We start from the raw sequence: 51059 nt of genomic DNA, 5'->3' as shown, positions 1-51059 counted from the left end.
GAGCTCTGGCTCTTGGGCACCTCAGCCCAAGGGCCAGAGCTTTTTTGCGTTGAGGTAGGGTCAGGGGGCATCGTAGGTACGTTTCCCACAGGAGGCCCCCGGGTGGAGGTCCAGGAGACCCGTGTCCAGACGGACCGGGTCCTCACCATCCCCAACATCCTCAGCATGGCGCGGCTGCTTGGCGTGCCGCTGTTCCTGTGGCTGATTCTGAGGCCTGAGTTCGGCGGGCCGAAGAGTGATGGCTGGGCCCTTCTGGTGTTGGCTCTGAGCGGCGTCAGCGACTACCTGGACGGCAAGCTCGCGCGGCGCTGGAACCAGATCAGCAGCCTCGGCCGGCTTCTCGACCCGGCGGCCGACCGGCTCTACATTCTCTCGACTTTGGTCGGTCTCACCTGGCGCGAGATTCTGCCCATCTGGTTGACCGCTGCACTTCTGGCGCGTGAGCTGGTTCTGCTGGTGATGGTGGGCATCCTCAGGCGTCACGGCTATCCGCCGCCGCAGGTGAACTTCCTTGGGAAGGCAGCTACGTTCAACCTGATGTACGCCTTCCCGTTGCTGCTGCTCAGTGACGGAAGTGGATGGATCCCGTCACTCGCTGCTATTTTCGGATGGGCGTTCGCCGGATGGGGTACAACGCTGTACTGGTGGGCAGGAGTTCTCTACGTGGTTCAGGTCCGCCGCCTGGTCCGAGCGGACGCCATGGCCGAGTGAACTCGCGGATTGAAGCGGGCGTAGTGGCCCGATGGCCCGCGGTGGAAAAGTGCGGGACAATCTTGGCGGGTGAAGTCGGCTAGACCGTCGTCTCTTCGAGGAGGACGCTTCCGACATGAAGGCCGTCGTGATGGCCGGAGGCGAAGGCACGCGCCTTCGCCCCATGACCTCAAGCATGCCCAAGCCGCTCCTGCCGGTGGCCAACCGGCCGATCATGGAGCACGTTCTGAGGCTGCTCAAAAGGCATGGGCTGAATGAGACCGTCGTGACAGTTCAGTTCCTGGCTTCGCTGGTCAAGAACTATTTCGGTGACGGCGAAGAGCTCGGAATGGAGCTCACCTATGCCAACGAGGAGAAGCCGCTCGGTACTGCCGGAAGCGTCAAGAACGCCGAGGAGGCGTTGAAGGACGACGCCTTCCTGGTCATTTCCGGCGATGCCCTGACGGACTTCGACCTCACCGAGCTGATCAACTTCCACAAGGAAAAGGGTGCGCTCGTCACAGTCTGTCTGACCCGGGTGCCCAATCCACTGGAATTCGGTATCACGATCGTCGACGAGGAGGGCAAGGTCGAGCGCTTCCTCGAGAAGCCGACCTGGGGCCAGGTCTTCTCGGACACCGTGAACACCGGTATCTACGTGATGGAGCCCGAGGTATTCGACTACGTCGAGGCCGACGTTCCCGTGGACTGGTCCGGTGATGTCTTCCCGCAGCTGATGAAGGAAGGCAAGCCGATCTATGGCTATATCGCGGAGGGCTACTGGGAGGACGTCGGCACTCACGAGAGCTATGTGAAGGCGCAGGCGGACGTCCTGGAGGGCAAGGTCGACGTCGAACTGGACGGCTTCGAGATCTCCCCGGGCGTGTGGGTGGCGGAAGGTGCCGAGGTGCATCCCGACGCGGTGCTCCGCGGACCGCTCTACATCGGCGACTACGCCAAGGTCGAAGCCGGTGTCGAAATCCGGGAGCACACCGTCGTCGGCTCGAACGTGGTCGTGAAGAGCGGAGCCTTTCTGCACAAGGCCGTCGTCCACGACAACGTGTACGTCGGGCAGCACAGCAATCTGCGCGGGTGCGTCGTCGGAAAGAACACCGACATCATGCGCGCCGCCCGGATCGAGGACGGCGCGGTCATCGGTGACGAGTGCCTGATCGGTGAGGAATCGATCGTTCAGGGCAACGTGCGGGTCTATCCGTTCAAGACCATCGAGGCCGGTGCCTTCGTCAACACCTCGGTGATCTGGGAGTCGAGAGGCCAGGCGCATCTCTTCGGTGCCCGTGGCGTCTCCGGAATCCTGAACGTGGAGATCACGCCGGAACTCGCCGTGCGCCTCGCCGGCGCCTATGCGACGACCCTGAAGAAGGGCTCCACCGTCACCACGGCCCGCGACCACTCCCGTGGTGCCCGGGCGCTCAAGCGGGCGGTGATCTCCGCGCTTCAGGCCAGCGCCATCGACGTACGCGACCTGGAGAACGTACCGCTGCCGGTGGCGCGGCAGCAGACCGCGCGGGGCAGTGCCGGCGGGATCATGATCCGGACGACACCCGGTGTGCCGGACTCCGTGGACATCATGTTCTTCGACGGGCAGGGGGCGGACCTGTCGCAGGCCAGTCAGCGGAAGCTGGACCGGGTCTTCGCCAGGCAGGAGTACCGGCGTGCGTTCCCCGGCGAGATCGGGGACCTGCACTTCCCGGCCAGTGTGTTCGACTCGTACACCGGGTCGCTGCTGCGGAACGTCGACACGACGGGGATCGCGGATTCGGGGCTCAAGGTCGTCGTCGACGCGTCGAACGGCAGCGCCGGGCTCGTGCTGCCCAGCCTGCTGGGCAAGCTCGGTGTGGACTCGCTGACCATCAACCCCGGTCTCGACGAGTCCCGGCCCACGGAGTCGGCGGACACGCGGCGGTCGGGGCTGGTGCGGCTGGGCGAGATCGTGGCATCGGCGCGGGCCGCGTTCGGCGTGCGGTTCGACCCGGTCGGCGAGCGGCTTTCGCTGGTCGACGAGAAGGGGCGGATCGTCGAGGACGACCGTGCCCTGCTGGTCATGCTCGACCTGGTGGCCGCCGAGCGCCGTAGTGGTCGTGTGGCGTTGCCGGTGACCACGACGCGGATCGCCGAGCAGGTGGCGGCGTATCACGGCACTCAGGTGGAGTGGACGACCACCTCGCCCGATGACCTGACCAGGGTCGGCCGTGACGAGACGACGATTTTCGGCGGCGACGGCAGGGGCGGGTTCATCGTCCCGGAGTTCAGCAGCGTCTTCGACGGCACGGCGGCCTTCGTACGGCTGATCGGGCTCGTGGCGCGGACGCAGCTCACGCTGAGCCAGATCGACGCGCGGATCCCACGGGCGCATGTCATCAAGCGCGATCTTGCGACCCCCTGGGCCGTCAAGGGGCTCGTCATGCGGCGGGTCGTCGAGGAAGCCGGAGATCGCTTTGTCGACACGACCGACGGAGTGCGGGTCGTGGAGACCGACGGGCGGTGGGTGATGGTGCTGCCGGACCCGGCGGAGGCGGTCACCCATCTGTGGGCCGAAGGGCCGGACGACGCGTCCGCCCAGGAACTGCTCGACGAGTGGTCCGCGGTCGTGGACAGCGCCGGGCGGTAAAGCAACACGCACACGCGCGTGCCGGACAGGTGTCCCCGAAAGGGGGCCTGTCCGGCATGCCGGTGGGGCCATTCGGAGGTAGCGGCCGCGACGTGCGACGATGTGCGGCATGCCGCAGCCGCCCCCCGTTCGGAGCACATTCACGCCCCCTGCGCGCCCGGACGCGTCCATGTCGCTGCTCAACAACGTCATGGATCACAGCCTCGACGACGGGTACGCCGAGGCCGCCGCCCGCAAGAAGGCCGCGGGTGACGGGGGACTGCCCAAGACACTGCGGGCGAAGCTGGGACTCGCCGCCGGGCTGGTGCTCGCGGCGCTCGTGGTGACGGTGGGAGCGGCGCAGGCGCGTGTGGCGGCTCCTGTGGTGGCCAAGGAGCGCGAGGAGCTGATCGACCGCATCGACCGGGAGACGGCGACGGCGGACAAGCTGGAGGAGACCATCGACGACCTGCGCGCCGACGTGAGCGCGCGGCAGCGCGAGGCCCTGAAGACGGCCGGCGGCGACCAGACGGAGCTCGTGGGCATCCTCGCGGGCGCGGTCGAGGTGCACGGCCCTGGCGTGAAGCTGGTCGTGAACGATGCCAAGGCAGCGGGCACGGACGGCGACGGCGACCCGCGAGGGTCGTCCGGGTTCTCCGACACCGGGCGGGTACGCGACCGCGACATGCAGCGTGTGGTCAACGGACTGTGGGAGTCGGGCGCGGAAGCCGTCTCGATCAACGGACAGCGGCTGACCGCCCTGTCGGCGATCAGGGCTGCGGGTGACGCAATACTGGTCGACAACAAGCCACTGGTGCCGCCGTACACGGTGCTGGCGGTGGGGGACGGGGAGCGGCTGAGCACCAGGTTCCAGGACAGTGCCGACGGGCTGTACCTGCACGCCTTGCAGGAGAACTTCGGCATCCGGACCAACATTTCCGTGCAGGAAGATCTGCGGCTGCCAGCCGCCCCGAGCGTGATCGTACGTACAGCACAGCCGAACACCGAGAAAACCGAGAAGGGCACATCTTGATCGCCGTACTGGGCCTCGTCGTCGGAGTCGTGGCCGGACTGTTGGTCCGGCCGGAGGTTCCGGCGGTCGTCGAGCCTTATCTGCCGATCGCCGTCGTGGCGGCGCTGGACGCCGTCTTCGGGGGGCTGCGGGCCATGCTCGACGGCATCTTCGACGACAAGGTCTTCGTCGTGTCGTTCCTGTCCAACGTGGTCGTGGCCGCGCTGATCGTGTTCCTGGGCGACAAGTTGGGCGTCGGCGCCCAGCTGTCCACGGGTGTCGTCGTGGTGCTCGGCATCCGGATCTTCTCCAACGCCGCGGCGATTCGCCGGCACGTGTTCCGGGCGTGAGGCCGATGAGCAACCAGGAACAGACCCCGGACAACAGGCTGCGCAAGGAGCTGCCCGAAGAGGTGGCGGCTGGTGCGGGTGAGGCTTCGGTGGCCCCTGAGGGCGCGGAGACGCCCGAGGAGCAGCGGAACCGGCAGGCCGGGCTGACCGGTCGGCAGCGGCTCGCGCAGGGCCTGTGGCCGCCCCGTGTGACCCGTGCCCAACTCATCGTCGCCCTGCTGCTGTTCGGCCTCGGGTTCGGTCTGGCCGTCCAGGTGGCGTCGAACAGCGACAGCGACAGTGCCCTGCGCGGCGCACGGCAGGAAGATCTTGTTCGCATTCTCGATGAACTGGACGACCGTACTCAGCGTCTAGAGGACGAGAAGCAAGGTCTCGAGGAGCAGCGTGGCGAACTGGAGAACAGTTCGAACCAGGCCGAGGAGGCTCGCCGGCAGACGGTCGAGAAGGAGAGGCAACTCGGCATTCTGGCGGGCACGGTGGCCGCTCAGGGACCTGGCATCACGATGACCATCGACGACACGAAGGGGACGGTCGAGGCGGACATGCTGCTCGACGCGATCCAGGAGCTGCGCGCGGCCGGCGCGGAGGCGATCCAGGTGAACGGCGTCCGCGTCGTCGCCGGGACCTACCTGACCGATGCCGGAAACAGCGTGAGCGTCGACGGGAACAAGATCAACGCGCCCTATCGTTTCAAGGTCATCGGCAAGCCGCAGGACCTCGAACCAGCGCTCAACATCCCTGGAGGCGTGGTGCAGACCCTGGAGAAGGAGCAGGCCACCGTGACGATCGAGCGGTCGGACAAGATCGTTGTGGACGCCTTGCGAGCGGCGAAGCGGCCTGACTACGCTCGGTCGTCCTCCCAGTGAACCGGGGGTGCATGGGGGACGTCGGGGGAGGGCATGAGGTTGCGGGGGGTCGGCGCACCGATTGGGTGGTGCGTGGTGGAAACTGTCTGGCGGAGACGGACGTTGTGAGGATGTCTGAGTCGGCCAGAGAGAGCAGTCAGGGTTCGTCCTGCCCCACGGGCGGGTCTGTTTCGGTCAAGGGGAATCGCCCGTGAAGTTGTTTGCGAAGTTGTTCGGCAAGAGCGCGCGAGAGGGCAGCGACAACGCGACCGCTCGTCACCGCGCACAGGGGGACGACGAGGGCCAGCGCCCGCTGTTCAGGGATCAGGTGCCTGGGCCGGGCGGTGACATTTCCGGAGGTCAGGGCGCGCCGTCGGTTGACCCTGGCCAGTCCGGCGGCATAGGTTTCGGGCAACCGTCAACCTCAAGTACGGGTGGAGGGTTTTCCCCGATGTCGGCCCTGGTGTGTACGAGGTGCGGTAACCGCAACGCGGAGAACAGCCGCTTCTGTTCCAACTGTGGTGCTCCGCTGCGAAGCGGCGCTACGCCCGAGCGACCGTCCGAGACGACCTCCACGATCTCCATCTCCGGTATCGAGGCCTACGACGCCGAGACCACCGGTCAGACGCAGATCCCGGCGCTGTCGCCCGAGGCGCAGGCCGCTGTCGACGCGCTGCCGCTGGGCTCCGCGCTCCTGGTGGTGCGCCGCGGACCGAACTCCGGCAGCCGGTTCCTCCTGGACGGCGATCTGACCACAGCCGGTCGTCACCCGCAGAGCGACATCTTCCTGGACGACGTGACGGTCTCGCGTCGGCACGTGGAGTTCCGTCGCGCCCAGGACGGCTCGTTCACGGTGGCCGACGTCGGCAGCCTGAACGGCACGTACGTCAACCGCGAGCGGATCGACCAGGTCCCGCTGAACAACGGCGACGAGGTGCAGATCGGCAAGTACCGGCTGGTCTTCTACGCGAGCCAGCGGGGCTACTGACCCTCCCCCGGAGACCGTCCGGGGAGACCCAGGGAAGGTCCATGCTGAAAACACCGAGCGGCGGTGCCGGCCACGGCATCGCCGCCACGGACGGTCGGCTGATGAGCATCGGCACGGTGCTGAACGTGCTGCGCGACGAGTTCCCTGACATCACCATCTCCAAGATCCGCTTCCTGGAGTCGGAAGGGCTGGTCGAGCCGCAGCGGACCCCCTCGGGGTATCGCAAGTTCAGCGCGCAGGACGTCGAGCGGCTCGGTCACGTCCTGCGGATGCAGCGGGACCACTATCTGCCCCTCAAGGTGATCCGGGAGCACCTGGACGCCATGGAGCGCGGTGAGGCGGCACCGCTGCCGACCGTGTGCCGTCAGCGGGACGGCGAAACGGTCCTGGAGCCCGTGGAGGGGCCCGCGGCGGCCCGGATCGGGCGGGCCGAGCTGCTGGCCGCCGCCGAGATCGACGAGCGCGAGCTCGCGGAGTGGGAGTCGTACGGCCTGATCGCTCCGCTGCCGGACGGGGTGTACGACGCGGAGGCGGTCACCGTGGCCGCGCTCGTGGCCGAGCTGGGGCGGTTCGGTATCGAGCCCCGGCATCTTCGGGTGATGAAGGCCGCCGCCGATCGTGAGGCCGGGCTCGTGGACCAGGTCGTGGCGCCGTTGAAGCGGCACCGCAACCCCCAGACCAGGGCTCACGCCGAGGCGCGCGCGAAGGAACTGGCCGGTCTCACGGTCAAGCTGCACTCCGCGCTGGTGCAGACGGCTCTCGGGGTGCGGCTGCCCTGAGCGGGGCAAGCACAGGAAGGCCGGATCGGCCACCCGTTCCCTGCCCGACTACCCAAACGTCCCGAGCACGGCCTAGGGTTGCTGTGTGAACGAGCTCGATGTCGTAGGTGTCCGGGTCGAAATGCCCTCCAACCAACCGATCGTGCTCCTGCGCGAAGTGGGAGGCGACCGCTACCTCCCCATCTGGATCGGGCCGGGGGAGGCGACGGCCATCGCCTTCGCCCAGCAGGGCATGGCCCCCGCGCGACCGCTGACCCACGACCTGTTCAAGGACGTGCTGGAGGCCGTCGGCCAGGAGCTCACCGAAGTACGCATCACGGACCTGCGTGAGGGCGTCTTCTACGCCGAGCTGGTCTTCGCCAGCGGCGTCGAGGTGAGCGCCCGTCCGTCCGATGCCATAGCGCTCGCCCTGCGCACCGGGACGCCGATCTACGGCAGCGACGGGGTGCTCGACGACGCCGGCATCGCGATCCCGGACGAGCAGGAGGACGAGGTGGAGAAGTTCCGCGAGTTCCTCGACCAGATCTCGCCCGAGGACTTCGGCACCAGCAGCCAGTGAGACGGTGTGGGCGGGGCCGGGCGGACTTGCGGTCCGTGTCGGTTCGGCCCACAGTCGGTTACAGCTCAAATGCCGGCATTTGCCAGTGGCGAGCGAGAGCGTCCCGAGGCCCGCTCGGAAGGCATTCGGCTAGCCTTTCCCCGCGGTGGGGTACGGGAAACCACTCCTAGGGTGATTATCACTCGGCGTGCCGAGTGTGGCGATCGTTGACGCACCCTTGGTGACTGCCTACCGTCGTGAAGGCAGGTCAAGGACGGAGGTCGGCGTGAGAAGCAGCGGCGACGGTACGGCTGGGGGTGCCCCCGGGCGCAGTCTCGGGGCGAGCGGTCCGTACCCGCTTCACAGCAGCGCTGTTCAGGGCGGTGCTGCCGATCACGCTTCGCATCGGCCGACGGCCGTGCCGAGCACCGGCGGAGGGGCGGCGTCCATGGAGTCGGAAGAGATCGGCTACCGCGGTCCGACGGCATGTGCGGCCGCCGGCATCACATACCGCCAACTGGACTACTGGGCGCGCACCGGGCTCGTCGAGCCGAGCGTGCGGCCCGCGTACGGGTCCGGGACGCAGCGGTTGTACAGCTTCCGGGACGTCGTCGTCCTGAAGATCGTCAAGCGCTTCCTCGACACCGGTGTCTCGCTTCAGAACATCCGCACCGCCGTCCAGCACCTGCGGGAGCAGGGCTTCCGCGACCTGGAGCGCATGACGCTGATGAGCGACGGCGCGACCGTGTACGAGTGCAGCTCGCCGGACGAGGTGCACGCGCTGCTCCAGGGCGGGCAGGGGATCTTCGGGATCGCCGTGGGTGTGGTGTGGCGGGACGTCGAGAACGCTCTGTCGCAGTTGCACGGGGAGCGGATCGACACCGGGGAGACCCTCATCGGGCACAACCCGGCGGACGAGTTGGCCCGGCGGCGCAACCGGGCGGTCTGAGCGGGCTTCGGTCCCGCCTCGCCGGGCACCTCGTAGTGGTCGGGCCGGTGCCGCCGGTGAACCGTCGGTTCATGCCGGTGGGCTCTCGGCCGGTATCGGTGGCCGCAAGCGTGCGGTTGCAGCAGGGCATTGATGCTCCTATTGCTGGTCAAGCGGTTTGGAGCCAGTTGCGGTAGGCGTGGGCGAGGTCGTCGAGTCGGCGGGTTCCGCGTTCGACGTCGGAGATTCTGGTGGGCCAGACCCCGAGGTGTCGTGCGGCGGCGGTGAGGGTGATGTTCTTGGACAGCCGCAGAGGGCGCAGGTCGGCGATGTCGGGAACGTTGACCGTGGTGGTCAGGCAGCGGAAGACCTCGCGGGCGATGGCTCGTTTCAGCAGCCGGATGATCTCCTTCTTCGTCCGTCCGGCGGCCAGCTGGCGTGCGGCGTATTCGCGGGTTCGGGCGTCGCTGCCCATGCGGACCAGGGCGATGCGGTAGAGGGCGGCATTGGCGGCCCGGTCGCCGCCCCGGGAGAGGCGGTGGCGGTTGGTTCTGCCGCTGGAAGCCGGCACCGGGGCGGCTCCGCACAGAGCGGCGAAGGAAGCCTCGGTCCGCATGCGTTCAAGGTTGCCGCCTGCCGTGATCAGGAGCTGTGCGGCGGTGTCGGGGCCGACTCCGTGAGCGGCTCGCAGGCCGGGGTTGGCGGCGGTGACCGCACTGTCCAGGGCCTTGGTGAGGGCTTCGTGCTCGGCCGTCAGCTCCTTGACGCGTCGGGCAAGGGTTCTCAACGCGGTCAGGACCGCGGTGTGCAGGGCGTCTCCGGCCGGCCGCAGCCGGGCCAGGGCATCGGCCCGGTCCATTGATCTCAGCGGACCGTACCTGGCGCGGATGGCCTCGGGGGCCCAGACGAGGATGCTGCCGATCTGGTTGAGCGCGGCGGTGCGGGCCTTGACCGCGGAGCGGGCGGCGTTGTGCAGGGCGCGTATGCCGGTGACGGTGTCGTCCTTCGGCGCGCTGGAGGCCCGTGCGGACAGGGCGGCGCGGGCTGCGGCGTAGGCGTCGATGGGGTCGGACTTGCCGATCCGGCGGCGTTCGGCCCGGTCCGGCCGGTTGACCTCGATGACCCGGTGCCCGCGTGCGCGGGCGGCTCGGGTGAAGCCGGCCCCGTAGCAGGACGTGCCCTCCACACCGATCGCCCGCACCTGCCCGTGGGCGTCGACGAAGGCCAGCGCGGCAGCGTATCCGGCAGGGGTGGTGCTGAACTCGGCGTCGGCGAGGTGACCGCCGTTGTCGCTGATGACTGCGACATGGAGGGTGTCGGTGTGGGAGTCGACGCCTGCGAGGACGTTCTGGTCGGTGCCCGTGATGTCTTTGAGGGCCTGTGCTGCCATCCTGGTGAACGCCTTCCTGGTTGGAGGCGGCGCCGGCCGGGTGGCTCAGACAGGACATTGAAGGGGCTTCTGACCAAGCTCCTATCAGGTCATGGTCCGCCCGGCCGGAGCCATGAGAACCAGCTCCAGCGGTCGGACAGAACAACGCGAAGACAGCCCAGCAGGGCGTCAGTCAGTGGCAGAGCCACGACCACCGGAAGCCGCTACGAGTATCAATGTCAGTGGCGTGAGGCAGCATCGGAGATGTGAGAAACGCGCCCACGATCCTGCATCTCGACATGGATGCCTTCTACGCCTCGGTGGAGCAGGCATCCAAGCCGAGCCTGCGTGGGAAAGCCGTGATCGTGGGCGGGCTCGGGCCGCGTGGAGTCGTCGCCACCGCTTCCTATGAGGCCCGGGTGTTCGGGGTGCACTCGGCGATGCCGATGGCGCAGGCGCGGCGGCTGGCGCCGAACGCCGCGTATCTCGTGCCGCGGTTCGGGATCTACCGCGACATCAGCGAGCAGGTGATGGGGCTGCTGCGGGAGCTGTCGCCGCTGGTGGAGCCGCTGAGCCTGGACGAGGCGTTCGTGGATCTGGAGGCCGGGGGAGCGGCCTGGGACGACTCGTCGGCGCGGCTGGTGGGGGCGAAGCTGCGCGGCGACATACGGGCCGCCACGGGGCTTGCGGGATCGGTGGGGCTGGCCGCGTCCAAGATGCTCGCGAAGATCGCCTCCGAGCAGGCCAAGCCGGATGGGCTGGTGCTGATCGAGCCGGGGACCGAGCGGGCGATGCTGGGGCCGATGTCGGTGCGCACGCTGCCGGGTGTGGGGCCGGCGACGGGGGACCATCTGCGGCGGGCCGGTATCCATACGGTCGAGGAGATCGCCGAGGCCGGTGAGGACGAGCTGGTCCGGCTGCTGGGCAAGGCCCATGGGCATGCGCTGTACGCGATGGCGCTGGCGCACGACGAGCGGCCCGTGGTGGCCGAGCGGGAGACCAAGTCCGTGTCGGTCGAGGACACGTACGACGTGGACATCCACGACCGGGTGCGGGTCGGGCTGGAGGTGCAGCGGCTGGCCGATCGCTGTGTGCGGCGGTTGCGGGGCGCCGGGCTGTCGGGGCGGACCATCGTGCTGAAGGTGCGGCGGTACGACTTCTCGACCCTGACGCGGTCCGAGACGTTGCGGGGGCCGACGGATGATCCGGCGGTGGTGCGGGAGGCCGCCGCTCGGCTGCTGGAGTCCGTGGACACGACGGGTGGGGTGCGGCTGCTGGGGGTCGGGGTCAGCGGCCTTGCCGACTACACGCAGGAGGATCTGTTCGCTCAGGCCGCGGGGGAGCTGGGGGAGCAGCAGCCGGTGGAGGGCGGGGAGGACGGCGCGGAGGCGGTGGCCGTGGCGCGGGGGGAGGAAGGGCCGGGCGAGCGGAGGTGGCTGGCCGGGCACGATGTGCGGCATGCCGAGTACGGGCACGGGTGGGTGCAGGGGAGTGGGCTCGGGCGGGTGACCGTGCGGTTCGAGACGCCTGGCTCGGCGCCGGGGCGGGTGCGGACGTTTCGGGTGGAGGATCCGGGCCTGGCGGCGGTGGAGCCGTTGCCCCTGGTGGAGGAGCGGCCCGGAGGGAGTGGGGGAAGCCGGGGTGTTGCGGGAAGTGGGGGATCTGGCACGGCGGGGGCATCTGAGGGGGCTGTGGCCGGTGGGGTCTGAGCTGGTCAGGGGTGGGGGGTCGTGGGGTCGTTGTCGTTGGGGGGTTCCGTGGGGGCCAGGTTGCCGAAGTCCCGGTCGGGGGGAGGTGGCGGGGACGCCACGTCGAGGCCGTAGTGGTGGTAGAGCTGGAGTTCCTGTTCGGGGGACAGATGGCGGCCCACTCCGAAATCGGGTGCGTCCTTGATCAGGGCGCGGTCGAAGGGGATGCGGAGGGTGCCCTCCACCAGCTCGCTGGGCTCCAGGGGGACGAAGGCGTCGCGGGAGAACAGGCCGGTGCGTATCGCCGCCCATTCCGGCACTCCGGTCGCGTCGTCGAGATAGACCTCGTCGATGGTGCCGATCTTGGTGCCGTTGCGGTCGAAGGCCTTGCGGCCGATCAGATTGCGCGGATCGATGTCGGTCTGCACGGGCCCTCCACTTGGTCGCAACTCATCCGTAAGCACTACGAAAAGGCAGAATGGTGAGAGCGGCCACTCGAAGGTCCGTGCGGCGACCTCGCTGGTAGGCTTTCTAGCGGCTGCTGACCCCGTGCGGGAGAGTCCTCCGGAGAACACCGGAGGCGCCGAAGGAGCAAATCCTCCCCGGAATCTCTCAGGCTCACGTACCGCACGGACGAGGTCACTCTGGAAAGCAGAGCGGGTGTCGACGGCTTCCGCTCTCACCGACGGTGAAAGCCGACGGCCTTCGGGCGGTCCGGTGAAGCTCTCAGGTTGAGATGACAGAGGGGGAGGCCGTCCGGGTACCCGCGCCGTGGTGCCCCTCGAAGGTCGTCAGACCAGGAGGCCTCCGCAATGACCGCCCACCGCATTCCGCTCTCCGAGCTCGAGCAGGGAATCCCCTTCGAGCAGCGTCATATCGGTCCCGATCATGAGGCCCGGGCCAAGATGCTCGCCCAGGTCGGGTACGGCTCCCTCGACGAGCTCACCGCCGCCGCGGTGCCGGACGTGATCAAGAACGCCGACTCGCTGGACCTGCCGGGAGCCCGCACCGAGGCGGAGGTGCTGGCCGAGCTGCGGTCGCTGGCCGACCGCAACCAGGTGCTGGACTCGATGATCGGGCTCGGGTACTACGGGACCTTCACCCCGCCGGTCATCCTGCGGAACGTCATGGAGAACCCCGCCTGGTACACGGCCTACACGCCGTACCAGCCCGAGATCTCCCAGGGCCGTCTCGAGGCCCTGCTGAACTTCCAGACGGTGGTCGCCGAGCTGACCGGGCTGCCGACCTCCGGTGCTTCCCTGCTCGACGAGGGGACGGCCGCCGCCGAGGCCATGGCGCTGTCCCGGCGCATGGGCAAGAACAAGAAGGGCCTGTTCCTGGTCGATGCGGACGTGCTTCCGCAGACCATCGCCGTGATCGAGACCCGCGCCGAGCCGACCGGCGTGGAGATCGTCGTCGCCGACCTCAGCGAGGGCATTCCGGCCGAGGTCGCCTCGCGTGAGATCACCGGCGTGCTCCTGCAGTACCCCGGCGCCTCCGGTGTCGTACGGGACATCAAGCCGGTCATCGACCAGGCGCACGAGCTCGGTGCCCTCGTCACCGTCGCCGCCGACCTGCTCGCGCTGACGCTGCTCAAGTCGCCGGGTGAGCTCGGGGCGGACATCGCGATCGGTACGACGCAGCGCTTCGGCGTGCCGATGGGCTTCGGCGGCCCGCACGCCGGCTACATGGCCGTCCACGAGAAGTTCGCGCGCAGCCTGCCGGGGCGGCTCGTGGGCGTGTCCGTGGACGCCGACGGCAACAAGGCCTACCGGCTGGCGCTCCAGACCCGTGAGCAGCACATCCGCCGGGAGAAGGCCACCAGCAACATCTGTACGGCCCAGGTGCTGCTCGCCGTGATGGCCGGTATGTACGCCGTGTACCACGGGCCCGACGGGCTGCGGAGCATCGCGCGGCGGACCCACCGGTACGCCTCGATCCTCGCCGCGGGCCTCGCGGCCGGCGGAGTCGAGGTCGTGCACGGCTCCTACTTCGACACGCTGACCGTGCGGGTGCCCGGAAAGGCCGCCGAGGTCGTCGCCGCCGCCCGGGAGAACGGCGTCAACCTGCGCCTCGTCGACGCCGACCACGTCTCCGTCGCCTGCGACGAGACCACGCTGCGGGCCCAGCTGGGCGCCGTATGGACGGCGTTCGGGGTCGAGGGCGACATCGAGGCGCTGGACGCCGGCACCGAGGACGCGCTCACGGACGGGCTGCTGCGCACCGACGACTACCTCGCGCACCCCGTCTTCCACCAGTACCGCTCCGAGACGGCGATGCTGCGCTACCTGCGCCGGCTGGCCGACCGGGACTACGCGCTCGACCGCGGCATGATCCCGTTGGGCTCCTGCACGATGAAGCTCAACGCGACCACCGAGATGGAGCCGGTCACCTGGCCGGAGTTCGGGCAGCTGCACCCCTTCGCACCCGCCGAGCAGGCGCAGGGCTATCTGACGCTCATCCGCGAGCTGGAGGAACGTCTCGCCGAGGTCACCGGCTACGACAAGGTGTCCCTCCAGCCGAACGCCGGCTCGCAGGGTGAGCTGGCCGGTCTGCTCGCCGTGCGCGGATACCACCGGGCCAACGGAGACGAGCAGCGGACCATCTGCCTCATCCCGTCCTCCGCGCACGGCACGAACGCCGCCAGCGCCGTGATGGCCGGCATGAAGGTCGTCGTCGTGAAGACCGCCGACGACGGCGAGATCGACGTCGAGGACCTGCGCGCCAAGATCGAGAAGCACCGGGACGAGCTGTCCGTGCTGATGATCACGTACCCGTCGACGCACGGTGTGTTCGAGGAGCACGTCGCCGACATCTGCGCGCAGGTGCACGAGGCCGGCGGGCAGGTGTACGTCGACGGCGCGAACCTCAACGCGCTCGTGGGACTGGCCAAGCCGGGCCACTTCGGCGGCGACGTCTCGCACCTGAACCTGCACAAGACCTTCTGCATCCCGCACGGCGGCGGCGGTCCGGGCGTCGGCCCGGTCGGCGTGCGCTCGCACCTGGCGCCGTACCTGCCCAACCACCCGCTCCAGCCGGCCGCCGGTCCGGAGACGGGCGTCGGCCCGATCTCGGCGGCGCCGTGGGGTTCCGCGGGGATCCTGCCCATCTCCTGGGCGTACGTCCGCCTCATGGGCGGCGAGGGGCTGAAGCGGGCCACGCAGGTGGCCGTGCTGTCCGCGAACTACGTCGCCAAGCGGCTGGAGCCGCACTACCCGGTGCTCTACACCGGGCCCGGCGGGCTCGTCGCGCACGAGTGCATCATCGATCTGCGCCCGCTGACCAAGGCGACCGGCGTGAGCGTCGACGATGTGGCCAAGCGGCTCATCGACTACGGCTTCCACGCGCCGACGATGTCCTTCCCGGTGGCCGGGACGCTGATGATCGAGCCGACCGAGTCCGAGGACCTGGCCGAGCTCGACCGGTTCTGCGAGGCGATGATCGCCATCCGCGCGGAGATCGAGAAGGTCGGGTCGCAGCAGTGGCCCGCCGAGGACAACCCGCTGCGCAACGCCCCGCACACCGCCGGTGCGCTGGGCGGCACATGGGAGCACGCGTACAGCCGTGAGGAGGCCGTGTTCCCGGCCGGGATGTCGGCCGCCGACAAGTACTGGCCGCCGGTGCGCCGCATCGACCAGGCCTTCGGCGACCGTAACCTCGTCTGCTCCTGCCCGCCGCTGGACGCCTACGACGACTGAGCCGCACCGGGCTGACGCCCACGCGGGCGACGCACCCGAGCAGGAAGGGCTCCCCTCCGGCCACGCACAGCCGGAGGGGAGCCCTTCCGTGTGTCATGCGGTCGTCAGAGCGACCTCCGTGGCCTCCACCAGCGCGACGACGGGGACGCCGGGGGACAGGTCGAGGTCGGTCGTGGCGTCCCGGGTCACGGCGGCGGTCACCGCGCCGCCGTCGACCGCGATCTTCACCGACGCCATCGCGCCGCCCGTGGCGATGCCGGTGATCGTGCCGGGGAGCCGGTTGCGCAGGGGCCGGGGGTCCTCGACCGGGGAGGTGGCCAGGCAGATGTGCGTCGCCGTCACGAGGGCGTTCACGGTGGTGCCCTCGGTCAGGCCGAGTTCCTCGACGGCCGACGGGACGATCGCCGCTGTGAGGTCCTGGCCGCCGGTGAGATGGACGTCGACCATGGCCATGGTCTCGCCCGGACTGATGGACGTGATCGTGCCGGGGAGCTGGTTGCGGATGCTCGGGCTCATGGGAGACGCCTCGCGCGGGCTCTTTGATGTGTTTATACGGCTTTTGTGTCCACCCTAGCCGCCGCGCCCCGTCCTCAGGTGATCCCGGACGCCCTGAGCACCGCACGCGCCTCGGCGTCGTCGATCTGGTGGCGCAGCCGTTCCAGGACGTCGATGCCCTCCAGCAGGGTTCCGCTCGCGCGTGAGCGGCGTACCCCGGTGTCCAGCTCGTGCCACAGCAGCGGGTTGGCGAGGAGGACGCGTGGGTCCAGTTCGAGGCGGCGGCCGTCCGCGTCGCGCAGGGTGAGATGTGTGGAGACGCCGCCGTGCTGCCGTACGGTCACCAGCTTGTCCGTGCGCACCGCCTGACGCCGTACGAGACCGCGCACCGCGAGCCAGCCCGGGCCGGCGGTCACGCGCTCGGGGAGCAGGATCGTGAACAGCAGGGAGGTCATGACCAGCCACAGCAGGGTCCGTGCCGGCGTCAGGGTGTGGCCGTCCCAGTCCACCAGGAGGGTCATCCCGAAGAAGGTCACCGCGCAGCCTGTGGCGAACCGGGCACTGTTCTGCCAGTGACGGTCACCGGTCGGGGCCGGGCGCGGTCTGCTTCCGTCCACAGTGCTGACGGTAGGGGCCGCCGGCGCGGCTGCGAACAGCGCTGACAGCGCTCTGTCGTCTTACGGCTCATCGTTGACGCGATCCTGATGTGGCCGCGCCCGGTTCGGTCCGGTGCGTGCGTCAGCCGGTGTGGACGCGCGGCCGGCGGTCGCGGTCCGGCTCCGCCTCGCGAGGACCTCCCGGGTGACCGGGGCGACCTCGCCCTGGCCGAAGAGGAAGAGGCGCGGGAAGTCGGCGTAGGGCGTGCCCTCCGTCCGCTCGAAGGAGATGTGCGGGATGCAGCCGGTCGTGTCACGGACGTACGGCAGCAGGGCGGCCAGGGCGTTGGGGGTGAAGGACGACTCCAGGGTGAGGACGCGGTAGCGGTGGTGCATGACCTGGCCGCGTACGGCCAGGCCCGCCTCGAATTCGGAACACGTCCTTCGGCGGCCTCCCGGTGCTGCTGAAGCTGCTCGCCCGTGACAACGACCTGCCGCACGTGTTCGCGCTGAAGGCCGACCGGCAGGCGCACCGGCACGGGGTCCTGGCTCCGGGGCGTTCGAAGCCGTCCGCCGCGGCTACGTGCGGATCGGGCAGCGGCTCGGCCTCGGCCGCATCCCGGAGCATCCGCACCGCGGCCGCTCGGTGGTGATCGTGCCGGTCTCCTCGCTGTCCCGGCTCACCTCGGAAGCCCTCACCGCGGCCGCCTCGCTCGGCGACGAGGTCCGCGCGGTCACCGTCTGCCACCCCACCCCGAGGACCGGGCCGCGCTGCACGCCCTGGAGCGCTCCGGGGCCGAGTGGGACCCCGGCGTGCCCCTGGTCCGGCTCAGCAGCGAGCGGCGCTCCCCGGGCCGCCCCGTCGCCGCCTACGTCCGTGACGTCATGGCCTCCGAGCCGGTCACCCGGGTGACCGTGCTGACCCCGGAGACCGGGCCGGAACGGCTGCGGCGACGGCGGCTCCAGAACCGGCGGGGCGCTGTCGTCGCGCACGCCGTGCGCAAGGCGACGGGCGCGGTGACCTGCCGGTTGACCTCCGCTCGTCCTGGCCCCGGTGCGCCTGCGACCTGCGGTGATCGTGTCGCCGTAAGAGAACCGTCAAAGGCGCGCAACGGGCCGTATGGGAGCCGTCAACAGCGCTCGAATCCGGCCACGAAGGCGGTTTCCTCGGATCGTCCCTGTCCGACCGAACCTCATCCAGGAGTGCACGGTGGCCGATCTGGCCTTCGTCGCCATCACGATCGCGTGCTTCGCGCTGGTGGCTCTCGTCGCCAAGGGGGTGACGAAGCTGTGACCGCCGAGAACATCGTCGGCCTCGTCGTGGCCGTCGCCCTGCTGGGCTATCTCGTCCTCGCCCTGATCTTCCCGGAGAGGTTCTGAGACAAGGCATGGGTCCCGTACTTGCCGGCGTGCTCCAGCTGCTCGCCCTGATCGCAGCTCTGGCGCTCGCCTACATTCCGCTCGGCAACTACATGGCCAAGGTCTACTCCTCCGACAAGCACTGGCGTGCCGAGAAGTGGATCTACAAGGCCATCGGCGCCAACCCCGACACCGAGATGCGCTGGACCGCGTACCTGCGCGGCGTCCTTGCCTTCTCCGTCGTCGGCATCCTGTTCCTGTACCTGCTCCAGCGGATCCAGGGCGTGCTGCCCGGCTCGCTGGGTTTCTCCTCGATCGACCCGGACCAGGCGTTCAACACCGCCGTGTCGTTCGTGACCAACACCAACTGGCAGTCGTACTACGGCGAGCAGGCCATGGGCCACGTCGTGCAGACCGCCGGTCTGGCCGTGCAGAACTTCGTCTCCTCGGCCGTCGGCATCGCCGTCGCCGTGGCACTGGTGCGCGGGTTCGCCCGCTCCCGCACCGGTGAGCTGGGCAACTTCTGGTCCGACCTGGTGCGCGGCACCCTCCGCGTCCTGGTGCCGATCGCCGCCGTCGCCGCGGTCGTCCTCGTCGCCTGCGGCGCCATCCAGAACTTCTCCGGCATCCACGAGGTCGGCCAGTTCACGGGCGGTCAGCAGCAGTGGAACGGCGGCGCGGTCGCCTCCCAGGAAGCCATCAAGGAGCTCGGCACCAACGGCGGCGGCTACTTCAACGCCAACAGCTCCCACCCCTTCGAGAACCCCACCCCGTTCTCCAACCTCTTCGAGATCTTCCTGATCCTCGTCATCCCCTTCGCGCTGACGCGCACCTTCGGCCTCATGGTCGGTTCGGTCAAGCAGGGTTACGCGATCCTCGCGACCATGGCGACCATCTGGGTCGGCTGCGTGGCGCTGATGATGTGGACCGAGTTCGCCCACCACGGCCCGGCGTTCGACATCGCCGGTGGCGCGTACGAGGGCAAGGAGGTCCGGTTCGGCGTCGGCGCCTCGTCGATCTTCGCGACGTCGACCACACTCACCTCGACCGGTGCGGTGGACTCCTTCCACTCCTCGTTCACCGGCCTCGGCGGGGGTCTCACCATGCTCGGCATGATGCTGGGCGAGATCGCGCCCGGTGGCGTGGGCTCCGGCCTCTACGGGATGCTGATCATGGCGATCATCGCGGTGTTCATCGCCGGTCTGATGGTCGGCCGCACCCCCGAGTACCTGGGCAAGAAGATCGGCGCCCGCGAGATCAAGCCGGCGGCCTGCTACATCCTGGTCACCCCGGCGCTGGTGCTCGTCTTCACCGCCTTCGCGATGGCGCTGCCGACCCCGGCCCACTCCATGACCAACAGCGGGGCGCACGGATTCTCCGAGATCCTGTACGCCTACACGTCCGCGTCCAACAACAACGGCTCGGCGTTCGCCGGTCTGAACGTGGACACGCGGTGGTTCAACAGCACGCTGGGCCTGTGCATGCTCTTCGGCCGGTTCATGCCGATGATCTTCGTGCTGGCCCTGGCCGGCTCGCTCGCCGAGCAGAAGCCGGTTCCCGCGACCGCGGGCACCCTGCGCACCGACAAGCCCCTGTACACGGGTCTGCTCGTCGGCACGATCCTCGTCATCACCGGTCTGACGTACTTCCCGGCCCTGGCGCTCGGGCCGCTGGCCGAGGGGCTGGCGTGATGACCACCCGCACACAGAAGCAAGAGGACTCGATGTCCACAGCCGCCCCGACCCGGGCGCCGCACAGCGACCTGCCCACCGGGCACAAGTCCCCCGAGGGCCGTGTGGGCGCGGGCCTCTTCGACCCGAAGCAACTGCTCGAGTCGCTGCCCGACGCCCTTCGCAAGCTCGGCCCACGGGTGATGGTCAGGTCTCCCGTGATGTTCGTGGTCCTCGTCGGCTCCGTGCTGACGACGGCCTTCTCCTTCAAGGACCCGGGCGACTGGTTCGGCTGGACCATCAGCGCCTGGCTGTGGCTGACGGTGATCTTCGCCAACCTGGCGGAGGCCGTCGCCGAGGGCCGCGGCAAGGCGCAGGCCGACACGCTGCGCAGGGCCAGGACCGACACGGTCGCCCGCCGGCTCGACGGTTCCGTCGAAGAGCGGGTGCCGGGAACCGAGTTGCGGATCGGTGACCTCGTCGTCTGCGAGGCCGGCGACATCATCCCCGGTGACGGCGACGTCATCGAGGGCGTGGCCTGCGTCGACGAGTCGGCGATCACCGGCGAGTCGGCCCCGGTCATCCGTGAGTCCGGCGGCGACCGTTCGGCCGTCACCGGTGGCACGAAAGTCCTCTCCGACCGCATCGTCATCAAGATCACGACGAAGCCCGGCGAGACCTTCATCGACCGGATGATCAACCTCGTCGAGGGCGCGGCCCGGCAGAAGACGCCGAACGAGATCGCGCTGAACATCCTGCTCGCGTCGCTGACGATCGTCTTCCTGCTGGCCTGCGCCACGCTGCCGCCGCTGGCGGACTACGCGGGCACGCATCTGACGATGGTCGTGCTGGTCGCCCTCCTCGTCTGTCTGATCCCGACGACCATCGGCGCCCTGCTCTCCGCGATCGGCATCGCCGGCATGGACCGGCTCGTGCAGCGCAACGTGCTCGCGATGTCCGGCCGTGCGGTCGAGGCCGCCGGTGACGTCTCCACGCTGCTGCTCGACAAGACCGGCACCATCACGCTCGGCAACCGTCAGGCCGCCGAGTTCGTGCCGGTGAGCGGGACCACGGAGGCCGAAGTCGCCGACGCCGCCCAGCTGTCGTCGCTGGCCGACGAGACGCCCGAGGGCCGCTCCATCGTCGTACTGGCGAAGGAGAAGTACGGACTGCGCGAGCGCCACCAGGGCGAGCTGGCGGGTGCCGAGTGGATCGCCTTCACCGCCCAGACCCGGATGTCGGGCGTGGACGTCGACGGGCGCAGGATCCGCAAGGGCGCGGCCGGTTCGGTCATCGCCTGGGTGCAGGAGCGGGGCGGCACGGTCGCGGCGGACGCGGACACCGTCGCCAACCGTATGTCCGAGGCCGGCGGCACCCCGCTGCTGGTCGCCGTCGAGGACGCCGGCGGAGCCCGGGTCCTGGGCGTCATCCACCTCAAGGACGTCGTCAAGGACGGCATGCGGGAGCGGTTCGAGGAACTGCGCCGCATGGGCATCAAGACCGTCATGATCACGGGCGACAACCCGCTGACCGCCAAGGCGATCGCCGAGGAGGCGGGCGTCGACGACTTCCTCGCGGAGGCGACTCCCGAGGACAAGATGGCGCTCATCAAGCGGGAGCAGGCCGGCGGCAAGCTGGTCGCGATGACCGGTGACGGCACCAACGACGCGCCCGCGCTCGCGCAGGCGGACGTCGGCGTGGCCATGAACACCGGTACGTCGGCCGCCAAGGAGGCCGGCAACATGGTCGACCTCGACTCCGACCCCACCAAGCTGATCGAGATCGTCGAGATCGGCAAGCAGTTGCTGATCACGCGCGGCGCGCTGACCACGTTCTCCATCGCCAACGACGTGGCGAAGTACTTCGCGATCATCCCGGCGCTGTTCGCGGTCGTCCACCCGGGCCTGGACAGGCTCAACATCATGAACCTGTCCTCGCCGGACTCCGCGATCCTGTCCGCGGTCATCTTCAACGCGCTGGTCATCATCGCGCTGGTGCCGCTGTCCCTGAAGGGCGTGCGGTACCGGCCGGTCAGCGCGGACAGGATGCTGCGCCGCAACCTGACCGTCTACGGCCTGGGCGGCCTGATCGCGCCCTTCATCGGCATCAAGCTCATCGACCTGCTCATCTCCCTCATCCCCGGAATCGGCTGATCGCCATGAACAACTCCGTCACCAACACCGCCCGGTTGCTCGGGGCGGGTCTGCGGGCGCTGCTGGTGCTGACCCTGCTCACCGGCGTGATCTATCCGCTGGCGGTCACAGGTGTGGCCCAGGCGCTGTTCAACCACAAGGCGAACGGCTCCGAGATCAAGTACGACGGCAAGGTCGTCGGCTCTTCGCTGATCGGCCAACAGGGCTACAGCCTCAAGTACTTCCAGTCCCGCCCGGCCAACGGGCTGGGCGAGAACTCGGTCAACACCCAGTACAAGCTGATCCTTTCCGGCGCCACGAACCGCTCCGGCGACAACCCCGAACTCATCAAGTGGGTGAAGGAGGCGAAGGCGAAGGTCGTCAAGGACAACTCCGTGCCCGGCTACACCGTCAGGCCCTCCCAGGTCCCCGCCGATGCGGTCACCTCCTCCGGCTCCGCCCTGGACCCGGACATCTCTCCCCAGTACGCCGAGATCCAGGTGCACCGGGTCGCCGAGCGCAACGGCCTGTCGGTCGCGCGGGTGGAGCGGCTTGTCAAGGACCACACCGAGAGCCGCACCCTCGGCTTCATGGGCGAGCCACGTGTGAACGTGCTGGAACTCAACATCGCGCTCAAGGGCCTTGTGGCCAGGGGCTGATGAGGTTATGTGAACCGAACGGGAGCCGTCGGCCGGAGACATCCGATCCGCCGGCTCCCGCAGCCGTGAAGAGCGCCGGCGCCGACGACTACGTGACCAAGCCGTTCGGCATGGCCGAGCTGACGGCCCGGCTGCGGGCCGCAGTCCGCCGTACCGATGACACTCCGCTCGCCCCCGAGACGACCCTCGTGGACACGGACGAGTTCGTCATCCACCTGCGGGCCAAGTAGGTCGTCCGCGGCCACCGCGAGGTACGGCTCACCCCGACGGAGTGGCTCCTGCTGGAGATCCTGGTCACCGACCCGGGCCGGCTTGTCACCCAGACAACCCGCGTCCCGCGTGCAGCCGAGGCCGGTGATCGGATCGCTTCGTAATGTTCGTCAGCCCTGCCGAATGTTTCGACTCCGAGGAGGGCTTGCCCATCCCGAATCCTGTGAGCACGGTTTCCGACTCCTCAAGAGCCGCCTCCGCCGTGGCGGTTGGCGGCAGATTCACCGTGTACAAGGGGTTGCCACCGTTTGGGGGCTGTCTCTAGGGTGCGGCAGCAACGAAGGTTTCTGGATCTCGTCCGAAACTTTCGATCCAACGGACGGTCGACGACGGACCGTCCCGTACCCAAGGAGCGGATCATGGGCGACCCGGGACTGTCCCGCCGCGGCTTCCTCGCGGCCTCCGCCGCGGCCGGTGTGGGCATGACGGCACTGAGCGGCTGCGGTGGCGACTCGGACGGAGGGTCGTCGGACGGCACGACCACCATCGAGTGGTGGAACATCTCCACCACCGAGCCGACCAAGAGCGTCTGGGCGGCGCTGGCCAAGAAGTTCGAGGCCCAGAACCCCAAGGTCAAGGTGAAGATCGTCCAGTTGGAGAACGACGCCTACAAGTCGAAGATGACGGCCCTGACCGCCTCCGGGAAGCTCCCCGACATCTTCCACACCTGGGGCGGCGGCGTCCTCAAGCAGCAGGTCGACGCCGGTCTCGTCGAGGACCTCACCGACCGCACCAAGGACTTCGCCGAGGGTCTGCTGCCGGTCGCGAAGGAGCCGTACCTCCTCGACGAGAAGGTGTACGGCATACCGTTCGACATCGGCATGATCGGCTTCTGGTACAACAAGGCGCTCTTCAAGGACGCGGGCGTCGCCGAACCCCCCACCACCTGGAGCGACTTCCTCGACGCCGTACGGAAGCTGAAGGCGAGGAACATCACCCCGCTCGCCCTCGCGGGCAAGGAGAAGTGGCCCGGCATGTACTACTGGGCCTACCTCTCGATGCGCACCGCCGGCGCCTCCGCCCTCCAGAAGGCCTACGACGACAAGGACTTCACCGGCGACCCGTTCGTCCAGGCCGGACAGCACCTCCAGGAGCTCGTCGACCTCCAGCCGTTCCAGAAGGGCTTCCTCGGCGCCGCCTACTCCAGCCCCACCGGCCAGGCCGCGGCCGTCGGCAACGGCAAGGCCGCGATGGAGCTCATGGGCCAGTGGGCCCCGGTCGTCCAGGCCGACGCCGGCAAGGGCCTCGGCGACGACCTCGGCTTCTTCCCTTTCCCCGCGGTCGAGGGCGGCAAGGGCACCATCACCGAGGTGTTCGGCGGAGGCGGCGGACACGCCCTGCGCACCGGAGCCCCGCAGGCCGCCGTCGACTTCCTGAAGTTCTTCGCCTCCGAGGCGACGGACGTGGAGCTGGTCAAGAAGACCGGCGTCCTCCCGGTCGTCCCGGCCGCCGAGAGCGCCATCACCGACCCCAACATCAAGGCCGTACAGGCCCAGTTGAAGGCCGCCACCGGCTTCCAGCTCTACCTCGACCAGGCCTACGCCCCCGCCGTCGGCCAGGAGGTCAACGACAGCGTCGGCGCGCTCATCGCCGGATCCAAGTCCCCGCAGCAGGTCGCCGAGTCGATCACGAAGACCTCGAAGGAAGAGCAGTAGCCGGCGATGACCTCCACGTTCCTGCCGGACAAGCGCACCGGCCCCGGCCTCGAACCCCCGCCCCCGTCCGCCGGGGCGGACCGGGGGCGGGCCCGGCGGCGCCTGCGGCACTGGCTCACCGCGGTCGGCTTCCAGGTGCCCGCCCTGGTGCTGTTCCTCGTCCTGGTGCTGCTGCCGATGCTGTTCGCGCTGTACGCGGCCTTCTTCCGCTGGGGCGGCTTCGGAATGCCGTCCGACTACATCGGCGGCGACAACTTCACCCGCCTCTTCCAGGACCCCGTCTTCCTCGGGGACCTGTGGCGCTGTCTGCTCCTCGTCGTACTGTCGCTCGCGATCCAGCTGCCGTTCGCGCTCGCCATGGCCGTCCTGCTCAACCAGAGGCTGCGCGGCCGGGCCTTCTACCGGATGCTGTTCTTCGGGCCGTACGTCCTGTCCGAGGCCATCACCGGCGTCCTGTTCGGCATGATCTTCGCCCCGGACGACGGCCTCGCCGACCAGATCCTCGGCGGCATCGGCCTCGACGGGCTCGGCGGCGAGTGGTTCGCCGACCCGTCGAACGTCATGGCCACCCTCTTCCTGGTCATGACCTGGAAGTACTTCGGCTTCCACATGATGCTCTACCTGGCCGGACTGCAGTGCATCCCGCGGGAGTTGACCGAGGCCGCGCTGATCGACGGCGCGAACGCCTGGCAGCGCTTCCGCAGTGTCACCCTGCCGCTGCTCGGGCCCACCCTCCGGATCAGCGTGTTCCTGTCCGTGATCGGTGCGATCCAGCTCTTCGACCTGGTCTGGGTGACCACCGCGGGCGGCCCCGACCATCACTCCGAGACGATGGCCGTGACCATGTTCCAGTACGGCTTCAAGCGCTACCAGGTCGGCTACGCCAGCGCGATCAGCGTGGTCATGTTCGGCATCAGCCTCGTCTTCGCCCTCGCCTACCAGCGGTTCGTGCTCCGCCGCGACCTCCAGGGAGCCACCACGACGATGCGGGGAGGCGCCAAGTGACGGCCAGGTCCGGCAGGAAGACCGGTACGAGGAACCTGCCGCTGCACGTGATCCTCATGGTGGTCGGCGCGGTGATGGTGGTGCCGCTGCTGTACGCCGTGCTGTCCGGCTTCAAGTCCACCGACGAGCTCTCCCGCAACCCCGTCGGGCTGCCGGAGTCGTGGGTGGCCGGCAACTACACGGACATCCTCGGCTCCGGGGACTTCTGGCGACTGATCGGCAACAGCACCCTGATCGCGGTCGGTACGACCGTCCTGGTCGTGGCCGTCTCCGCGCTGTCTGCGTTCTCCTTCGCGCGCTTCGCCTTCCGCGGGCGGGAGGGCCTGTTCACCCTGTTCACCATGGGGCTGATGTTCCCCTTCGCGGTGGCCGCCCTGCCCCTGTTCCTGCTGCTGCGCTCCCTGGGACTGCTGGACAACCCGCTCGGCGTGATTCTCCCGCAGGCGGCGTTCGGGCTTCCGATGACCATCATCATCCTGCGCGGCTTCTTCCGGGAGATCCCCGGCGAGCTGGAGGAGGCGGCCACGCTCGACGGGTGCAGCTCCTTCGGGTTCTTCTGGCGGGTGCTGCTGCCCATGGCGCGGCCGGCGCTGGGCACCGTCTCGGTCCTCGCCGTCGTCACCAGCTGGAACAACTTCTTCCTGCCGCTGCTGGTGTTCACCGACTCCACGTGGTGGACCATCCCGATCGGCGTCCAGCAGTTCCAGGGCCAGTACTCCGCGGACTACGCCCGCGTCTTCGCCTACCTGGTGCTCGCCATGGTCCCCGCCCTCGCCTTCTACTCGGTCGCCGAACGCCAGCTCGTCGGCGGCCTCACCGCCGGTGCGACCAAGGGATGACGCGCGCGGGCGGACGTACGGCTCACCCACACATCCGAGCAACGTGAGGAGTCGCACCATGCGCAACAACCGTCTCGGAGTCATCGGCGCCCTCGCGGCCGTCCTGGTCGCGGCGACCGTCCCGGCCGCCGAGGCCCACGGGGACCGGCCGCCCACCCTCGCCGACCTCGCCGAGCGCCACGGCCGCTACTTCGGCAGCGCCACCGACAACCCCGAACTCCTCGACCAGCCGTACACGGCGCTCCTGGGCAGCGAGTTCGACCAGATCACGCCCGGCAACGGCATGAAGTGGTACGCCACCGAACCCCACAAGGGCGTCTTCGACTTCACCCAGGGCGACGAGATCGTGGCCCTGGCCCGCGCCGACCACCAGAAGGTGCGCGGCCACACCCTCGTCTGGCACAGCCAGCTGCCGGAGTGGCTCACCGACCGCGAGTGGACGGCGACCGAGCTGCGGGCCGTGCTGAAGAAGCACATCCAGACCGAGGTGCGGCACTACCGCGGCAAGATCTACGCCTGGGACGTCGTCAACGAGGCGTTCAACGAGGACGGCACGTACCGCGAGACGGTCTTCTACAAGACGCTCGGACCCGGCTACATCGCCGACGCCCTGCGCTGGGCCCACCAGGCAGACCCGAAGGCAAAGCTCTACCTCAACGACTACAACGTCGAGGCGACCGGCCCGAAGAGCGACGCCTACTACGAGCTGGCCAAGCAGCTGAAGGCCCAGGGCGTCCCGCTGCACGGCTTCGGCCTCCAGACCCATCTGGCGCTCCAGTACGGCTATCCGGACACCCTGGAGAACAACCTCCGCCGCTTCGCCCGGCTGGGCCTCGACACCGCACTCACCGAGGTCGACGTACGGATGCAGCTCCCCGCCACCGAGGAGAAGCTGGCCCAGCAGGCCGACTGGTACCGGGACATGACCGAGGCGTGCCTGGCGGTGCGCCGATGCGTGGGGATCACGGTCTGGGACTACACGGACAAGTACTCCTGGATCCCGGCGTTCTTCCCGGGCGAGGGCGCGGCCCTGCCCTGGGACGAGGAACTGCGGCCCAAGCCCGCCTACTTCGCGCTGCGCCGGGCGCTGAGGTAGGCCACCGTTGCCGTGGTGTCCCGGGCGTCGGTACGAGGGTCGCCCGGGACACACGGTGCACTACCGTGTGTGATCGCCCCCGGACACACGTCGGGGCCGGCTCGCAGTCAGGGTCTGCGACCGGCCCCTGGAAGTACGCCGGGCGTCCGTCGTGCCGCCCGGTGGTGCGGGTCCTCACCGGCGTCGACCGCCGGCGGGGCACTACGCCGCGGTCATCACCTTGCCGGTGCCCAGCGGACGGTGCGGGGCGATGATCTGGCCGTCGGGCAGGAGCTCACCGGTGTCCTCGAAGAGCAGGACGCCGTTGCACAGCAGGCTCCATCCCTGCTCCGGGTGATGCGCCACGAGTCGGGCGGATTCCCGGTCGGCGGAGTCGGCTGAGGGGCACGGTGGCTGGTGCTGGCACATGGATGGGATCTTTCGGTCTGTTGTGATCTGTGAGTCGGCTGTTTTGTCTGTCTCGCGGCGTGAAGCTTCGTTCATGGCCGCTCCCCCGTTGTGATAAGTCGGTCGGAACCAGTGTTGCCCCACGGGCGTCAATCCGCAGGGATTTCGCAGCACCGCTTTCTCACAGGTTGATGACGCTTCACCCGCGCGGATGGTTCATCCCAACTGCACTGTCACTTCGGGTGGTTCGCAGTGGTCGGATGGGGCTAGTCCGTACGGGCCGGAGCCGCCCACTGGGCTCATTCGAGCGCTTTCTTGCTCGTACGAGTTATTCACGGCTCGTACGCGCGTGATTCGTGATTCCAGTTGTCCGATACGAGCCTAATCCCACCTCCGGAAACACGCGTACCCCGCCACCCGGAATGGGCGGCGGGGTGCCGGGCGCTCGCGCGGGGTGCCGTCAGGCGGGGGAGCCGAGCAGTGGAGGCAGGGGCGGCAGCGGGGCCGGGGTCGCGCGAAGAGTGAGCACCGGGAGCAGTTCGGCGACCCGGTGCGGCACATGGGCGGCGATGCCGGGCGGTGCCGGGGCCAGCGGCACGAGGATGTCCGCGGCGTCCGGATGGCCGGTGGCGCCGTCCGCCGCGCAGTCGCCGTGCAGCCACAGCGCGAGCATGTAGAGGCTCGGGATCGACAGCAGGCGCGGCTGGCAGGGCTGGGCGATGGTCTCCGCCTGGCGCAGTGCCCGTTCGGTCGAGGCGATGTAGGGGCCCTCGAAGAAGTGCGAGAAGGTCCAGCCGTCGGGGGTCAGCCGGGTCTCGGCCGCGGCCACGGCGCGCTCCCCGCACCGGATCAGGAAGCGCCAGCCGGCCAGCCGTGTCGCGGACACATCCGCCGGGGTGATCTCGTCCAGGACGTGGACGGGCAACGGCAGTTCGGGTGTGGCGGGCCCCTGGGCGGCGCGCAGCGAGGGCGTTCGGGCCTCGCGGACGGCGGTGGGTGAGCCGAGTGCGGTGAGGACGGAGCGAAGTGCGGGCGCGGGAGCCGGGGGGACATGCAGCGGCATGGTGGGTCGCCTCTCATTCGACAGGCACAGTGGCGCGAGGGCGGGGCGGGGGCGGACGGCGCTGTCAGCTCACGAGGTCAGAGAGGTGGGGGCCGCGTCCGGGAGCCAAGGGGGATGGGTGAGACCTGCCGCACGTCGCCTGGACGGCAGGACCGGGACCGCGGGCGCCAACCCTCTGCCTTGATTGCGAAGTTTATACGACGAGTGTTCAGACGGTGTTTCGTCTAACCGCTTTCAGCGCACTCGGCAAGGAGCCAATCGGCCGCTGATTTGCGGGAGTCCTCCCGATTCTCGACCGGTGTCCGGGCGGTGACCTCGAAATATGTCACTGGTGCGGACGGCCAATTGTCGTCGGCGATTTTCACGAGTTCGTGAGCCGTCCGAAACTGCACAGTGCACCATGCCCGCTGAATGTGCCACCGGTCACATCCGACAGAGTAGCGGGCGCTGGGTCCGCGCGAGACGTTATCGATCGCTTCGGCTGGGCACACTCTCACCTGACCCGCGAGACCGGCGGCCGGATCTTCGGCCCGCCCATCCGAGGAGGGACGCTTCGATGGGGGAGAAGGTCGTGGCAGGTCGCTTCGATCTGTCCGATCGCCAGCACTACCGCGAGAAACTGCGGCGGTGTCTGACGGGCCTGGAGCGACTGCTGGCGGAGAAGCGGTTCGACCGCCCCAAGAACCTGATGGGGCTGGAGATCGAATTGAACCTCACCGGCGCCGACGGCATGCCGAAAATGTTGAATGGGCAGGTACTGGAGCGGATCGCGAGCCGCGATTTCCAAACAGAACTCGCCATGTTCAATCTGGAAGTGAACATAGCCCCACACCGATTGCAGGGGCGGGTATTCGACCGGCTGGCGGAGGAACTCCGTACGTCACTGGCATATGCCGACCGAAAAGCGGGCGAGGTCGACGCGGGAATCGTGATGATCGGCATTCTGCCGACCCTCGACCGGGACGACCTGGTCTCCTCGAACCTCTCCGACGTGGACCGCTACGCCCTGCTCAACGATCAGATCGTGGCCGCCCGCGGCGAGGACTTCATGCTCGACATCGACGGCGTCGAGCGTCTGACGTGCACGTCGAAGTCCATCGCCCCCGAGGCCGCCTGCACCTCCGTGCAACTGCATCTCCAGGTCACGCCGGGCCGTTTCGCCGACGTCTGGAACGCGGCCCAGGCGGTCGCCGCCGTGCAGGTCGCCGTCGGCGCCAACTCTCCGTTCCTGTTCGGGCGTGAGCTGTGGCGCGAGTCCCGCCCGCCGCTGTTCCAGCAGTCCACCGACACCCGCCCGCCCGAACTCCAGGCCCAGGGCGTGCGACCGCGCACCTGGTTCGGGGAGCGGTGGGTCACCTCGGCGTACGACCTCTTCGAGGAGAACCTGCGCTACTTCCCGGCCCTGCTGCCGATCTGCGACGAAGAGGACCCGCTCGACGTCCTCGACTCCGGCGGGGTCCCGGGGCTCGCCGAACTCGTCCTGCACAACGGCACCGTGTACCGCTGGAACCGGCCTGTCTACGGCATCGCCGACGGCGTCCCGCACCTGCGCGTGGAGAACCGTGTGCTGCCCGCCGGACCGACCGTCACGGACGTCATCGCCAACGCGGCCTTCTACTACGGCGTCGTCCGCGCCCTCGCCGAGGAGTCGCGCCCGGTGTGGACCCGGATGCCCTTCGAGGCGGCGGCCGCCAACTTCGACGCGGCCTGCGAGCACGGCATCGACGCCCGGCTGCACTGGCCCCGTCGCGGCCGGTACGGCGGGACGGCCGAGGTCGACGCGGTGAGCCTCGTACGCGACGAACTCCTGCCGCTCGCCGAAGCCGGCCTCGACGCGTGGGGGGTCGAGCCGGCCGACCGGGACCTCTACCTCGGCGTCATCGAGGATCGCTGCCGCCGGCGCATGAACGGCGCGTCCTGGCAGGCGGCCACCTACCACCGTGCACGGGAGGCGGGCATGTCCCGGGACGCGGCGCTGGCCGCCACGACGCGCCGCTACCGCGAGCTGATGCATCGCGGGGAGCCGGTGCACACCTGGCCGGTGGGGTTGCTGGAGCCGGTGCCACTGGGGTGACGGCCGCGGGGGACGGTACGAGCCGCCCCCGTCAGCCCCGTCAGCCCCGTCAGCCCCGTCAGCCCCGTCAGCCCCGTCGGTCGGGAGACGCCGCGTTCACGATCGCCTTGAGGATCACCGTCTGGATCTGGGCCGGATCCGTCACCTCGTGGCCCGACCCGCCCGTGGCCGCGGCGATGCGGTTGGCCTCCTCGCGGTCGGCGTCGGGGCCGACGGCGATCATGATCAGGGGCACCGGGCGCTCGGGGTCGGCGAGCCGCTCAAGACGTGCGAGGAGGCCGGCACGCGAGATGCTGCCGGGATCCTCGTTCTCGCCGTCGGTGAGGACGACCAGCGCGTTGAACCTGCCCTCGGAGTAGGAGCCGGTCGCGGCCCGGTACGCGGCGAGAGTCGTGTCGTACAGGCCCGTCGCGCCGTCCGGCACCGGCTCCAGGTCGCCGAACGCCGCGGACAGCCGGTCGCGCTGGGTGCCGGCGCCCTCGCGGTCGCCGAGCCGCTGGGTGGGGACACGGACGCGGTAGTCCTTGTCGCCGTCCAGCTCCGTGGAGAAGTCCCACAGCCCGATCTCGTCCTCGGCGGTGAAGGTGGAGAGCGCCTGGAGCAGGGCCGCCTTGGTCACGTCCATCCGGGACCGCCCGGTGCCCGGTACCGTCTCGGACATCGAGGCGGAGGCGTCCACGACCGCGGTGATCCGCGCGCTCTGCACGGTGATCGTCCACACCCCGAGGGTCTCCTGGAGCGCCACCGCCGAGGCCGGCCGGGCCGGGGCCTTCCTGTACGGCTGCGGGCTGCTGCCGCCGGCGCGGGTCACCAGTGCGTCCGGCACGTCCTCGGCGGAGGTCCGGAAGCCGTGCCGCTCCAGCAGCCGCAGCTGCCGTGCGTCACGCAGATAACTCATGAACCGGATCGCGGCCCGGCTCTCGTCGGTCGTCAGCCCGGTCCGGGTGAGCAGCGTGTACGGGTAGTCCAGCCGGGGCGAGCCGTCCTTCGGGTAGAAGAAGTCCAGTCCGCCGCCCCCGCCGTCCGCCGCGGCGTTGTACACGTGCGCCGTCTGCTCGCTGACGACCAGCGCCTGATTGCGCTTCGGGTTGCCCTGCTCGGTGCCCGAGGAGTCCCGCGGCAGGGTGTCCAGGACCTGGGCGTCGCTGTCGGAGATGCGCTGGGAGAGTGCCTTCATCATTGCCGCGGCCTGTGTGTCCCCGCCCTCGGTACCGGCGGAGGCCGCGCTCAGCCGGGTGAGCGCGAGCAGCCCGGTCGCGCTGCGCGCGGGGTCGGCCGCGCCGAGCCGCAGCGAGTCGTCACGCAGGGCGGCACCGGCCAGCTCCAGCCAGGCGTACGACTTCCTGGGCCACCCCAGCGACTTCGCGGCCGTCGGCACCATCGCCACGCCCACCGGGGTGGAGGCGACATGGCCGACCGTGGCGACGTCGGCCGTGTCGCCGTCCGTGCTGAGCCGCTCAAGCCACACCTCCGAGTCCGGCACCCACACCTGCGCGCCGGGGTCCTTGCCTGCGAGAAGGGTGTCGGCGACCTTGTAGGACTCGCGTGCGTCGACCGTGACGGCGACGCATCGCCCGTCCGAGGTGAGGTCGTCGTCCCGGGCCTGTTCGGCGGCGGTCTTGAGGGCGGGGGCCAGTTCGGGGGAGACGGCCAGGGCCAGCCGCACCGGGTCGTCCTGGCAGGAGGAGCCGAAGGAGAGCAGTCCGCCTCTGACGGCGGCGGCCGTACCGCCGGCGACGGCCAGGGCGAGAACCGCGGCGATGGCCACCGTGCGGCGTCGTGCGCGTCGACGGGGGTCGCTGCCGCCCGCCCCATACTGATCGGGCAAGCTGTGACGTCCCATGTCGGTCGTGCCCCTCCCTGTTGCCCTGCTGAACCACACGCCGGAATCCGGCCGTATGGCAGGCAGAGGGCGGTACGCCCCGTACGGCGCCCGTCCCCCCGACGGCCTGTCGCGCACGGTCTTCGTAATTGCTTTCGAGACCCTAGCGGGGCGGCGATGAGGATGAGGCGGGATTACTCAACTGGAGGCAGGAGTGCAGGGCGAGGCTGGCCCCGTGGCCGATTCTTTTCCTCATGAGCGGCTCTCGCGACGGATTTTCCGGGATGAGACGCTGCTCGTTCTGGGGCTTTCGCTCGGTGCGAGCGGTGTGTCCGCCCTGATCAGTTTTGTCGGCTCGGTCACCAAACCGGGCGGCCTCAAGGACCAGGCCGCCACCCTCAACGCCTCGGCCGCGCCGGGGCGCCCCTGGCTGGATCTCGCCTGGCAGCTCTTCGGGATCACCACCGCGCTGGTGCCCGTCGCGCTGGTCGCGCACTTCCTGATGCGCGAGGGCCGGAGCCTGCGCACCATCGGCTTCGACCGCACCCGCCCCTGGCCCGACCTCGGGCGCGGGGCGGCCATCGCCGCGGTGATCGGCAGCACCGGGATCGCCTTCTACCTGGCCGCCCGCGGACTCGGCTTCAACCTCACCGTCGTCCCCGAGGCGCTGCCCGACGTGTGGTGGAAGTACCCCGTACTGATCCTCTCGGCACTGCAGAACGCGATCCTGGAAGAGGTCATCGTCGTCGGCTACCTGCTGAGGCGCCTGGGGCAGTTGGGCTGGACGCCCGGCACCGCGCTCGTGGCCAGTTCCGTGCTGCGCGGCTCGTACCACCTCTACCAGGGCATCGGCGGCTTCATCGGCAACATGGCGATGGGCGTGGTGTTCGTCTACCTGTACCGGCGATGGGGCCGGGTGGGACCGCTGGTCGTGGCGCATTCCCTGCTCGACATAGGAGCATTCGTCGGTTACGCGCTGCTGGCCGGGAAGGTGGACTGGCTGCCGACGGCGTGACCTGTGCCGCCGCCTCGGTGTGCCGTCTCGGGGCATCGGCTTTTCGCGGTCGGGCTCGGCGGCGTGGGACGTGAGGCGATCGGCGAGCGCGATGACGAGGTCACGGAGGTCATCGGGGCGCTCGATGACGAACGGCCGGTCGAGTGAGGCGAGTACCGGAGGCAACCAGTCGAGTCGCTCCGCCCGCAGTTCGACGCGCAGCCGGCGCTCGGCCGCGCGGTCCTCGCCGGCTGCGGACTCGAGCTCCTCCAGGCTCGCGACGCCGGCGGGAAGGCGGTCGCGGATCTGCTCAACCGTCCCGTGGATCCGCAGGGTCACCGCATGCCGGTACTCGGCCGTGGCGAACCCCGACAGCACGCGCTGTGCCGGACCGGGACCCGCGGGCGTTTCGGGTCGGGTCGTGGTCTAAAAGATCTTGGTGACCCCCCTCCCTCCCCCCCCACGAGCCGGGCAGGGTCCTTGCGTCCGCGATGCGATCGAGCCGGAAGGTCCGGTCCTCGCCGATCCGGGCGTCCTTGCCCGTCACGTACCACCGGCCCGCCTGGGCGACGATCCCGAACGCGTGCCGGCCAGGACCAGCAGGCCGGGCCGGGCGATGGCCGGCTCGGGTTCGTTGTCGATCAGCGGGGCCAGGACCTGCCGTTCATCGACTTCCGGGTCGGCCCCGCCCGAGTGACGGGCAGCCCGGCCGGGGTGCACACCAGGTGCAGTTTCAGGCCCGCGGCCCGGGCGCTGCGGCCAGTAGAAGCGCGAGGGGGCGTGGCAGTAGCCGTAGTTCGCCCAGCCGACCAGGTCGGAACGGCGCACGGTCCCGCGGGGGCGGGCGCACTCCACGGGACTGGAATCGACGATCCACAGCGGGTCGAGCCACAGGTCGGTGTCGGCGGCCAGGGATCGAATGGCCTGTTTGACCAGGGGCAGAGCCGCGCGCAGGCGCTTGTTGCAGGCCGGGCGCTGGGGCAGGTAGGGGAACAGGCCGTGCAGGTGCGCGTGGGCGAAGCGCAGCCAACGGGCCTCGCAGTGAAAGCCCAGGACTGCCTGGGCCACGGACAGCGTCACCAGTTCCGCGTCGGTCAGCCGGGGCGGTCGCCCGCGCCACCGCGGGGTCTTCAAACGGTCATCGACATACACGTACAGTGCCGTCAGAGGGTGTCCAAATCGGTCGTCACAACCCGATGCTGGACACCCTCCCCCCGTCTGAGAACCCCGCATTCGGAACTACTCGTCCAGGGCAGCCCTAGGCGATCAGCTCCCCCTCGATGACCGTCACCGCCCGGCCGCTCAGCAGGGTGCGGTCGCCGCGGACCTCCGTGCGGACGCGGCCGGAGCGGCGGGAGGCCTGGAGGCCGGTGAGTTCGGTCCGGCCGAGGCGCTCGGACCAGTAGGGCGCGAGGGCCGTGTGGGCGCTGCCGGTGACCGGGTCCTCGTCGATGCCGACGTTCGGGAAGAAGCAGCGGGAGACGAAGTCGTGACCGCGCGCCGGGTCCTCGGCGCGGGCGGTGGCGATGATGCCGCGCGCCGAGTGCGCGCCGAGTGCCTTGAGGTCGGGCGTCAGGCCGAGGACCGTCTTCTCGTCGGCGAGTTCGAGCAGGAGGTCGCCGATGTTCGGGCCGGTGTCGAAGGCGGCGAGCGGCACGGCGCCGAGCGCTTCTGCGACGCCCTCCGGGGCCTCGACCGACGTGAGCGGGGCGGTCGGGAAGTCCAGCGTGATCGACCCGTCGTCGCCGGGCGTGGCGACGAGCACGCCACTGAGGGTGTCGAACCGCACGGGCCCCTCGTGGGCGCCGGTGCTGTGCAGCACGTGGGCGGTGGCGAGCGTGGCGTGCCCGCACATCGTCACCTCGGTGACCGGCGTGAACCACCGCAGCGCCCAGTCGGCCTCGCCGCCTTCTGACAACGGGTGCGCGAACGCCGTCTCGGCGTGATTGACCTCCATGGCCACGTTCTGGAGCCAGTCGTCCTCGGGGAACCGGTCGAGAAGGAGCACCCCCGCCGGATTGCCGGCGAAGGGACGGTCGGAGAAGGCGTCCACGATTCGAATCCGCATGACGCCGACCGTAGGGGGTGCCCCGACGCGACGGCCAAGGCCAATTCAGGGGCGCTGGACCGATCTCGCGCCCCCGTGGCCGATCAGCCGAGATCGATGACTACGAGGTGACGCTCGACGGCAGCCTGACCCCCGGCCGGTCCGGGAACCTGACGCTGACGGTGGCACAGGACGGCATGCCGGTCCGGGACCTCCAGCCGCACCCGGGCGCCTACGACCACCTGGTCGCCCTGCGCTCCGGTGACGTCGCCCACTGCACGTTCACCCCGACGTGCGGACGGGTGGTGCGACGCACAAGTCCGAGGAACCGGCACGGTCCGAACCCGCCGAGACTGAGGCCGAACACGCACACCGAGGCGCGGCGCTCCCCGGGCCCGTTGGCACTCCTGCACACTCGCCGTAGCAAACCAGCCATATGCCTGGCGAGTTGACCCGATGTTCCGGGACCGGTGGTCGATCACCACTGACATGCCGCTAGGATCACGGCATGGTTACGGCTTGGACGCCCCGGCGCAGAAGCGGAACCCGCTCCGGTGCGGGTCCGCTGCTACGTGTGGTGGCACTGGCCGTGCTCCTGTTCGGCGTCCTGGTGGCACACGGCGCCTACGTGGAGAGTGCCCAGGGACACCTCTCCATCAGCGCAATGGCGCCTACGGCAACGCCGGTCGAGCACACACGCGATGCGCCCGTCGACTCCGCGCCGCAGTTGGTCGCGGCGGCGGACGGCCGCCGTGGCGGTCACGAACCGTCACATCCTGGTGAGCAGTGCGCTTCCGGACAGCCGCAGCAGGCTTCGGTCTCGGGAACGCCCTGCTTTGCAGCGTCGGTTCGTGAATCGTTCCGTGCCGTACAGGCCTCGGCCGTGCGCCTGCCCACGGCTGAGGAACTGGTGGCCGGGGCGACATCCGCAGCTCTGAGAGCAGCCGCCGTTGTGCAGCAGGTCTAGAAGCGCACAGTCCTCCAACCGGCCTGCCGGTCTTCACCGGTTCGGCTGATCACGCGCGACGAACTCCGGATTCCGCGCCCATGACGGGCCGGTCACGTTCGTCGATGCTGTCCTGCCCCCACCCAGGTCTGCTGCCTGCCTCCGTCGTTGTCGGAGAGCGGCAGCAGCGGAGGACCTGTGCCCACTTCTTCCCGTACGCCCTCCCGCGTCCCATGGACACCATGCGGCTCACTTCCATGGATCCGGCTCGTCTCCACGCTTCGCGGTGCGATCGTCATGACGCTCGTGTGGTGCGCCGTCATGCATGGTGCCCCCGACAAAGCACACGGGGCGGCGCCGCCCCCCGCCGCTTCATCGGCGGTGACGGTGAACGGCGATTCTCATGGCCCGCATGCCCCCCACGGTGTGGAGGACTGCGTATCGGACGTGATCCTCCGTCCGGCGGCCCAGTCGAATGAGGACCTTCCCCCCGCCGCGACGGCTCTCGTCGTCCTCGCCGCCGCGTCCCTGGCTTCGGTCAGACCGGTCGTGCGGCAGGAAATCCGCAGACGCCGCAGCGCGCGCACCGGCCGCGTGGCGCTCGCCCGTACGTCCCGGTGGCGGATCTAGACCACCCGCTCGCAGCCGACCGGCTTCGTCGGCTGCCGCGTCCCCATGGCCCGAACCGGACCTGTGATCCGGCGTGTCGCCAAGGGGCGCGAGATGAACCCGCACGCCTTGCATTCGTCGAGCGAGAGTGAAAACACAGACATGCAGTCATTGACCAAGACCGCGGCTTCCCCCGGCCGGTCGGCCCTGTCCGGGCTGGTGGGCAACACCCCGCTGCTGCGGGTGTCGGAGCCGCTGGCCCCGGCCGGACGTGGCTTCTGGGCGAAGCTTGAGGGGTTCAACCCCGGCGGTATCAAGGACCGCCCGGGCCTGCACATGGTGGAGCGGGCCCGCGCCCGTGGCGACCTGCGGCCCGGCGGAAGGATCATCGAATCCACCAGCGGCACCCTGGGCCTGGGACTGGCGCTCGCCGGGATGGTGTACGGCCACCCCGTCACCCTGGTCACCGACCCGGGGCTGGAACTGTCCATGACCCGGCTGCTGACCGCGTACGGCGCCCAGGTCAACGTCGTCTCCGAACCCCACCCCAGGGGTGGCTGGCAGCAAGCGCGCCGTGAGCGCGTGCAGCGACTGCTGGAGCAGCACCCTGAATCCTGGTGCCCGGACCAGTACAGCAACCCGGACAACGTCGCCGCCTACACGCCGCTGGCCCTTGAACTCGCCTCCGAGATGGGCCACATCGACGTACTGGTGTGCAGTGTCGGCACCGGAGGCCACTCGGCCGGTGTCTCCCGGGTCCTGCGGCAGCTCTACCCCGAGTTGACCGTCGTAGGCGTGGACACCACCGGCTCCACGATCTTCGGCCAGCCCGCCCGGCCCCGCCTGATGCGCGGACTCGGGTCCAGCATCCACCCCCGCAACGTCGCCTACGACAACTTCTCCGAGGTGCACTGGGTCGCCCCGCACGAAGCGGTGTGGACGTGCCGCCAACTGGCCTCCTCCCACTACGCCACCGGCGGATGGAGCGTGGGCGCGGTCGCGCTCGTGGCCGGCTGGCTGGCCCGGACGATGCCGGCGGACGCACGCATCGTCGCCGTCTTCCCCGACGGCCCGCAGCGCTACCTGGGGACGGTCTACGACGACGACTACTGCGCCGCCCACGGCCTGCTGGACGGACCACCGGCTCCCGAGCCCGACCTGGTCGGCCGCCTGGACGAGAAGGAGGTCACCCGCTGGACCCGGTGCACCGACGTGGTCGACCCGCTCACCCTGCGAGGGACGCCGCACGACATCGCCGCGGACGTACCGGGCGTCGAGCCCGACTCGACGGAGGAGGGCCGGTGAAGGGGCTGCTCGCTCAAGTCCGGTCGTACGAACGCAGTGTCCAGTTGTTGATGGTGAACCAGTTCACCATCAACCTCGGCTTCTACATGCTGATGCCCTACCTGGCCGCCCACCTCTCCGGCACACTCGGCCTGGCCGGCTGGATCGTCGGACTCGTCCTCGGAGTAAGGAACTTCAGCCAGCAGGGCATGTTCCTCGTCGGCGGGACACTGGCCGACCGACTCGGCTACAAGCCGATGATCGTCGCCGGGTGCGTGCTGCGGACCCTGGGCTTCGCGACGCTCGGCCTGGTGGACTCACTCCCCGCCCTGCTGGCCGCCTCGGCCGCCACCGGGCTGGCCGGAGCACTGTTCAACCCCGCCGTACGGGCGTACCTCGCAGCCGACGCCGGGGAACGCAGGGTCGAGGCGTTCGCCCTGTTCAACGTCTTCTACCAGGCCGGCATCCTGCTGGGACCGCTCGTGGGCATGGTGCTGACCGGCGTGGACTTCCGCGTCACCTGCCTGGTGGCGGCCGGGATCTTCGCGCTGCTGAGCGCCGTACAGATCCGTGCGCTGCCGGCCCGGCGGGCCGAGGACGCCAAGCGGCAGAAGAACGGGGAAGGACCCGGCGTGCTCGCCCAGTGGCGCGGCATCCTCGCCAACCGGCCGTTCCTCCTCTTCTCCGTCGCCATGATCGGGTCGTACGTCCTGACCTTCCAGATCTACCTGGCCCTGCCGCTGGAGGTTCGGCGGCTCGGCGGAGACGGAGAGTTCGGCACGGCCGCGGTGGCGGTGCTCTTCGCGGTCTCCGGACTGAGCACGATCCTCGGCCAGACCCGGGTGACTGCCTGGTGCAAAGCACGCTACGAGCCCGGGCAGGCGCTCGTACGCGGGCTGACGGCGATGGGCCTGGCCTTCGTTCCCCTGCTGACGGCGACGGCGGTTCCCGTACCGGCCTCCGGGATCGGGCTGTGGCTGCTCTCGGCGGTACCGCCGACACTCGCCGCGCTGCTGCTCGCCATCGGCACCATGATCGCCTACCCGTTCGAGATGGACACCATCGTCCGCCTCTCCGGAGACCGCCTCGTAGCCACGCACTACGGGCTCTACAACACGATCTGCGGCGTCGGCATCACCGTCGGAAACCTCGGCACGGGCGCCGCGCTCGACGCGGCCCGCGCGGCCGGTATGCCCGCACTGCCATGGATCACGCTCGCCGCCCTCGGCCTGGCGTGCGCTGCAGCCCTTCACGGTCTGCACCGCACCGGCCGACTGACGGCACCACCCGCTGCCGCACCGCTGCACGCGACGGCCTGACCTCACCGGCCCAACAGCCCGCCGGCCCAGGGGCGGGGCACCGCACGGAGCCCCGCCCCTGCTGAGCCCTGCCCTCGACCAGGAGACTCCTGATGCCGACACCCGCCCGGCCCCGACCGAATCCTGCTCCACTCCAGCTCCGGCCCTTCCGAGCCGTGCGCTACGACACAGAACGAGTCGGCGATCCCTCCGACCTCGTTGCGCCGCCCTACGACCAGCTCGGGCCCGCCCGTGCCCGCGCGCTCCGGCGCCACCCCCACCACGCGGCCCGCCTGCTGTACGCGGACGCGGCACACCTCGCGGCCCGCGAACTGGGCCGCTGGCTGCGGCGCGGCGTGCTCCGCCGGGACGAGCGTCCCGCGCTGTACGTCTACCAACAGCAGCGCGACGCCCGGATCCTCCAACGCGGCCTGATCGGAGACCTGCTGCTGCCACGCCAGGCAGGACGGCTGTTGCCGCACGAAGAAGTGTCGGCCCGCGTCGTCAACCGGCGCGCCACGCATATGTCAGGACTGCGTGCCCAGGTCGAACCGCTCTTTCTGGCCCATCGAGACAGGGCGGCGGCGACCGCGCAGTGGATGGAGCGTGTCACCCGCCGAGCGCCGGTCACCGTCGCCCGGACCGGAGAGATCACCCACAGCCTGTGGGCGTGCGACGATCCGGAGGAACTGGCGCTCGTCACAGCCGGACTGTCCGTGGAGCAGGCTCTCATCGCCGACGGCCACCACCGCCATGCCGCCTGCCTCCAACTGAGCGGAGACGGGGACAGCCCGTGGGACAGCAGCCTCGCGCTAATGGTCGACACCGGCACCTTCTCCCCGCAGCTCTCCGCCATCCATCGGGTCCTGCCTTCGCTGGAGCCGGAGAAGGCCGCACATGCCGCCGCGGAAGTGGCACGAGTCCGCCCGATCCGGGGAGAGCCGCGTCCGCCGGAGCCCGGCGAACTCATGCTGATCGGCGAGGGCCGGGCCTGGAGCATCACCGAGCCCGACCCCGGGGCACTGCGAGAAGCCTTGGCTGATCATCCCCACCAGTGGGCGCAGCTCCCCGCGGCTGTCAGCGACCATCTGCTGCTTCGCCTCGCCTGGTCCACGCCCGACCTGCCCGGCGCCGTGACGTATCTCCACGACATTCGCCAGGTCACTGAGGCTGTGTCCGCACCTGGTGGGGGCAGTGCGCTGCTGCTGCCGGCGCTCAGTGAGGAGACGGTGTGGGATCTGGCCGGTGCCGGAGTGCTGTTGCCGCGGAAATCCACCTCGTTCGGTCCCAAGCCGGCGGCCGGTCTCGTCATGCGCGTGCTGGGTCTGGCGTAGCGTCGTTGCCCGGTCTCCGGCGCGGACGGGCGCTATGCGTCCCGGGTGCCGTAGTGGTCGAGGAACATGTCGACGCCGCTGGTGATGAGTCGCCCGGTCAGTTCCTCGTCGATGTCCGTGCCGTAGGAGCCGAAGACCATGTGGGGGAAGACCAGTAGTCCGTAGAACTGGATGATCGCCACTTGGAGGTCGGGGATCTGCAGACGGCCTTGGTCGGCGAGGGCGCGCAGGGCATGGGCGACGGCGGGGTGGTGGCTCTCCGTTCCGCCGTGCCGCCAGGCCTCGCCCAGCTCGGGGAAGCGGTGGAGCTCGGCGGCGACGAGGTTGCGCAGGGCAGTGACCTCATGGTTGGTGCGCACGGCGTGAACCCAGGTGCGGGCCGCCTCGACCAGGGCGGCCCGCAGGTCCTCCGCCTGTGCCAGTCCCTCCAGCGCCGCTGACGATTCCCCGGCGAGCGGTTCGTCCAAGGCGCTCGTGATGACCGCGGTGAACAGGGCTTCCTTGCTGCCGAAGTGGTTGTAGACGGTCACTTTCGACACCCCCGCGGCGGCGGCGATGGTGTCCATTCCGACGCCGAAGCCCTCCCGCAGGAACAGTTCGCGGGCAGCTCGCACGATGGCCTGCCGTTTGAGCTGGGCGCGGGGTCCGCTGGGGGGCTGCTTGACGGTGTCCACGCTCATGTCACGACCTTAACAGCCATCTGAACTGTACGGTTGAGTTCACATGAACTGAACAGTACAGTTCAGATTGCTGGGCGTGCCCTCGCCCTTCGCCGCGCGCCCTCTGTGGCGCGGAAAGCCGGAACCACGCACCCGGAGGACTCGTCATGACCCATCCCGCGCCCGGTGCGCCACACGCCGCCGAACTGGAAGGCCGTCCGCCCGCCGATCCGCGCCGCTGGATCGCTCTCGGGCTGATCTGCCTGGCTCAGTTCATGCTGGTCCTCGATGTCACCGTCGTGAATGTGGCCCTGCCCGACATGGCAGCCGACCTCGATCTCGGCCGCTCGACGCTGACGTGGGTGGTCACCGCGTACACCCTCTGCTTCGGCGGACTGATGCTGCTCGGCGGCCGGCTCGCCGACGCTCTGGGCGCGCGCCGCACTCTGCTCGCCGGACTCGTCCTGTTCACCGCGGCCTCACTGGTCACCGGCCTGGCCCAGAACGCCCCGACGCTGCTCGGCGGCCGGATCGGGCAGGGGATCGGAGCAGCCCTGCTGTCCCCGGCCGCGCTCTCCCTGGTCACCACCACCTTCCACGGCACTGAACGGAACAAGGCCCTCGGTGTCTGGGCGGCCATCGGCGGCACCGGCTCCGCGGCCGGCGTGCTCCTCGGCGGAGCCCTGACCGAGGGACTCGGCTGGGAGTGGGTGTTCTTCATCAACGTGCCGGTCGGGATGCTCCTGCTGGTCGCACTCCCTGCCTTCGTCCCGGCACGTGCCCCGCAGCCCGCGCGACTCGACGTGCCCGGTGCGCTGCTTGTCACCGCCGGCACCGCCGCATTGATCTACGGCCTTGTCGAGGCGGGGGACAGCGGCTGGACGAGCGCTTCGACCATGCTGCCGCTGGCCGGTGCGGTGGTCGCGTACGCGGTCTTCGCGGCGGTCGAACGAGTCAGCCGGGCACCCCTGATGGACCTGCGGATGTTCACTCGGCGGCCGGTGCTCGCGGGCGCGTTCCTGATGCTGATCGCTACCGCACTGCTGATCGCGTACTTCTTCCTCGGGTCCGTCCATCTCCAGCACATCCGCGGCTTCAGCCCGCTGCGGACCGGCCTGGTGTTCCTGCCCGTCGCCGTGGCCACCGGTATCGGCGCGCACCTCGGGTCCCGGCTCGTCGGCCGGATCGGCAGCCGACCGACAGCCGTCGCGGGCATGGCCGTCGCAGCCGCCGGAACCGTCCCGCTGACCCAGTTGTCGGAGAGCGGCAGTGTGTACGCCGGGCTGCTGCCGGGCTTCGTGACAGCCGCCTTCGGCCTCGGCGCCGTCTTCGTCACCGCCACGACCACCGCGCTGGCCATGGTGAAGCACGAGGAGGCGGGCCTCGCCTCCGGCGTCGTCAACACCTTCCACGAGGTGGGTGGTTCGATCGGCGTCGCCGTGGTGTCCACCGTGGCCGCCGCAGGCTTCGAGCGGGGCGCGGTGGGTGGTTTCACCGACGCGTTCGCGGTCTGCGCCGTGGCGGCCGGTGCCGGCGCCGTCGTGGCCCTGGGCCTTGTGCCGCGCGGCAGGCCCGAGTCGACCGGAGGCCCCCACGTGCACTGATCGGTGCCGGCCACTGGCCGACAGCCGGTGGCCGCGAAGGGGCCTCCGTGAGCCGGGAGCCGTCACTGCTGCGTCGTGACCGCTCCCGGCCGCAGGTACTCCGACCTCAGTGCGCGTGCCCGTCCTCCGCGTGACCGGCCTCTCCCTCACCCGCACCGCTTCCGCTGCCTTCGGCGCTGGGCGAGGAATCGGGCGCCTTCGTGCCGGCGTCCTCGGGGTGGCTGTCGGCCGTGTGGGTGTCCTCTGTCCTTCCTGATTCCGAGTCGCCGGTCGTCTCCCCGCCGTGGCTGTGACCGCCGCCTCCCGACTCCGCAGCCATGTCGGCCGCGATCCCGCGCAGTCCGACGAACGCGACCGCGGCGGTCACCAGCACCACCAGCCCGGTCGGGCCGATGATGCTGCGCCAACGCGCGGCGTCGTAGCGCAGCACATAGGCGACGAAGGAAAGCGCCAGCCCGAACGGGATCAGCATCGCCGCCCGTTCGGGGAAGTCCTCGAAGTGCTGGAGCCCGCCGCTGAGCATGCCGATACCGAACGACAGCGCCAGCGAGGCCGGCACGATCGCGATCACCATCGCGGCACGGGGGCGCTGCCGCTTGAGGACGAATTCGCTCAGCACGGTCGCGAAGAGGAAGACCCCCGCACCGACCAGTGCGATCACCGTGTACCGCTCGGGGTCCAGCGGATGGTGCACCACCGCGCCACTGATCAGACCTGCGCCCACGAACGTCGTGGCGTACCCCAGATAGTCACCGATCACCGGTGTGCGCTTCCTGGCCCGCCGCCGCGCCCGGCGGCCGCCGGGCGGCGGAGCGGTGTCGGGCTCTGGGACCTGCCTCGGATGCCGGTGGTGCTCCGGGGCCAGCGGGGCCGAACCCCGGGCGGGCTGGGCTTCTGGCTCGAAACGGACATACGGTCGCTGCGGGCGGGGTGGGTGGGGGTGATGTGCCGTGTGCTGCTGTGGATGCGGTGGGCGTGCCGGCGGCTGGGGCGGTATGCCGACACGGTCGCCGAGGTGGGGCTGGGTCACGAAGCGAGGCCTTTCGCGGGTGGGCCGGACACGCATCAGGGCATGCCGGTCCGCCAGGGGAGGGGTGCGTCGGGTCGGCAGCAGGAGGTGACGTCGTACGACGCGGACCACGGCCTGCCTGCCGTGACGTCCGGCCTAGATCCGCAGGACGGCCGACTGCGCGACATGGAGGCCTTGCGAATGCCTCGGACGGGGTGGTCGGTGCGGAGTGCACCAGGCGGCCTGAATGCGCTGCCTGATCTGCAGGAACGAGGCGAAGCGACGCCTGTGGAGCCGGCGACCGCGGACGCCCAGCAGGGTGCAGCAGCCGATGATGGCTGCGCACAACTCCAGTTCGGCCGCGCCCCAGGAGCCGTGATCCCCGTGTCCGTCAGAGGCCACTGCCGGGGGAGTTGCCACCCCCGCGTCCGGTGCGGTCCGCTCCGGATGCACGACGTGGGCGTGAGCGGCCGTCTCACGTTCGGGGGCCGAATCGGTACTGCCCGCATGGGCGAGCAGATGCATCGGACCCAGAACGAGGACCAGCAGCAGGAGCAGTCGGCCGACTGCCCCTCGCCCTGCCTTCGCTCCGCTGCTCATGCGCTCCGTCGTCTTCCTGGGGCGTCGGCATGACGCCGCCGCAACCGTCACGGCGCATCACAGTAGCGGTGACCGATGCCCGGTCAGCAAGCGGTGCATGACGGCAATGTCTCACCGAGCAGTGCGTGCGGGGCTCCCGTGCGCACGGCCTCGTCGACCGCCGCGGCCCCGGCTGCGTCTTCTGAATCTTGTGCCGCTCCTCCCGAAGAGGGGGCAGGGTGATACCCCTAGGGGGTAAGGTGCGGGCTGAGGTGAGAGTGTTCCCGGTGGCTCGGGCCTGCCTTCAGCACCCACAACCAGCCGGTCGCGCACCATAAGCGGTACGACGTCGAGGACGGAGGTCGGGCGGGATGGACGCATGGCAACCGATGCTGGTCCTGCTCGGTGTCCTCGCAGCCGGCCTCCTTGCCCTGTACGGACTGGCGCTGTGGCTCGCGGCTGCGCGGGCTCCCCTCGAAAGCGGTCCGTTCGCCGGCGGCCTCAAGCCCGGTGAGCACGCCGTGTCCCGGTTCCATGTGCGCTGGTACCCGGTCACCATGATCTTTCTGGCCTTCGACATGGAGATGCTCTTCATGTACCCGTGGGCCAAGGTCGTCTCCGAAGTGGGTACCCCGGCCGTGGTGGAGATGTTCCTCTTCCTGGGCATTCTGTTCGCGGCGGTCGCCTACGCCTGGCGTGAGGGGGCGTTGAGATGGACCTGAGGGGCCTTGTGCGACGTACGGCGATGAGCCACCCATCGGTGCTGGCGGTCACCGTGCCAGGAGCTACCGAACTCCGGCTGGAGCTGGAGGCGGAGGTATGCCGGCGCGGATGGCCCCTGGCGATGGCGCCGGCCGCCGCGGATCTGCTGGTCGTCTGCGGCGTTCCGGCGCCACGGGACGCACGGTGGCCGGACGCCGTCGAGCGGTCGATGCCGGAGCCCGCCGTGCGCATCGGGGTGGAACGGGGCGGGCAGGTCGCACACGCGCTCGACACGGCGCGCAGGGAGTTGATCGCCAGGGCACTCGGTCCACGCCAGGGCGACGAGCCGGGGAACCGTGCGGACGCCGGACACGAGGGACACCCCGACGAGCACAGCCCCGGCGCGCACCACGACACCTCGCCCTCCGGCACATCCGACGGCCAGGGCGGCCACGGCCACCACGGCCTGGATCACCACCATGACGACCAAGCCCCTCAGCCGGGCCACGAGGACCACGGACACCACGAACCCGCAGACGGCGCGGCGCGTACGGACCGGATGGATCACCAGGGCCACGGCGGTGCCATGGCACACATGGGCCACGACATGCATGCCACGGGCGAGGTGGCAGGCCGGCCGATGGCCGAACGGGGCGATGACCGCGACGGGCTGAGGCTCGATCAGCTGCATGTGCCGCTCGGTCCCGCGCTGACCGACTGGCCGACCGGGCTCATTCTCCGTTTCACCCTGCAAGGAGACGTCGTGCAGGGTGTCGAGGTGGATCACCTCTCTGTGCCGTCCGGTCATCGGTTGCCGTTCTGGGACGAACCCTGGCTGCGCGCCGCCCGCGGCGAAGAGGTCACCAGGGGCAGTGCGGCGCGGCGGCGCTGTGCGGCGCACCTGGACAGTGCGGGGCGGCTCCTTGCGGTCGTCGGCTGGGACGATGCGGCAGCGCGGTGCCGGCGGCTGCGGGACGAGCTGCTGTCGGGGGCGCCCAGCGAGGCGATCGGTGGCGCACTGCACAAGACGGTCCGCCGGGTCGGCAAGTCCCGGTCCCTGCGCTGGTCCCTCGCCGGGCTGGGTGCGTTGTCGGCCGAAAGGGCGCAAGCGGCCGGGGTGACCGGGCCGGCGCTCGCCGCGGACGGGGACACGTACGACCGGTTGCTGACATGGCTGACGGAGATCGAGCGCGGCCTGGAAGAGCTCGACGACACACGGCCTCTGGCGCCGGACTGTCGGACCGGTCCGCGGGGTCGGCTCGACGCCCCCCGGCCTCCGTCGCAGGCCCTGCTCGACGTCCTCCCCGAACTGCTGACCGGCGCAGAGTTCGCCTGCGCACGGATCATCCTGGCCGGCCTGGACCCCGACATCGAGGAACTCGCCCTCGGGCCCCTGTCCGGAGCGGCTCATGTCTGACGCAGCGCCGCTGTGGGCGACCCTCGTCCTCCCCGTCGCCCTGGTGGTGGCAGCCGTGGTCACGGCCGGCTTCCACGCGGTGCTGTCCGGGTCGGCCGAACGCGGTCCCGCCGGCAGTGTCCGGGAGACGGGGCTGCGGGCACTGGCTCCGCTGCGTGAGGCCCTGCGGCTCCTGGTCCAGCAGCCGCGCCGTACGACGGCTGCCGACCGGTTGCTCGGCAGGCTGGGTGTGGTGCTGGTACCGGTGGCGGCGGTGCTCGCGGGTGCCGTCATGCCGTGGGGCTTTCGCGCCGTGAGCGATCCGTCGGTCGGCGTCGTGTGGTTCAACGCCATGGAGGCCCTGGCCTGGGCGGCGGTGTGGATGGCGGGCTGGGGGCCGAACTCGGCGCTGTCGCTGATCGGGGGATACCGGTTCCTGGCGCAGGGGCTGGCGTACGAACTTCCGCACATGTTTGCGATCACCACGGCCGCGCTGGGGGCCGAGTCCCTGCGGGTCGGGGAGGTGGTCTCGGCTCAGGACGGCTTGTGGTTCGTGGTGTGGATGCCTGCCGCGTTCGTCGTCTATCTGCTGAGCGCGCTCGCGATGGCTTTCTGGGGGCCGTTCGCATATCCGTTGGCACGGGACGCGGCCGGTGGTGCGGCGGCCGAACTGGCGGGCGTGGACCGGCTGGTGTTCCTGGGCGGGCGGTGGCTTCTGCTCGTGGTCACCGCCGGTTTCAGTGTTCCGCTGTTCCTCGGCGGGGGACACGGTCCGCTGCTGCCGGGCTGGGCATGGACGCTGATCAAGACCACTGCCGTGCTGGCCCTGCTGGTGGCCGGGCGGCGGGCGCTGCCCGTGTTGCGGATGGAGCGGTACATGGAGGTGGCGTGGATGGTGCTGGTGCCGCTGACGCTGCTTCAGGCGCTGTTCGTGGCCGTCGTCGTCCTGAACCGATGAGAGCGAGGTGTGCTGCCGATGCTCGACGACGTGATCTTCTGGGTGCTGGCCCTGCTGGCTGTGGCCGCCGGGGGCATGGTGTTCCGGTTCGACTCCATGGCCCGGGCGACCTTCGCCCTGCTGACCTCGCTGCTGTGCGTGGGTGGCGAGGTGCTGCTGCTCGGGCTGGACTACCTCGGGGTCGTGATCGTGCTGATGATGACCATCGAGATGGCGATCATGGCGGTCTTCATGGTGATGTACATGATGAACCCGGCCGGGCTCATGCCGATGACCATGGTCCACAACAAGAAGGGCGCGGCCGTGATCTGCGCGGCCCTCTTCGCCGCGCTCGCCACGGGCGTCCTGCTCGCCCCCTGGCCGTCCCGGCGGGGCGAACCGTCGTCCGATCCCACCATGGACCTGGGCCTGTCCCTGATGGGACCTCAGATGCTCACCATGATGACCCTGGGCTTCTCCCTGTTCGCCACCATCGTCGCGACCGTCGTCCTGGCCACCCGCAGGGGCCGCTACGACCGCTTCGGCGACGACCTCAAGCGGCGAGCCGCCGACGATCCGGTACGGGGAGGGGCGAGCCGGTGAACCTGGAGCTGTTCCTGTTGCTCGCCGCCGCGCTGTTCAGCATCGGCCTGTTCGGCGCTCTCACCCAGCAGTCGATCGTGATGCTCATGATGGGGCTCGAACTGATGCTGGGCGGCATCATCGTCGGTGCGGCCGCCGTCTGGCGTTACATCGCGCCGGCCGCCGCCGACGGGCAGGTCCTGGTGGTCCTGGCCGTCACGGTGATGGCCGTGGAGATGGCGATGGGGTTCGCCGTGGTCACCGCGCTGTTCCGGGCCCGAGAGGTCGACATGACCGACATGGCGGCGGAGCTGAAGGAGTGAGCGCGCTGCTGTGGGCGCTCGTCGCCCTGCCGCTGACCGCGGGGACCGTGCTCGCCCTCTGCGGACGCGCGGCCGACCGGTATGCCCCCGGTGCCGCGGTGGGCACGGCCCTGGCCGCGCTCGGCCTTGCCGTCGCCGTGGCGTTCGAGCACCCGCACGCCGAGGCGCCCCTGCTCCAAGGGCTGCCCGCCGGGCTGGCGGTCGACGGCTTGTCGGGCTACATGGTCGTCACCGTCACGGCGGTGACCCTGGCCGTCCTCCTGTTCAGCGTCGCGGACATCGCTCCGGGCGAGGCCCGCGCCCGGTTCTTCGGCCTCATGCTGCTGTTCGCCGGCGCGATGCTGACGACGGTCACCGCGACCACACTGCCGGTCCTGCTCATGGCCTGGGAAGTAATGGGGGCCACGTCCTGGGCGCTGATCGGCTACTGGTGGCGCGACCCCGAACGCGCCGCCGCCGCCGACACGGCGTTCCTCACCACCCGCGCCGCGGACCTCGGCCTGTACCTGGCCGCCGGAGCGGCGCTGGCGAGCGGGCAGGCCCCTTCCCTCGCCCTCGACGAACTCCCTGAGGCGACCGGCGCGTGGTCCGCCGTCATCACCGCCGGCGTGATCGCTGCCGCGTTCGGCAAATCGGCCCAACTGCCCTTCAGTTTCTGGCTGTCCAGAGCCATGCAGGGCCCCAGCCCGGTCTCCGCCCTGCTGCATTCGGCGACCATGGTCGTGGCCGGGGCGTATCTGCTGCTGCGCCTTGAGCCGCTGCTCGCACGGTCCGGCTGGGGCGGGCCCGTCGTGGCGTGGACGGGCGCCGTCACGGCGGTCGTGCTCGGCCTGGTCGCCGTGGCGCAGGGCGACCTGAAACAACTGCTCGCCGCTTCCACCTGCGCCCAGATCGGCTTCATGGTGCTCGCCGCCGGAGCCGGAGCGGTCACCGGCGGAACCCTGCAGCTCATCGCGCACGCCGCAGCGAAGAGCCTGGCCTTCCTCGTCGCGGGCGCCTGGCTGACGACGCTCGGCACCAAGGCCCTGCCGGCCCTGCGTGGCGCGGCCCGGCGGCACCGCGCGGTCGGCATCGCCTTCAGCGTGGCCGCCCTGACTCTGGCCGGCGTCCCGCCGCTGGCTCTGTGGGCGGCGAAGGACGTACTGCTCGCCGGTGCCCTTGAGGACAACACCGCCCTGTACGCCGTCGGGCTGGCGGGCGCGGTGATCTCCGCCGTCTACAGCGCCAAGGCCCTGTGGTTCGTATGGCAGCCCGCTCCCGCACCGGACGGCCGGGAGGAGGAGCCGCTGCCGGCTGCGACCCGGCTGCCGCTGGTGACCCTGGCCATCGCGTGTGCCGCCCTGACAGCCACGTCCTTCCCGCCCGTACGGAATGCGGTCCAGCGCGTCCTCGGTGGAGAGCAGCAACCGGAGCCGCACGTGTGGGAATTCGTTCTGTCCGGCGTGCTCGCGGTCGTGGTCTCGGCAGCTGTCTGGATGCGCGGCCCGCAGCTCATCACCTTCCCCGGCCGCGTCACCGCCTGGGCATCTGACTGGCTGCGCCTGGAGAACGCCGCAACGGCCCTCCTCGTACGTCCGGTCCTGCGCCTCGCGAACGCCCTCGCCGCGTTCGACGACCGGGTGCTGGACCGTGCCGTCGAGGGCAGCGCCCGCGGTGCGGTCCGCTTGGCGCGGTGGGCCGATGCGCGGGTGGAGCAGCTCGTCGACGGCTCCGTGGAGGGCAGCGCCCGCGGTTCGGTCCGGCTGGCGCAGTGGACCAACGCCCGTGTGGAGCGCCTTGTCGACGGCTCGGTGGAGGGGGTGGCGGGTGGCGCCCGTGCACTCGGCCGCCTGGCGCGCCGGCCGCAGACGGGGCAGTTGCACCAGTACCTCGCTCAGGCGGTCGCCGCCTTCACCGTCCTCGCCGTCGTCCTCGTCCTCGTGAGGTGACCGCCGTGCTCACGGCCATCGTCCTGCTCCCGACCGCCATGGCGGTCCTCCTGCTGTGCGTGCCACGCAGCGCGCCCCGCGCGGTGTTCCTGACGGCCTGGGCCGCGACCGCCGCCGCCGAGCTGGTCCTCACGGTGATCGTCTGGGCGGGCTACGAGTACGGCGGCGGGACGCAGTACGAGACCCGGGCCCGCTGGATCCCCAGCGCGG

44 protein-coding genes, 5 pseudogenes and 1 riboswitch (1 of these 50 only partly in view) are annotated in these 51059 nt (G+C 70.0%); of the genes and pseudogenes, 36 read left to right on the top strand and 13 right to left on the bottom strand.

Annotated elements, in window-relative coordinates; all coding sequences use genetic code 11:
• Positions 1-102: 102 nt before the first annotated feature.
• The 9 genes from clsA to AC3ETA_RS22110 all read left to right on the top strand — a co-directional run bounded on the left by clsA (position 103) and on the right by AC3ETA_RS22110 (position 8762).
• Positions 103-711, top strand: coding sequence for a cardiolipin synthase ClsA (clsA, locus tag AC3ETA_RS22150; protein ID WP_030966866.1), 609 nt, complete (start codon positions 103-105; stop codon positions 709-711).
• Positions 712-826: 115 nt separating this feature from the next.
• The gene (locus AC3ETA_RS22145; protein WP_432194636.1) at positions 827-3322 is read left to right on the top strand and encodes a sugar phosphate nucleotidyltransferase; all 2496 of its coding nucleotides are present in this window, start codon (positions 827-829) and stop codon (positions 3320-3322) included.
• Between the two features lie 109 nt (positions 3323-3431).
• Positions 3432-4334, top strand: a complete 903-nt coding sequence (locus AC3ETA_RS22140; RefSeq protein ID WP_432194635.1) for a DUF881 domain-containing protein — start codon at positions 3432-3434, stop codon at positions 4332-4334.
• Positions 4331-4663 (top strand): small basic family protein, encoded by a 333-nt coding sequence (locus AC3ETA_RS22135; protein WP_003988855.1) that lies wholly within the window; start codon positions 4331-4333, stop codon positions 4661-4663. Before AC3ETA_RS22140 ends, AC3ETA_RS22135 begins: the two co-directional genes overlap by 4 nt.
• 5 nt (positions 4664-4668) lie before the next feature.
• Entirely contained in the window at positions 4669-5529 is an 861-nt protein-coding gene (locus AC3ETA_RS22130) for a DUF881 domain-containing protein (protein ID WP_432194634.1), read from the top strand.
• Positions 5530-5677: 148 nt separating this feature from the next.
• Positions 5678-6496 carry a zinc-ribbon and FHA domain-containing protein gene (locus AC3ETA_RS22125; protein ID WP_346182646.1) on the top strand — a complete coding sequence of 273 codons (819 nt, stop codon included), beginning with the start codon at positions 5678-5680 and terminating at the stop codon, positions 6494-6496.
• 41 nt (positions 6497-6537) lie between these two features.
• On the top strand, positions 6538-7275 hold the full coding sequence (gene ftsR, locus AC3ETA_RS22120) for a transcriptional regulator FtsR (RefSeq protein WP_432194633.1): 738 nt from the start codon (positions 6538-6540) through the stop codon (positions 7273-7275).
• Positions 7276-7360: 85 nt separating this feature from the next.
• On the top strand, positions 7361-7834 hold the full coding sequence (locus tag AC3ETA_RS22115; RefSeq protein ID WP_004002801.1) for a bifunctional nuclease family protein: 474 nt from the start codon (positions 7361-7363) through the stop codon (positions 7832-7834).
• Between the two features lie 265 nt (positions 7835-8099).
• Entirely contained in the window at positions 8100-8762 is a 663-nt protein-coding gene (locus AC3ETA_RS22110; protein ID WP_432194632.1) for a MerR family transcriptional regulator, read from the top strand.
• 148 nt (positions 8763-8910) lie between these two features.
• On the opposite strand, the gene AC3ETA_RS22105 is transcribed toward AC3ETA_RS22110, so the two are convergent.
• Positions 8911-10131 (bottom strand): IS110 family RNA-guided transposase, encoded by a 1221-nt coding sequence (locus tag AC3ETA_RS22105; protein WP_432194631.1) that lies wholly within the window; start codon positions 10129-10131, stop codon positions 8911-8913.
• A gap of 245 nt (positions 10132-10376) precedes the next feature.
• Here AC3ETA_RS22105 and AC3ETA_RS22100 point away from each other — a divergent pair, with 245 nt between their 5' ends.
• The gene (locus AC3ETA_RS22100; protein WP_432194630.1) at positions 10377-11819 is read left to right on the top strand and encodes a DNA polymerase IV; all 1443 of its coding nucleotides are present in this window, start codon (positions 10377-10379) and stop codon (positions 11817-11819) included.
• A gap of 5 nt (positions 11820-11824) precedes the next feature.
• On the opposite strand, the gene AC3ETA_RS22095 is transcribed toward AC3ETA_RS22100, so the two are convergent.
• Positions 11825-12226, bottom strand: coding sequence for a PRC-barrel domain-containing protein (locus tag AC3ETA_RS22095; protein WP_432194629.1), 402 nt, complete (start codon positions 12224-12226; stop codon positions 11825-11827).
• A 114-nt stretch (positions 12227-12340) separates the two neighbouring features.
• A riboswitch (glycine riboswitch) is annotated at positions 12341-12436 on the top strand.
• A 174-nt stretch (positions 12437-12610) separates the two neighbouring features.
• Here AC3ETA_RS22095 and gcvP point away from each other — a divergent pair.
• Positions 12611-15496, top strand: coding sequence for an aminomethyl-transferring glycine dehydrogenase (gcvP, locus tag AC3ETA_RS22090; RefSeq protein WP_432194628.1), 2886 nt, complete (start codon positions 12611-12613; stop codon positions 15494-15496).
• Positions 15497-15589: 93 nt separating this feature from the next.
• Here gcvP and AC3ETA_RS22085 read toward each other — a convergent pair whose 3' ends face one another.
• The 3 genes and pseudogenes from AC3ETA_RS22085 to AC3ETA_RS22075 all read right to left on the bottom strand — a co-directional run.
• Positions 15590-16012 carry a TOBE domain-containing protein gene (locus AC3ETA_RS22085; RefSeq protein ID WP_432194627.1) on the bottom strand — a complete coding sequence of 141 codons (423 nt, stop codon included), beginning with the start codon at positions 16010-16012 and terminating at the stop codon, positions 15590-15592.
• A 74-nt stretch (positions 16013-16086) separates the two neighbouring features.
• Positions 16087-16608, bottom strand: a complete 522-nt coding sequence (locus tag AC3ETA_RS22080; RefSeq protein WP_432194626.1) for a hypothetical protein — start codon at positions 16606-16608, stop codon at positions 16087-16089.
• Positions 16609-16729: 121 nt separating this feature from the next.
• Positions 16730-17022: pseudogene (locus tag AC3ETA_RS22075) on the bottom strand (amino acid transporter); the annotation flags it as partial.
• Between AC3ETA_RS22075 and AC3ETA_RS22070 the strand changes: the two are divergent.
• The 10 genes and pseudogenes from AC3ETA_RS22070 to AC3ETA_RS22025 all read left to right on the top strand — a co-directional run.
• Positions 17022-17619: pseudogene (locus tag AC3ETA_RS22070) on the top strand (hypothetical protein); the annotation flags it as partial. The pseudogenes AC3ETA_RS22075 and AC3ETA_RS22070 overlap by 1 nt on opposite strands.
• Positions 17620-17877: 258 nt before the next feature.
• Positions 17878-17967: a K(+)-transporting ATPase subunit F gene (kdpF, locus tag AC3ETA_RS22065; protein ID WP_016434100.1), complete on the top strand. Its 90-nt coding sequence runs from the start codon at positions 17878-17880 to the stop codon at positions 17965-17967.
• Positions 17968-17975: 8 nt separating this feature from the next.
• A complete protein-coding gene (gene kdpA, locus AC3ETA_RS22060; RefSeq protein WP_432194625.1) occupies positions 17976-19637 on the top strand; it encodes a potassium-transporting ATPase subunit KdpA in 1662 nt (553 codons plus the stop codon).
• A complete protein-coding gene (gene kdpB / locus AC3ETA_RS22055; protein ID WP_432194624.1) occupies positions 19637-21769 on the top strand; it encodes a potassium-transporting ATPase subunit KdpB in 2133 nt (710 codons plus the stop codon). Before kdpA ends, kdpB begins: the two co-directional genes overlap by 1 nt.
• Positions 21770-21774: 5 nt before the next feature.
• Positions 21775-22407: a potassium-transporting ATPase subunit C gene (locus tag AC3ETA_RS22050; protein WP_432194623.1), complete on the top strand. Its 633-nt coding sequence runs from the start codon at positions 21775-21777 to the stop codon at positions 22405-22407.
• 74 nt (positions 22408-22481) lie between these two features.
• Positions 22482-22730, top strand: a pseudogene (locus tag AC3ETA_RS22045) (response regulator transcription factor KdpE); the annotation flags it as partial.
• 306 nt (positions 22731-23036) lie between these two features.
• Complete coding sequence (locus AC3ETA_RS22040; protein WP_432194622.1) at positions 23037-24332, top strand: extracellular solute-binding protein; 1296 nt, start codon at positions 23037-23039, stop codon at positions 24330-24332.
• A gap of 6 nt (positions 24333-24338) precedes the next feature.
• The gene (locus AC3ETA_RS22035; RefSeq protein WP_432194621.1) at positions 24339-25337 is read left to right on the top strand and encodes a carbohydrate ABC transporter permease; all 999 of its coding nucleotides are present in this window, start codon (positions 24339-24341) and stop codon (positions 25335-25337) included.
• A gap of 56 nt (positions 25338-25393) precedes the next feature.
• The gene (locus AC3ETA_RS22030) at positions 25394-26176 is read left to right on the top strand and encodes a carbohydrate ABC transporter permease (RefSeq protein WP_432194642.1); all 783 of its coding nucleotides are present in this window, start codon (positions 25394-25396) and stop codon (positions 26174-26176) included.
• Positions 26177-26234: 58 nt separating this feature from the next.
• On the top strand, positions 26235-27272 hold the full coding sequence (locus AC3ETA_RS22025; protein ID WP_432194620.1) for an endo-1,4-beta-xylanase: 1038 nt from the start codon (positions 26235-26237) through the stop codon (positions 27270-27272).
• A gap of 201 nt (positions 27273-27473) precedes the next feature.
• Here the strand turns inward: AC3ETA_RS22025 and AC3ETA_RS22020 are convergent, their stop codons facing one another.
• Positions 27474-27680: a DUF5999 family protein gene (locus AC3ETA_RS22020; protein ID WP_030053671.1), complete on the bottom strand. Its 207-nt coding sequence runs from the start codon at positions 27678-27680 to the stop codon at positions 27474-27476.
• Between the two features lie 439 nt (positions 27681-28119).
• Positions 28120-28722 carry a hypothetical protein gene (locus tag AC3ETA_RS22015; protein WP_432194619.1) on the bottom strand — a complete coding sequence of 201 codons (603 nt, stop codon included), beginning with the start codon at positions 28720-28722 and terminating at the stop codon, positions 28120-28122.
• Positions 28723-29278: 556 nt separating this feature from the next.
• On the opposite strand from AC3ETA_RS22015, the gene AC3ETA_RS22010 reads away from it, so the two are divergent.
• Positions 29279-30796, top strand: coding sequence for a glutamate-cysteine ligase family protein (locus AC3ETA_RS22010; protein WP_432194618.1), 1518 nt, complete (start codon positions 29279-29281; stop codon positions 30794-30796).
• Positions 30797-30863: 67 nt separating this feature from the next.
• Here AC3ETA_RS22010 and AC3ETA_RS22005 read toward each other — a convergent pair whose 3' ends face one another.
• Entirely contained in the window at positions 30864-32639 is a 1776-nt protein-coding gene (locus AC3ETA_RS22005; protein ID WP_432194617.1) for a substrate-binding domain-containing protein, read from the bottom strand.
• Positions 32640-32832: 193 nt separating this feature from the next.
• Here AC3ETA_RS22005 and AC3ETA_RS22000 point away from each other — a divergent pair, with 193 nt between their 5' ends.
• Entirely contained in the window at positions 32833-33633 is an 801-nt protein-coding gene (locus tag AC3ETA_RS22000; RefSeq protein WP_432194616.1) for a CPBP family intramembrane glutamic endopeptidase, read from the top strand.
• Positions 33634-33693: 60 nt separating this feature from the next.
• Here AC3ETA_RS22000 and AC3ETA_RS21995 read toward each other — a convergent pair.
• The 3 genes and pseudogenes from AC3ETA_RS21995 to AC3ETA_RS21985 form a co-directional block, all read right to left on the bottom strand.
• Positions 33694-34252 (bottom strand): annotated as a pseudogene (locus tag AC3ETA_RS21995) (WYL domain-containing protein); the annotation flags it as partial.
• Positions 34201-34802 (bottom strand): annotated as a pseudogene (locus AC3ETA_RS21990) (transposase family protein); the annotation flags it as partial. The pseudogenes AC3ETA_RS21990 and AC3ETA_RS21995, both read right to left, overlap by 52 nt.
• Before the next feature lie 68 nt (positions 34803-34870).
• Complete coding sequence (locus tag AC3ETA_RS21985) at positions 34871-35680, bottom strand: PhzF family phenazine biosynthesis protein (RefSeq protein ID WP_432194615.1); 810 nt, start codon at positions 35678-35680, stop codon at positions 34871-34873.
• Positions 35681-35697: 17 nt separating this feature from the next.
• Here AC3ETA_RS21985 and AC3ETA_RS21980 point away from each other — a divergent pair, with 17 nt between their 5' ends.
• From AC3ETA_RS21980 to AC3ETA_RS21960, 5 genes are all read left to right on the top strand, one after another.
• Positions 35698-36111, top strand: a complete 414-nt coding sequence (locus AC3ETA_RS21980; protein WP_488187643.1) for a hypothetical protein — start codon at positions 35698-35700, stop codon at positions 36109-36111.
• 941 nt (positions 36112-37052) lie between these two features.
• Positions 37053-37235: a hypothetical protein gene (locus AC3ETA_RS21975; RefSeq protein ID WP_432194613.1), complete on the top strand. Its 183-nt coding sequence runs from the start codon at positions 37053-37055 to the stop codon at positions 37233-37235.
• 141 nt (positions 37236-37376) lie between these two features.
• A complete protein-coding gene (locus AC3ETA_RS21970; RefSeq protein ID WP_432194612.1) occupies positions 37377-38519 on the top strand; it encodes a PLP-dependent cysteine synthase family protein in 1143 nt (380 codons plus the stop codon).
• Positions 38516-39817: an MFS transporter gene (locus AC3ETA_RS21965; protein ID WP_432194611.1), complete on the top strand. Its 1302-nt coding sequence runs from the start codon at positions 38516-38518 to the stop codon at positions 39815-39817. The genes AC3ETA_RS21970 and AC3ETA_RS21965 overlap by 4 nt, the downstream gene beginning before the upstream one ends.
• Before the next feature lie 92 nt (positions 39818-39909).
• A complete protein-coding gene (locus tag AC3ETA_RS21960; RefSeq protein WP_432194610.1) occupies positions 39910-41130 on the top strand; it encodes a DUF1015 family protein in 1221 nt (406 codons plus the stop codon).
• A 32-nt stretch (positions 41131-41162) separates the two neighbouring features.
• Here AC3ETA_RS21960 and AC3ETA_RS21955 read toward each other — a convergent pair whose 3' ends face one another.
• Entirely contained in the window at positions 41163-41810 is a 648-nt protein-coding gene (locus AC3ETA_RS21955) for a TetR/AcrR family transcriptional regulator (protein ID WP_432194609.1), read from the bottom strand.
• A gap of 146 nt (positions 41811-41956) precedes the next feature.
• Between AC3ETA_RS21955 and AC3ETA_RS21950 the strand changes: the two genes are divergently transcribed.
• Positions 41957-43393 (top strand): MFS transporter, encoded by a 1437-nt coding sequence (locus AC3ETA_RS21950; protein WP_432194608.1) that lies wholly within the window; start codon positions 41957-41959, stop codon positions 43391-43393.
• Positions 43394-43499: 106 nt separating this feature from the next.
• On the opposite strand, the gene AC3ETA_RS21945 is transcribed toward AC3ETA_RS21950, so the two are convergent.
• The gene (locus AC3ETA_RS21945; protein WP_432194607.1) at positions 43500-44153 is read right to left on the bottom strand and encodes a hypothetical protein; all 654 of its coding nucleotides are present in this window, start codon (positions 44151-44153) and stop codon (positions 43500-43502) included.
• Between the two features lie 1199 nt (positions 44154-45352).
• Here AC3ETA_RS21945 and AC3ETA_RS21940 point away from each other — a divergent pair.
• The 7 genes in view from AC3ETA_RS21940 to AC3ETA_RS21910 are tightly spaced (at most 23 nt apart) and all read left to right on the top strand, a layout consistent with a single transcriptional unit that may run on beyond the window.
• Positions 45353-45703: an NADH-quinone oxidoreductase subunit A gene (locus tag AC3ETA_RS21940; protein WP_432194606.1), complete on the top strand. Its 351-nt coding sequence runs from the start codon at positions 45353-45355 to the stop codon at positions 45701-45703.
• Positions 45704-45726: 23 nt separating this feature from the next.
• Positions 45727-47100 carry a hypothetical protein gene (locus AC3ETA_RS21935; protein WP_432194605.1) on the top strand — a complete coding sequence of 458 codons (1374 nt, stop codon included), beginning with the start codon at positions 45727-45729 and terminating at the stop codon, positions 47098-47100.
• Complete coding sequence (locus AC3ETA_RS21930) at positions 47093-48037, top strand: NADH-quinone oxidoreductase subunit H (RefSeq protein ID WP_432194604.1); 945 nt, start codon at positions 47093-47095, stop codon at positions 48035-48037. Before AC3ETA_RS21935 ends, AC3ETA_RS21930 begins: the two co-directional genes overlap by 8 nt.
• An 18-nt stretch (positions 48038-48055) precedes the next feature.
• A complete protein-coding gene (locus AC3ETA_RS21925; protein ID WP_432194603.1) occupies positions 48056-48619 on the top strand; it encodes an NADH-quinone oxidoreductase subunit J in 564 nt (187 codons plus the stop codon).
• Positions 48616-48921, top strand: a complete 306-nt coding sequence (gene nuoK, locus AC3ETA_RS21920) for an NADH-quinone oxidoreductase subunit NuoK (protein ID WP_432194602.1) — start codon at positions 48616-48618, stop codon at positions 48919-48921. Before AC3ETA_RS21925 ends, nuoK begins: the two co-directional genes overlap by 4 nt.
• Positions 48918-50849 (top strand): NADH-quinone oxidoreductase subunit 5 family protein, encoded by a 1932-nt coding sequence (locus tag AC3ETA_RS21915; RefSeq protein WP_432194601.1) that lies wholly within the window; start codon positions 48918-48920, stop codon positions 50847-50849. Before nuoK ends, AC3ETA_RS21915 begins: the two co-directional genes overlap by 4 nt.
• Positions 50850-50854: 5 nt before the next feature.
• Positions 50855-51059 carry the 5' end (the start) of a complex I subunit 4 family protein gene (locus AC3ETA_RS21910; protein ID WP_432194600.1) on the top strand. The gene runs 1304 nt beyond the window's last position, so 205 of the gene's 1509 nt are visible here — the first part of the coding sequence; it begins with the start codon at positions 50855-50857; the stop codon falls past the right edge of the window.

The organism is Streptomyces sp. bgisy027 (genome assembly GCF_057710365.1).
Note: the sequence above shows the minus strand (reverse complement) of the source record. Positions and strands in the feature narration are given on the sequence as shown.

Excerpts from the sequence above, each read along its gene's own strand:
- AC3ETA_RS21925 (WP_432194603.1), top strand. The coding sequence starts at position 48,056 with ATGCTCGACGACGTGATCTTCTGGGTGCTGGCCCTGCTGGCTGTGGCC.
- AC3ETA_RS21940 (WP_432194606.1), top strand. The coding sequence starts at position 45,353 with ATGGACGCATGGCAACCGATGCTGGTCCTGCTCGGTGTCCTCGCAGCC.
- AC3ETA_RS22030 (WP_432194642.1), top strand. The coding sequence starts at position 25,394 with ATGGTGGTCGGCGCGGTGATGGTGGTGCCGCTGCTGTACGCCGTGCTG.
- AC3ETA_RS22040 (WP_432194622.1), top strand. The coding sequence starts at position 23,037 with ATGGGCGACCCGGGACTGTCCCGCCGCGGCTTCCTCGCGGCCTCCGCC.
- kdpA (WP_432194625.1), top strand. The coding sequence starts at position 17,976 with ATGGGTCCCGTACTTGCCGGCGTGCTCCAGCTGCTCGCCCTGATCGCA.
- AC3ETA_RS22140 (WP_432194635.1), top strand. The coding sequence starts at position 3,432 with ATGCCGCAGCCGCCCCCCGTTCGGAGCACATTCACGCCCCCTGCGCGC.
- AC3ETA_RS21985 (WP_432194615.1), bottom strand. The coding sequence starts at position 35,680 with ATGCGGATTCGAATCGTGGACGCCTTCTCCGACCGTCCCTTCGCCGGC.
- AC3ETA_RS22010 (WP_432194618.1), top strand. The coding sequence starts at position 29,279 with ATGGGGGAGAAGGTCGTGGCAGGTCGCTTCGATCTGTCCGATCGCCAG.
- AC3ETA_RS21935 (WP_432194605.1), top strand. The coding sequence starts at position 45,727 with ATGAGCCACCCATCGGTGCTGGCGGTCACCGTGCCAGGAGCTACCGAA.
- gcvP (WP_432194628.1), top strand. The coding sequence starts at position 12,611 with ATGACCGCCCACCGCATTCCGCTCTCCGAGCTCGAGCAGGGAATCCCC.
- AC3ETA_RS22035 (WP_432194621.1), top strand. The coding sequence starts at position 24,339 with ATGACCTCCACGTTCCTGCCGGACAAGCGCACCGGCCCCGGCCTCGAA.
- AC3ETA_RS21930 (WP_432194604.1), top strand. The coding sequence starts at position 47,093 with ATGTCTGACGCAGCGCCGCTGTGGGCGACCCTCGTCCTCCCCGTCGCC.
- AC3ETA_RS22130 (WP_432194634.1), top strand. The coding sequence starts at position 4,669 with ATGAGCAACCAGGAACAGACCCCGGACAACAGGCTGCGCAAGGAGCTG.
- AC3ETA_RS21955 (WP_432194609.1), bottom strand. The coding sequence starts at position 41,810 with ATGAGCGTGGACACCGTCAAGCAGCCCCCCAGCGGACCCCGCGCCCAG.
- AC3ETA_RS22050 (WP_432194623.1), top strand. The coding sequence starts at position 21,775 with ATGAACAACTCCGTCACCAACACCGCCCGGTTGCTCGGGGCGGGTCTG.
- AC3ETA_RS21960 (WP_432194610.1), top strand. The coding sequence starts at position 39,910 with ATGCCGACACCCGCCCGGCCCCGACCGAATCCTGCTCCACTCCAGCTC.
- AC3ETA_RS21950 (WP_432194608.1), top strand. The coding sequence starts at position 41,957 with ATGACCCATCCCGCGCCCGGTGCGCCACACGCCGCCGAACTGGAAGGC.
- AC3ETA_RS22145 (WP_432194636.1), top strand. The coding sequence starts at position 827 with ATGAAGGCCGTCGTGATGGCCGGAGGCGAAGGCACGCGCCTTCGCCCC.
- AC3ETA_RS22015 (WP_432194619.1), bottom strand. The coding sequence starts at position 28,722 with ATGCCGCTGCATGTCCCCCCGGCTCCCGCGCCCGCACTTCGCTCCGTC.
- AC3ETA_RS22085 (WP_432194627.1), bottom strand. The coding sequence starts at position 16,012 with ATGAGCCCGAGCATCCGCAACCAGCTCCCCGGCACGATCACGTCCATC.
- kdpB (WP_432194624.1), top strand. The coding sequence starts at position 19,637 with ATGACCACCCGCACACAGAAGCAAGAGGACTCGATGTCCACAGCCGCC.
- ftsR (WP_432194633.1), top strand. The coding sequence starts at position 6,538 with ATGCTGAAAACACCGAGCGGCGGTGCCGGCCACGGCATCGCCGCCACG.
- AC3ETA_RS22105 (WP_432194631.1), bottom strand. The coding sequence starts at position 10,131 with ATGGCAGCACAGGCCCTCAAAGACATCACGGGCACCGACCAGAACGTC.
- AC3ETA_RS22005 (WP_432194617.1), bottom strand. The coding sequence starts at position 32,639 with ATGGGACGTCACAGCTTGCCCGATCAGTATGGGGCGGGCGGCAGCGAC.
- AC3ETA_RS21970 (WP_432194612.1), top strand. The coding sequence starts at position 37,377 with ATGCAGTCATTGACCAAGACCGCGGCTTCCCCCGGCCGGTCGGCCCTG.
- AC3ETA_RS22025 (WP_432194620.1), top strand. The coding sequence starts at position 26,235 with ATGCGCAACAACCGTCTCGGAGTCATCGGCGCCCTCGCGGCCGTCCTG.
- AC3ETA_RS22020 (WP_030053671.1), bottom strand. The coding sequence starts at position 27,680 with ATGTGCCAGCACCAGCCACCGTGCCCCTCAGCCGACTCCGCCGACCGG.